We start from the raw sequence: 57,494 nt of genomic DNA, 5'->3' as shown, positions 1-57,494 counted from the left end.
CCCGTCGTCACCGCGATCGCGGCGCGGGGAGTGCTGCGGGAGCGGCTGCGGGCGGTGCAGACCGCCGGGGCCGGTCTGGCGCTCGCCGGCACGGTGCTGCTGGCGTCCTCCTGACGCCGGGCCCGGCACCGCCCGCACACGTGACGTCACGGCCGTCCCGCCGCCGTGCACCGGGACAGGCGCACCTCGGGTGGCCGGTTCTCTCTACGCGGAGCCGCCCCCCGGCGCGGCAGGGCTGCCCCGGCTCTGCTCGCCCTCGCCCGCGGCCAGTTCGGAGGCGGCCGGCTCGGCGGCCGCCAGCTCTGAGGCGGCCAGGAGCTGCTGGGGCGTCACACCCTCCGGCACCGGCACCGGCGCCGGGGTCCGCAGCGGAGGCTGCCATCCCCGCTCGCCCTCCCAGCGGCGCACGATCCTCGCCGGAGCACCGGCCACCACCGCATGACCGGGCACGTCGCCCCGTACGACCGAACCGGCTGCGACGACCACGTTCCGGCCCAGCCGGGCCCCCGGAAGGATCACCGCACCGGCGCCGAGCCAGCTGCCGCCGCCGATCTCGACGGCGGCACTGCGCGGCCACTGCTTGCCGACGGGTTCATGCGGGTCGTCGTAGGAGTGGTTGGTCGAGGTGATGTAGACGTACGGACCGCAGTAGACGTCGTCGCCGAAGGTCACGGACCCCTGCACGTCCGCGATGACGTGACTGCCGCGCCCCAGGACGACGCCGTTGCCGAGGGTGAGAACCGGTCCGGGCCCGAGGTCCAGGTCCGGCAGCATCCCCGCGGCGAGGGTGACCTCCTGACCGATGACGCAGTGGTCCCCGAGTTCGATCCACGGCGTGCCGAAGACCGTGCCCTGCGGGAAGGCGAGCCGGGTGCCGGGCCCGATCCGCCGGAAGGCATACGGCCCCGGGCGCTCGGCGGTGATGGCACCGGCGTACTGCGCCCGGCGCCATATGCCGTGCACCGCGCGGGACGCGAGCGAGGCGAAGGTGTTCCGGATGGATGGCACGCCCGTCACGGTAGTCCGGAGGGGTGAGTGCGGGCCCGTACAGGCCCCTGTGATCTTCCGCCCACCCATCGCATACGGTTCAAGAAGGGGCCGGTGACGATGGCGATCCGGCCGGGGAGCGAGCGGAGACAGGACGATGACGGAGAAGCGAGCGGTGATCGCGGGTGTGAGCGGCAGGGAGCCCAAGCTCGACGAGGACGCCTACACCGCGCCGACGTCCGTGGTCGTGGGAGCGGTGACCATGGGCGCGGGATCCAGCCTCTGGTACGGGGCGGTGATGCGTGCGGACTGCGACCTGATCACGCTCGGCGACGGCTCCAACGTCCAGGACAACTGCACCGTCCACGCCGACCCGGGCTTCCCCACGCACATCGGCGCGGGCGTCTCGGTCGGCCACAACGCGGTGCTGCACGGCTGCACGGTGGAGGACGACGTCCTCGTCGGGATGAGCGCCACCGTGCTCAACGGCGCCCTGATCGGCTCCGGGTCGCTGATCGCCGCGCATGCGCTCGTGCCGCAGGGCATGCAGGTGCCACCGGGGTCGCTGGTGGCGGGCGTGCCGGCGAAGATCAAGCGGGAGCTGACGCCCGAGGAGCGCGAGGGCATCAAGGCCAACGCCGCCATGTATCAGCACCTGGCCCGTACTCACCGCGACGAGGTCTCGCCCGTCGAAGGCTGAGCGGCCTGCCGAGAGCCGAGCCGCGGCCGGGCGCCGCTCAGTCGCCGGTACGGACCGAGTCGCCGGTACGGACCGCGCCCGGCCCGGCGGGGTCCTGTCCGGCATGGTCCTGTCCGGCGTGGTCCCGCCCGGCGGGGTCCCGCCCGGCGCCGGCTCCCGCCACCTCGGCCTCCGCCTCTCCGTCCGCACCCTCGGCGGCCACCCGTTCGGCCTCGGTCTTACGGGCGCGGCGGCGCACGATGATCATCGAGGCGAGTCCGCAGAGCACGGCCACCACGAGGCCCAGCCAGGAGAAGCGCTTGAGCCACTGCTCGGCCACGATGCCCACGTAGTAGACGACCGCCGTCGTGCCGCCGGCCCAGACGATGCCGCCCAGCACGTTGGCGATGAGGAACTTCCAGTAGGGCATCCTCAGCACACCCGCGAGCGGCCCGGCGAAGATCCGCAGAAGCGCGATGAAACGGCCGAAGAAGACCGCCCACATCCCCCAGCGCTCGAAGGCCCTCTCCGCGGTGGCGACATGATGCGGTCCGAAGTGCTTGGGGAATTTGCCGCCGAGCCAGGCCAGCAGCGGTTTGCCGCCCCTGCGGCCGATCGCGTAGCCGATGGAGTCACCGACGATCGCGCCGGTGGTGGCGCATGCGCCGAGGATCAGCGGGTCGATCTCTCCGTGCTGGGAGGCCAGCAGCGCCGAGCTGACGAGGACGATCTCACCCGGGAGGGGAATGCCCAGGCTCTCCAGCCCGATGACCACCCCGACCAGGAGATAGACACTCACGGCCGGCACGCTCTGGAGCAACTCCTGGACGTCGTGCAACTGAGCTTCCTCCCGCAGGTGATGGGCGCGGGAAGCGTCGGTCGGCCGCAAACCCCGCGCACGCGCCCGGAAGACCACGGGCGCGCGTGCGGGCAGCCTAACCGATGCCGGGAAACGAAGAACGGCGCCGCGAAAGGCGGCAGCAGGTCAGAGGGGCCGCGCAGCGCACGGCCGGCCGCGGACGTCCGTCGCACCGGCCCGGGCCGGACATCGCAGTCGGCATCCGCACCGGCTCAACCGTGCGGCCGCAGCGTCCAGATGATGCTCATCTCACCCGTGACCGCGCCGTCCTCGCGGGCGATCCTCACGTCCACCGGAAACTCCGGCCGCTCCCCCGCGTCCAGTTCGGCCAGCACATCCGCCACGGGCCTGCCGAGCTCTGCCGTCGCCGTCACGGCACCCATGGCGAGCTTCTTGTATCCGATCTCGGCACGGACGGCCAGCGGCACCGCCCGCCCGAGCTGGTCGCCGAAGGCGGCGAGCACGACGGCTCCGCTGGCCGACTCGGCGAGCGTGAACATCGCTCCGGCGTGCGGCCCGCCGACGTGGTTGTGGTAGTCGCTCTGGTCGGGCATCGAGACGACGGCACGCTCGGTGCTGGTCTCGCCGAACTCGAGGCCGAGGGTGCGCACCATCGGGACCGTGTCAGCCATCATCCGGCCGATGGACGGGAGGGAGTCTGTGGACATGGCAGGGAGGTTACCACTCAGTAACTCCGGTCGGTCAACGCCCTCCGTCCTGTCTCCCCAGTTCTCCCCGCTCGTACGGCCGCGCCGGTCAGCCGATGGTGAAGGCACCCTCGGGCGGCTCCGGTGAGGGTGCGGCCTCGCCGTCCCCGACCGGTACGGCCCCCTCGGTGAGGCGGTCCAGCGCCGCGCCGTGCACGACGCGCGCCGGGAAGGCGTCCGAGGCCGTCCTGCGCGCCAGGGCGTCCGCGGGGAACGGCTCGTGCGAGGCGGCCACGACGATGTTGCCGAAGCGCCGCCCACGGAGCACGGACGGCTCCGCGACCACGCATATGTGCTCGAAGACGGTCCGGAACGTGGCGACCTGGGATGCGGCGAAGCGGAACGGTGCGGCGTCGGCGACGTTCAGGACACAGACGCCGCTCTCCCGCAGGACGTGGCCGGCGGCCTGAGCGCAGGAGACCGTCGTCAGATGCGGGGGCACGTGCACGCCGTCGTAGACGTCGGCGATCACGACGTCGGCCGACGCGGCCGGTGACGCGTCCAGGAAGTCACGGGCGTCCTCGGCCGCCAGGGCGATGTCGGCGCCGGGCGGCAGCGGCAGATGCTCCTGGACGAAGCCGAGCAGTGCGGCGTCGGTGTCCGCGACGCGCTGCCGTGACCCGGGGCGGGTGGCCGCCACGTACCGGGGAAGGGTGAGCGCACCGCCGCCCAGGTGCAGCACGTCCAGGGCCTTCCCGGGCTCCGCCGCCAGGTCCAGCACGTGGGCGACGCGACGGGCGTACTCGAATTCCAGGTGCGTGGCGTCGCCCAGGTCGACGTACGACTGGGGCGCGCCGTCGACCGTGAGCAGCCAGCCGCCCTCCTGGTCGATGTCGGGCAGCAGCTTGGCGGTGCCGCCTTCGACGGCACGCGTCACGGGTATCGGCTCCTCGTTCACCGTCCCATTGTGCTGGCGTGCGGCCCGCCGCAGGGACGCCGGCCCGGGCGTGCGCCGGTACGGGTCCGCCGCACGCCCGGGCTCAGGCCCGGGCGGCCCCCGGGGCCGGGGGCCGCCCTCGCGCTACTCTCCGCCGACTCTCGTGACGGTCCCGGCGCCGACGGTGCGTCCGCCCTCACGGACCGCGAAGCCGAGGCCGGTCTCCAGCGGCACGGCGTGGTCCAGGCCGACGTCGAGCGTCACGGTGTCGCCGGGGAGGGCGATGCCGTCCTCCCCGAGGGCGACCTCACCGGCCACGTCAGCGGTACGCAGGTAGAACTGCGGACGGTAGCCGCTGGTCACCGGTGTACGGCGGCCGCCCTCACGCGTGGAGAGCAGCCGGACGGTGGCGGTGAACCGGCGCCTGGGAGTGAGGCTGCCCGGCACGGCGACGATGTGCCCGCGCCGCACGGCATCCCGTGGCACGCCGCGCAGCAGCAGCGCCACGTTGTCTCCCGCCTGCGCCTCCTCCATCGGCTTGCCGAAGGTCTCCACACCGGTCACGACCGTCTCCGTCCCCGCTCCGAGGACCTCGACCTTGTCGCCGACGCGCACCGTGCCGCGTTCCACGGCGCCGGTGACGACGGTGCCGCGCCCGGTGATCGTCAGCACGTTCTCGACCGGCAGCAGGAACGGCGCGTCGAGATAGCGCTCCGGGACGGGGACCCAGGTGTCCACGGCGTCCAGCAGCGCCTCGATCGCGCCCGTCCAGCGGGGGTCGCCCTCCAGGGCGCGCAGACCGGAGACCCGGACGACGGGGAGGGTGTCGCCGGGGTAGCCGTGGGCGGTCAGCAGTTCGCGGACCTCCAGCTCCACCAGTTCGGTCAGCTCCTCCTCGCCGGCGTCCGCCTTGTTCAGGGCGACGACGACGTGCTCGACCCCGACCTGCCGCGCCAGCAGCACGTGCTCGGCGGTCTGCGGCATCACTCCGTCCACGGCGGAGACCACGAGGATCGCGCCGTCCACCTGGGCCGCGCCGGTCACCATGTTCTTGATGAAGTCCGCGTGGCCCGGCATGTCGATGTGCGCGTAGTGCCTCGTTCCGGTCTCGTACTCGACGTGCGCGATCGTGATGGTGATCCCGCGGGCCGCCTCCTCGGGCGCCCTGTCGATGCGGTCGAACGGGACGAACGCTCCGGTGCCCCGGTCGCTGAGGACCTTGGTGATGGCGGCCGTGAGGGTCGTCTTGCCGTGGTCGACGTGCCCCATGGTGCCGATGTTGAGGTGCGGCTTGGTGCGCACGTAGGCCTGCTTGGCCATGTCTCTTCCTCGTCTGCTTCGCGCCAGGAACCAGCGCTGCGGGAACGGGACCCCCCGGACCGGCCGACCCTTCCCCTGCGGGGTCCTCGGTGCGATCCGGGAAGGGTCAGCCTCGGGCGCCGTCGGCGGCGGCAGCCGGGGCAGCGCATGCGGCTGCGGCGGCTGCGGCTGTGACGAGGCCGGCCGGCGCTGTGACCGGGGCGAAGGAGGAGAACGGCGGAACGGCAGCCCCCGGCACGCCCGCTGCCGCGGGCCGTGCGATGAGGAGGGGCTGCCTGAACATGACCTTGATGCTGACGTCCCAACGGCCGTACGTCGACTGATTTTTCTCACACGACGGGCGGCATGCGGGCGCGGTCCGCCCGGACGGCGAAGCCGCCGCTGAGAAGGGGTCCGGGGAGTCGGCTGACCCGAGTCACCACCGCCCGTATGTGACCGTTCCGCGGAGGACCGATGGCCTTCTCGCCCGGCGGGGCCTCACATCCGTCGGTTACGCTCGCCGCGTGTCCGTCCCCTCAACGCAGCAGTCAGAAGGCCTCCCCAGCCGGCTGGCGCAGACGCTGCTCTCCCCGAGGTGCCGGCTCGCGGTGCTTCTGGTGCTGCTGTCCGCCGCGGGGATATCGATGCTGGTGTACGAGCCTCAGCGGTTCGTCACCAACGGGCTGCCCGCACAACTCTCGGGCGGCCTCGCCGGCGTCCTGTTCACCGTTGCCTACGGACTGTGCACGGCGGCCTTCGTGCCGCGTCCGGTCCTCAACGTCGCCGCCGGCGCGCTTTTCGGCAGCCAGGCCGGCACGGTCTCGGCCGTCGTCGGTACGGTCATCGGTTCCGGGCTCGCGTTCGGGCTCGGCAGAATCCTGGGCCAGGACGCGCTCCGTCCGCTGCTGCGGGCACGCTGGCTGAGCGCCGCCGACCGCCAGCTGAGCCGTCACGGCTTCCGGTCGATGCTGGTCATCCGGCTGCTTCCCGGCGTCCCCTTCGCGGCCTCCAACTACGGTGCCGCCGTCTCCCGTATGGGCTGGACGGCCTTTCTCACGGCGACGGCCCTGGGCGTGGTGCCCAACACGGCCGCGTACGTGATCGCCGGCAGTCACGCCGCAGCACCCACGTCTCCCGTCTTCCTCGCCGCCTTCGGCTTCATCGCGCTCTCCGGCCTCGGCGGTGCCGTGCTGGCCTGGCGCAAGCGCGCCCTGCTGCGCAGTGCCGCACCGGCCCGTACCGCGGACGACGGGCCCTGCGGCCAGGCCGGCTCCGCTCCTTGAGGGCCCGTCACGACCGTCATCCGAATGGCTGTAGTCTTCCCCGCGTGATCATTGCCGTGGCGAGGACGGGTCAGCGCAGATGTCTTGGTTCGAATCGTTCATTCTCGGGCTCGTCCAGGGACTGACCGAGTTCCTCCCGATCTCCTCGAGCGCCCATCTGCGGCTCACCGCGGCCTTCGCGGGATGGCAGGACCCGGGCGCCGCCTTCACCGCCGTCACACAGATCGGCACGGAGACGGCGGTCATCATCTACTTCCGCAAGGACATCGGGCGGATCATCTCCGCCTGGAGCCGGTCCCTCGTCCAGCGCGACATGCGCCGCGACCACGACGCGCAACTGGGCTGGCTGGTGATCATCGGCTCGATCCCCATCGGCGTGCTCGGACTCGCCTTCAAGGACCAGATCGAGGGCCCGTTCCGGGATCTGCGGCTCATCGCGACAACGCTCATCGTCCTGGGCATCATCCTCGGCATCGCCGACAGGCTGGCCGCCCGGGACGCCCGCGCCGGGAAGCACCGCACGGTGCGCCCGCGCAAGACTCTCGAGCAACTGACCGTCAAGGACGGCCTGCTGTACGGGTGCGCACAGGCGCTGGCGCTGGTTCCCGGCGTATCCCGGTCGGGCGCCACCATCAGCGGCGGTCTCTTCATGGGCTACACCCGCGAGGCCGCCGCCCGTTACTCCTTCCTGCTCGCCATCCCGGCCGTGATGGCCTCCGGCGCGCTGGAGCTCACGGAGATCGGCGAAGGGCACGTGTCCTGGGGGCCGACCATCTTCGCGACGGTTCTCGCCTTCTTCGTGGCCTACGCGGTGATCGCCTGGTTCATGCGCTGGATCTCCACCCGCAGCTTCATGCCGTTCGTCATCTACCGCGTACTGCTGGGGATCCTGCTGTTCGTGCTGGTGGCGACGGGCGTTCTCAGCCCGACCGAAGGCGCCTCGTCGGACGGCGGCGTCTCGTCCGGCTGATCGTGAGGCGACGCGGCGTCAGACCTGCGGCGCACAGCCGTCCGCGCGTGTAGTCCTGCCGCCGTACGGCAGGACTCACCCGCCGGACGAGGACACATCACGGTTCACGAGGCATCGTTGACGACATGAACCGGATGTGGCAATTCCGCCTGGTCCGCCTGGATCGTCCGTGAACGCCCTCATGGCAGCGGTGCTGCTGTCCCTGGTGTCGGCCGTGTGCTACGCGACCGCGGCCATCGTCCAGGAACGCCTCGCCGCGACGACGGCGCCCAGCCGGTACGGGCTGCTCCGGTCGCCCCGCTGGTGGGGAGCGGTCGCACTGAACAGCACGGGCGCGGTTCTCCACGTGGGCGCGCTGGGGCTGGGACCCCTGACCGTGGTGCAGCCGCTCGGCGTCCTCACCCTCGTACTGGCGGCGCCGCTGGCCGCCGTTCTGGTCAACCGGCCGGTGAGCGCGGCCGCTTGGCACGGCATCGTCATCGTCTCGGGCGGGCTTGCCGCACTCCTCGTGCTCACCGGGTCGACGCCCGCCCATGCTCTCGGCGGGACCGGACAGCTCGCGCTGGCGGGGACGGTGGCCTGTGCGCTGGCACTGCTGCTGCTGACCGCCACGACGGCGGGACGGCGCGTCCGGATGCTGCGGTCCGTGTCGACGGCGGCGGCGGCCGGTGTGGCCTACGGGGCGGCGTCCGTGTTCACGAAGACCGTCGCCGACATCTGGGACACCTCGCTCTCCCCCTCCGCGCTTCTGGCAACCGCCCCCGTGCTGCTGCTCATCGGCGTTCTCGCCGCGGCCGGACTGGCGGCCTCCCAGTCCTCGTACCGCGGTGGCGGGCTGGCCGCACCGCTGGCGACGACGACCGTGGTCAACCCGGCCTTCGCTGCCGCCGTCGGCATCGTGATGCTCGGCGAGAGCTTCCGCTACGGGACTCCCGGCGCCGTGGGCGCGCTCCTCGCCGGGGCCGTCACCGCGTGGGGGCTCTTCGTTCTCGCCGCCGACAGCACCGGTGACCGTGACCGTCCACAGCCGGCCGGGGCCCGGCGGATTCCGGCCAAGGGCCCGGGGCCCGTGGTGATCCGGGCTCCCGGGCGGCTGTCGGGGGCGCTGCATCAGGCGGTCCTGCGGATGCCTCCCGTACGGCAGCACACGCGGGAACCCGCCTCGCGGCGGTGACGCAGTGAGAGCGGTCTCTTCCGGCGGCGGGCAACGGCACGGACACAGGATCTTCACATCGCGTTCATTTCCGCAGCTCGCGGTGACTGAACACACAGAGGGCGTGCCGAATGTCGCGTTTCAGCGGATGATGCCCCTTCATTCATTCACAGGCAATTGGTCGCCGAATGAGGGAAATTAAAGCGCATTTCCGCAAAGGCGGTTACGCGCAGCATTCGCAAGTTCCTTGCGTATTCACGCCGGACACGCAGCTATACATAGTGAGGGTGACCGGCCGGTAAGGAGCGATCAGATCCAGCCAATGTCGAACCGCGGTACGGCCGAATCATGTCGCGGCCGACGGGCACCAAGTCGTCACGAAAGTGACAGAACGGCAACTCTTCGGTATGCGCATCCGAAGCTGACGGTGCGTCGGTAAGGCGCCCTGTGCAGGGCACCCCGATTCCCGTTCCCACCAGGCATTCTTCCCGCCCTCACCCCGCCCCCGGCAGGGCCCCGGACCCGCTGCGCACCCCCGCCCGGCACGGCACCCGGCGGAACCGGGGCGGATTTTCGCGCCAACTGTCCTCAGCTTGTCCCTGAGGCCAGGACAAGCCCCTACCTCGGCAATACGAGTACAGGGCCGCTCAAGAGCGGCATCATGCCGTGAGGGGACCGGGGGGAGACCGTCAGCACCGATCAAGAGTTGGTGGACCATGCGAATCCGAAGGCTTCTCAGCGAACCCCGGACGAGGGCGACACAGTTCACAGATGGATTACTGAATCTTTCCGGGTCGCTCGCGTTCTCGGCTGGCTACACTCACGCCCCATGCGATCCATGAACCACAGCCGTCGGAGGCGTGCAGACGAGAATCATCCGATATTCATTGCCAGTTCAGGTCGGCGTAGAAGACTCGTCCGATATGCGGCAGTGACCGTCGGGTGCGCCTGCACCGGGTACATGGCGCTCTTCGTAGCTGTGTTCGGTGGAGTTCAGGACCCGGTCGGGGACCAGCCCCCGCGAATGGACCAGCCGCTGCCCAGCACTTCTTCACAGGACGACTCCGATGTACCGGCGGGCGCACAGATTCCGGCCCGCACAGCCTCCCCCCACAACTCGTCCTCCCCCCACGACCCCTCGGCCTCGACCAGGCCTGACCGCAAGACCACACCCCCCACCCCCCGCAGCGACCGCGACCCCGCACAGACCACCCCCACACCCGCCAGTTCTTCGGCCCGTCCCGGCGGCGCGACCAGGTGAGCCGGCACGCGCTGCGACGGGACCCGCGAGGGCACTGGCTGCTGCTGGTGCTCTTCCTGCCCGTGGTCACGGCAGCTCTCCTCTTCGAGGGCTGGACCAACCACGAGGTCGACGCCGCACGCACCAAAGCCCCGTGCGCCACGCCGATCCCGCGTGCCGCCGACACCGGGGACCCTGTTCTGCGTCTCGACGGCAACTTCGTCGAGACGGCCTCCATGCCTGCCCGCACTGCGGCGCTGACCTTCAACGGCGGCCCGGACCCGGTGTGGACGCCGCGCATCCTCGACCTGTTGCGCAGCCACCACGCCAAGGCCACCTTCTTCGTCTACGGGTCGCAGGCCACCCGCCACCCCGAGCTGGTGCGCCGTATCAGTGCCGAGGGGCACGAGATCGGCTCGTACACCTACACGGGCGGTGACCTGGGCGTCGCCTCGCCCATCCGGGCCCAGCTGGAGCTCTCCCTCACCCAGACCGCGCTGGCGGGCACCGCCGGCGTCAACACCGGACTTCTCCGCCTCCCCCACACCAAGGCGGCCGACACGATGTGCGGCAAGGAGTGGACCGCGGCTCAGCGCAGCGCCGAGCAGGGCTACCTCCTCGTCGCCGCGGACCGCAGGTCCCGCAAGCCCTCGCAGGGAGTGATACGGCAGTACAGCCACACCGACCTCGGTTATCACGAAGCTGAGCAATTGCTCCGCAACCGGAACGTGAAGAAGTTCACCACCGTCACAGGGGGGCTGGGGCAGCAGTCCTCGATGACGACGGTTTCCGCAGACGAGAGGCTGCGAGGGGAGGGGCTCATATGGGCGCGGACCCTGGGCTCCTTCTTCACCGGTGCGATGGCCTGGGCGCTGGGCATCGCCGGCGGTCTCGGTGTGCTCCGGCTGCTGATGCTCGTGGTTTTCGCGCGGATGCACATGCGGCGCCTGCAGAGGTTCCGTCCCGGCTCGCCGTGGCTGCGGGAGGTCAACGAGCCGGTGACGGTCCTCGTCCCGGCGCACAACGAAGAGGCGGGCATCGAGTCCACGGTCCGTTCACTTCTGGCCTCCACGCACCCCTACCTGCAGGTCGTCGTCATCGACGACGGGTCGACGGACCGCACCGCGCAGATCGCCGAGGGCATCCGCGACCCGCGGGTGACCGTCGTACGGCAGCCCAACGCGGGCAAGCCGGGAGCCCTCAACACAGGTCTGGGCTACGCGCGTCACGACATCGTCGTGATGGTCGACGCGGACACCGTCTTCGAGCCCGATGCTCTCTTCAGGCTCATCCAGCCGCTGGCCCATCCGGCCATCGGTGCGGTGAGCGGCAACACCAAGGTCGGCAACAGGACCAGGCTGCTGGGCAGATGGCAGCACCTGGAGTACGTCTTCGGGTTCAACCTGGACCGGCGGATGTTCGAGGTGCTGGAATGCATGCCGACCGTCCCGGGTGCCATCGGCGCCTTCCGCAGGGACGCGCTGATGGGCATCGGCGGCGTCAGCGACGACACCCTGGCCGAGGACACCGACCTGACGATGGCCCTGTGGCGGGCGGGCTGGCGCGTCGTCTACGAGGAGTCCGCCATCGCGTGGACCGAAGTGCCGGGCAGCCTGGGCCAGTTGTGGCGTCAGCGCTACCGCTGGTGCTACGGCACGCTCCAGTCGATGTGGAAGCACCGCCGTGCGGTCCTGGAGGTGGGTCCCGCAGGGCGCTTCGGCCGCAGGGGGCTGAGCTATCTGGCTCTGTTCCAGATCGCTCTGCCCCTGTTCGCACCGGTCGTCGACGTGTTCTTCCTCTACGGCATCTTCTTCCGCGACCCTGCCGAGGCTGTGGGCGTCTGGCTCGGCTTCATGGCCGTCCAGATGGTCACGGCCGCGTACGCACTGCGGCTGGACAACGAGCGGATGCGCGAGCTGTGGTCGCTGCCGCTCCAGCTGTTCGTCTACAGGCAGCTGCTGTATCTGGTGATCATTCAGTCCGTGGTGACGGCCCTGCTCGGCAACCGGCTCAAGTGGCAGCGCATGCGCCGGTCGGGCACGGCCGACGAGTATCTGCTCAGCGAGCCGGTCCAGCGCCAGAGCCTGCTGCCGAAGTGAACGACACGCACGTGACCGTATCGACGTGACCGAGGGAGCCGGACCATGAGGGACCCACTTGACCAGTGGGCCGAGGGTGAGACGCCAGGTGCGTCTCAGGGGGATTCTCCGGGCCACACCGCCGAGTTGGCCGGTGAGTGGAGACACCACGGGCCAGGGGGTTCGAGCGTCCACGGCTGGGCGGGGACCGGCCAGGGGTGGGCCGTCTCGGACCCGGTGAACGTCGTCGGGCCGGCACGTCGCGGAGACCCCGGCCGGCCGCTGCAGCCCTCCTGGGAGACCCGGGAGACCATCAGGGGCGAAGTGGCACGGTCGAGGACGGAGGCGGCCGGACGTCGTCCGGGCGCCCCTCCGCCGCAAGCCCCGGTGCCCGGCCAGGGAGGGGGCCGGCGCCCGCACCCGGGCCCGCCCGGCGTTCCTGCCGGGCCGGGCGGACCGGTCGGGCCCGGCGGGCCCGGCGGACCGGGACGCCCGATGGGCCCCGGGGGCCCCGCCGGACGCGGCGGCAGGGGCGGCGGGCCTCCCGCGCGGGAGAACAACTCCCGCTTCGGGCCCACTCCCCCTCGCGCACCGCGCCGCCCCAAGCGCCGCAGGCCGCTGCGCCGCGCGGCGGTCGTGGTGCTCGCCATGATCCTGGTGGGCTCCGGCGGCACGTACGCGTGGGCTGAGACGAAGCTCCAACGGGACGTGAATCTCGACAAGTTCACGGACCGGCCGCCGCCCGGCAAGGGCACCAACTACCTCATCGTCGGTTCCGACAGCCGTGAGGGCCTGTCGGAGGCGGACCGCAAGGAGCTCAAGACCGGTGTGTTCGGGGGCCGCCGCACCGACTCGATGATCCTCATGCACAAGGGCGAGAACGGTACGACGATGGTGAGCCTCCCCCGTGACTCGTGGGTGACGATCCCCGGGTACAAGCGGCCGTCCACGGGCAAGCAGTCCCAGCCCGTGCAGAACAAGCTCAACTCCGCCTTCGCACTGGGCGGTCCGGAGCTGCTGATAGCCACCATCGAGCTGAACACCGGCCTGCGCATCGACCACTACGCCGAGATCGGGTTCGCCGGGTTCGTCAACATCGTCGACGCCGTCGGCGGAGTTCCGATGTGCATCAAGCGGGACATCAAGGACGAGGACTCCGGAGCCGACCTGAGGAAGGGCTGCCAGAACCTCAACGGGGCCGAGGCCCTCGCATTCGTACGCCAGCGCAAGCAGGAAGCCCAGGGCGACCTGGGCCGTACGCAGAACCAGCAGCGGTTCCTCTCCGCGCTGGCCGGCAAGGCCACGTCACCGGGGACGGTGCTCAACCCGTCCGACGTCTATCCCGCTCTCAGCGCCGGGCTGGACACGCTCGTCGTCGACGAGGGCATGAGCATGCGGGCTCTGACCACGATGTTCCGCTCCGTGCAGGGCGTCTCCAAGGGCGGCGGTCAGCAGGTCAACGTGCCCACCGCGGGCGGTATTTCGACGCCGAAGGGCAGTGCGCTGCGCTGGGACGAGGCGAAGTCGAAGAAGCTCTTCTCCCAGCTCAAGAGCGACAGTCCGGTGACCGTCACCAACAAGTGACCCCTGCCCGGGACCCGTTGAGGGCGGACCGCCAGGAGTGACCAGGGCGCTCAGCGGATACGGTGCTGACATGGGGAACGGGGCGCCGCACGGGCACGGACACGCTGCGCAGAACGAACAGCCGGATCAGGGTTACGGGTTGCTGGTGGCCGCGACACCTCCCGGCAGACATCCGGCACTCCAGGCGACGGAGGCGCTGCCCGCTCTCGCCGCGACTCCCCCGGCGGTGCTGCTGGGCACCGGCACCGGCAGCGTCGTCCAGCTCGCGGACCCTGCCGACCCCAACGCGGTGCTGTCACACCTGCGTACGGCCGCCGCGCACGAAGGACCGCTGCTCGTCTATCTCGCGGGGCAGCTGCTGCTCGACTCGCGCCAGCATCTTCCGCATCTCGCGCTGACGCGCTCCACGCCGCGGTCCGTGCGCTACACGGGTCTGCCGTGGCACTGGCTCGTTGCCGAGCTCGGCCGCAGACCCGTCGGGAGCACGGCGGTGATCGCCGACCTCGTGGCTGACTCGGCGCTGTGGCAGCGGCGTTCGCACCACCGGCTCGCGGAGGGGCTGGTCCTGTACGGGAGCCTTGCCGCGCCTGCGGCCGGGCGCCTGCCCCGCACGCCTGAGTACAGCCGCGCCCTCGCAGCGGTGCTGCGGGCGAGCCGCGCACGGCCACCGCTGGAGCAGCTCCACCAACTCAGCCTGCACGGGGCGGGATTCGGCCCGGGCGACGACGAGCGCATGCCGCTCGGCGGCGGGCCCGCGCCGGCAATGCCCGGGCCGGTGCCTGTGCCAGGACCAGAGCCCGTGCCTGCGTCGGTTCCTGTGCCCGGGCCGGTGCCTTCGCCTGCGCCCGTCCAGATGCCGGCGCCGTCGTCCGCGCCGGCGCCGACCGCTCCTGACCACGCGCCCGCGGCGGTCGCGCCGCTCCCGGCGTACGCGGTTCCGCCACCACCCGCCTCGCCCCCGCCGGCCTCAACACCCGTACCGGCCTCAACACCCGTACCGCCACGGCCGGGCGGGACGACGGAGGCCACGGGTGACGTGCCCGCCGGCGTGCACGAGGCCATCTACCGGGCAGCGGGCGAAGGCCGCCACGGCGAGGCAGCGACGATCGCCTCCCAGTGGGAGACCGCCGCCCTGCGCGCTTCGGGGCCCCACTCCATGGAGGCCGTCCACTGGGTCGAGGTGCGCGCCGATCTCGCCCATCGCGCGGACGACGCCGCGCGCGCGTGCACCCTGTGGCTGCAGGCGGCCGCCGTCCGCCTGCAGGCCGGCCAGGCTCCCGAGTCGGGCGAGGTCGCCGGCGCCGTGGACCGGGCACACCACTGCTGGCACCAGGTCGCCGACCGGGGGCAGGCCTACCAGCTCGGAGTGCAGCTCTCGCAGCTCAGGGAGCGGGCACCGGGCAGCACTCCGGGAGCGCTCCGCGACGTGCAGGACCGGCTCGCCGTACTCACCTCCCCGCCCGGCCCGGGAGACCGGGCGGCGGCCGGCTGACGGCCGCCTGTCCGCCCCGCCCGGCCGGCGTTCAGTGCGAGTGCCGTGGCACCTCGCTGCCGCTGCCACCCGTCAGGAAGTCCAGGTCCGCGCCTCGGTCGGCCTGCATCACGTGATCGGTGTACAGCTTCGACCAGCCGCGCCGCGCTCCGCCGCCGCTGTCCTTCGCGCCGTCACCGGCCGCGGCGGATGCCGCCTCCGCCTCGGCGCGTGCGGCCAGTTCGGCCTCGTCGACGCGCAGATCGAGCCGACGGCCCGGGACGTCGAGCTCGACGACGTCTCCTGTCCGTACGAGCGCGAGCGGCCCGCCGACGGCCGATTCCGGTGCGACGTGCAGCACGCAGGTGCCGTATCCGGTGCCGCTCATCCGCGCGTCACTGATGCGGACGATGTCCTCGACGCCCGCCTCCAGCAGCACCTTCGGAACGGGGACGTTGCCCACCTCGGGGAAGCCGGGATACCCCTTGGGCCCCGCGCCCCGGACCACGATGACGGTGTCCGGATCGACGGGCAGGTCCGGGTCGTCCGCCGCAGCCGTGTAGTCCTCGACCCGGTCGAAGACGAGCGCGCGCCCCCTGTGGGTGAGCAGTTCGGGATCGGCCGCGGAGACCTTGAGCACCGCGCCGTCGGGGCACAGGCTTCCGTAGAGCACGACGGTGCCCGCGCCCGCCGGCATGAACGGTTCGGAGACGGTGCGGATGACCTCGCGGTTGAAGCACTCGGCGCCGGCGATCTCCTCCCCGATGGCACGTCCGGTGACGGTGACCGGCTCCTGGTGGATGAGCGCCCCCAGTTCGCGCATGACGACCGGCAGGCCCCCCGCGTAGTAGAAGTCCTCCATCAGGAAGCGCCCCGAGGGCATCATGTCGGCCAGCACCGGGACTTCGGAGGTGAGCGCGTCGAACTCGCCGAGTTCGAGGGGCACTTCGACCCTGCCCGCCAGAGCCAGCAGGTGCACGACGGCGTTGGTCGAGCCGCCCAGCGCGGCGTTCACACGTATCGCGTTCTCGAACGCCTCGCGCGTGAGCACCTGGGAGGGCCGCAGATCCTGCTCCACGAGCTGTACGGCCTGACGACCGGACGCCTGGGCGAGAACGTAACGCCTGGCGTCGACCGCGGGGACGGCCGCCCCTCCGGACATCTGCATGCCCAGGCTCTCGGCCATGCACGCCATCGTCGAGGCCGTACCCATCGTCATGCAGTGTCCGCGGCTGCGTGACATGCAGCCCTCCGCCTCGCGCAGGTCGGCCTCCGTCAGCTTGCCGGCGCGCATCTCCTCGCTGAGCTTCCATACGGCCGTGCCCGAACCGATGTCCCTGCCACGGAACTTGCCGTTGAGCATCGGCCCGCCGGTGACCATGATCGAGGGAATGTCGACGCTCGCCGCGCCCATGAGCATGGCGGGTGTCGTCTTGTCGCAGCCGGACAGCAGCACGACACCGTCGAGCGGGTTGGCCCGCAGGGTCTCCTCGACCTCCATGGCCATCAGGTTGCGGTACAGCATCGTGGTGGGACGCATCAGCGGTTCGCCGAGCGACATGGTGTTGAACTCCAGCGGCAGTCCGCCCGCTTCCCACACGCCGCGTTTGACCGCGTCCGCCACGTCCCTCAAGTGCGCGTTGCAGGGCGTGAGTTCCGACCAGCTGTTGGCGATGCCGATGACGGGCCGCCCGTCGAAGACCTCGGGACCGAAGCCCTGGTTGCGCATCCATGAGCGGTGGATGAAGCCGTTGCGGCCCTCCGCCGCGAACCAGGCCGAACTGCGGCGGGCGGATCCGTCGTTGCTGCCCATGTCCACTCCCTGTGCTGGTCGGTGCTGTGACGGCCCCCGGGTCAACGACGATCTTGGTGTGCGGTTCGCGGCCGGGTCAACGGTCGCGCTCGCCCGCCTCCCCGAGCGGCGGCGGTGCGTCCTCCTTGCCCGTGCCCCACTTCGAGGGCTCCGGTCCGAGGCGGAAGTCCAGGGAGCTGCCGCGCCGTATGTCCTCCGTGCTGATCCAGGTACGGGAGACCTCCGAGCCGCCGGCCGACGCGGAGCGTATGTAGCGGTCCGCTCCGTCCCCGCGCGGTGCGCGGATCGTGAAGTGCCCCTGCGGATACCAGTCGCGGTCGAGGGTCAGCTCGATCCGCTCGAACGCGGGGGTGTTCAGGCCCCAGGTGTCGGTTCCCGGTGCGACCGGGAACATGCCCATCGCCGACAGCACCATCCAGGACGACATGGTGCCCAGATCGTCGTTGCCGGTGACGCCGTCGGGGGCGTCGGTGAAGCGGCACAGTGCGGCGTCGACGACGTCGGTGGTCTTCCACGGCGAGCCGGTGGAGAGGTAGGTGTACGGGGCGATGAGGTCGTGCTCGTTCTGCGGGTTGTACTTGTCCGAGTCGTAGTAGTCGTAGGGACCGTCGACCCACACGTCGCTCGCCGTCTTCCGCGGATCGTCCTTGAGCTGGTCGTAGGCGAAGAACGAGTCCAGGCGCTCCTCCGTGGCCGCGCGTCCGCCCGTACGGGACATCAGCCCCGGTACGTCCTGCGGCACCATCCACATGTACTGCCAGGGTGTCCCCTCGTGGAACCCTTCGCTCCTGGCCGGGTCGGCAGGCCCGACGAAGGTCCCGCCGGCCTCACGGGCACGGAAGAACCCGGTGCCGGGGTCGAGGATGTTGCGGTAGTTGCGGGAGCGTTCCGAGTAGCGCCGGGCGTCGGCGGTGTGTCCGAGATCACGTGCCATTCCGGCGAGGGCGGCGTCGGCGGCGGCGTACTCGAGGGTCGCCGAGCCGCTGTGCTTGAAGTCCGGACTGCCCGGTTTGACGCGTTTCCTGTCCGGGTCGTGCGGGATGTATCCGTCCTTGATGTACTCCTTGTTGGCCATACGTCCCAAATACGGGGAGTCGGCGGGCGGAACGCCGTCGGCGTTCTTCTTCAGCGCCCGGTAGGTCCTGTCCTCCTCACCCTTCAGCAGTCCCTGCTGGTAGGCGTTGGTGAGGAACGGCGTGACCGGGTCGCCGGCCATGATGTTCGTCTCCCGCGTGGCGTAGCCCCACCGCGGCAGCCAGCCGCCCTGCTCGTCGACGTCCAGCAGCGACAGCGCCATGTCCCGGGACTCGCGCGGGGCGATGAGCGTCAGCAGCTGCGCCTGGGTGCGATAGGTGTCCCACAATGACCAGTTCTGGTAGTAGGTGTGCCCCTTCGCGCGGTGGATCCGCTGGTCCCAGCCCCGGTAGCGCCGGTCCACGTCCTCCCCGGTGTTGGGGTGGAGCAGCGCACGGTAGAGCGAGGAGTAGAAGACCCGCAGACGCGCCTCGCTCCCGCCGCTCACGCGGACCCGGCCGAGCCGTTCCTGCCAGGCGCGGCGGGCGGCGTCGCGGGTCTCGTCGAAGGACTGGCCCTCCACTGCCGCGAGGTTGCGTCCGGCGCCCTCGGCGTCGACGTACGACAGCGCCGTCACCGCCTCGACGTCGCGGTCGCCGCCCCGGGTGTCGAAACGGGCGTACGCACCGCGGCGGCCGCCGCCCTCGGAGGAGTCGCCGCCTTCGGTGACCTTCTCCCCGTCCCACGTCCCGTGGGAGTCGAACGGCCGGTCGAAGCGGGTGACGGCCCACACCGTGTAGGGCTCGGTGCCCTGGCAGAAGCCGCTGCCGGTGACCTTTGTGGCGATGGTCCGCTCGTCGATGACGCGCGCCGAGCTTCCGGTCACCTTGTGCAGCGCCTGGCCGGAGTTGAGCAGCACGTTCGCCTTGCCGGTGCGGGGAAAGGTGTAGCGCTGGTGGCCGGTGTGCCGGCCCGCGGTGAGTTCGGCCTTCGTGCCGCCGTAGTCGTCGAGGGCGACCTCGTACGAGCCGGGTGAGGCGCTCTCGGTCTCGTGACGGAAGCCGGAGGCGTACTCGTTGTTGTCGGTGCTGGTGATGTCGCCCGTGGTCGGCATGGCGGGAAGGTCGCCGCCCAGACCGCACCCGACGCCGGACAGGTGCACGGACGAGAAGCCGCGTATGCGGTTCTCGTCCCAGTCGTAGCCGGTGCTGCTGCTGGTGGTGTCCGGCGAGAGCTGCACCTTCCCGAACGGGACGGCGGCCCCCGGGAAAGTGTTGCCTTCGTTGCGGGTGCCTATGAAAGGGTCGACGAACGCGGCGGGGTCCTTCACCGGACCGGCGTGCGTCTCCCCTCCCCCGCACGGGGCAGCGGGCGGTGAGGCCCCGACGAGCCCGGCGCAGAGCGTCGCGACGGCCAGACCCAGCAGGGTCCGGATGCGCTTCGCTCGTATCACCAGGGGCCTCCGGCCGGGACATCGTTGTCGAACGGCCCAGGGTTGCCACCGCACGGGCTGCTGTCTATGCCCCAGGTCACAACGGTCCGTACGGTCCCCTCCGGTGCATGCGCCCTTCCCCGCCGGGGAAGCCCTCCGCACAGTCGGTGCCCGGTGACAGGACGGTGGAGGCGACACATGGCCGCACGGCGTGAGGATGCTCCGCCCGCCCGTGGGCGCGGGTCCCGGTGGGCACGCCCGGTGGCCGCGGCCGCGGCGGGTGCGCTTCCCGCTCTCGCGTTTCCGGCGCCGTCACTGTGGTGGCTCGCATGGGTGGGTCTGGTGCCTTGGCTGCTGCTGGTACGGGGTGCCGCCTCCGGACGCCAGGCCGCCCTGACGGGCTGGATCGGCGGTACGGGTTTCATGCTGGCCGTGCACCACTGGCTGCTGCCGAGCCTGCACGTCTTCCTCTTCGTACTGGCGGCGCTGCTGGGCCTGTTGTGGGCTCCGTGGGGATGGCTCGTGCGGCGCCTGCTGGGCGGGCGGGCCGGGCCGGGGCGGCTCGCGGCGGCTCTCGTGCTGGTGCCTTCGGGGTGGCTGGTCATCGAACTGGTCCGTTCCTGGGAGTACTTGGGAGGACCGTGGGGTGTGCTCGGCGCGAGCCAGTGGCAGATCAGCCCGGCTCTGCGGCTGGCGTCCGCCGGCGGGGTGTGGCTGGTCACCTTTGTGCTGGTCGCTGTGAACTGCGCGCTGGCAGCGCTGGCGGCACCCTTGACGGCGCGCCGTACCGGCCGTTCAGCCGCGGAGGCCGTCGCCGCGGCCGTCGCACTGGCCGTCTGCTGCGGCGCGGTGGCCGCGGCATGGGCGTGGGCGCCGCGGCCCCGCGCGGACGGTGAGCTGCGGGTCGCCGTCGTACAGCCAGGCGTGGTGAAGGGTCAGCACGCGCGGCTGGAGCGCAGCGAGGCACTGACCCGCGGGCTGAAGGGGCGCGGGCTGGATCTCGTGGTGTGGGGTGAGAGCAGCGTCAGCTTCGACCTGGGGGCCCATCCGCGGCTGCGGAAGCGGATCGCGGATCTCTCGTCGCAGGTCGGCGCGCGGATCCTGGTCAATGTGGACGCCCGGCGCTCCGACCGGCCCGGGATCTACAAGAGTTCGATACTGATCGGCCCCGACGGCACGGTCGGCAAGCGCTACGACAAGACGCGGCTGGTGCCCTTCGGCGAGTACGTCCCCGCGCGCTCCCTGCTCGGCTGGGCCACCTCGGTCGGCCGTGCGGCGGGCGAGGACCGGCTGCGCGGCGACGGCCCGGTGATGATGGAGACGTCCGGTGAGAAGTTCGGGCCGCTGGTGTGCTTCGAAAGCGCGTTCCCCGACATGAGCCGCCAAATCGCCCTGGACGGGGCGCGGTTGATCGTCACCCAGTCCTCGACGTCGACTTTCCAGGACAGCTGGGCGCCCGCGCAGCACGCCTCGCTGGGTGCCTTGCGCGCCGCCGAGACCGGGCGGCCGATGGTGCACGCCACACTGACCGGGATCAGCGCGGTCTACGGACCTCGCGGCGAGCGCACCGGCCCGTGGCTGGGCACGGACCGCAGCACCGCGCAGGTCTACACGGTGCCGCTGGCCACCGGTTCGACGCTCTACCTCCGCACGGGCGACTGGATCGTGCACGCCGCAACCGCCGCACTGGTCCTGTACGGGGCGGCCTCGTGCGTCCGAGGAATCCTCAGGCGCCGCCGGGCCGGTTCTCCGCCCGGCCCTTCCGGCGGCTCACCGGCCGCGGGCCCCTGACGGCCCGTCCGCCGACCCCCCGTCCGCTGACGTCCTGTCTGCCGGCGTGCCGCTCCCCGGCTACCGGCCGCCCGTCCCGCCGTGCGGCGTCGCCGCCGCGTCGTGCTCCCCCGGCGGACTCCAGTCGGCGATCCCGTCGAGGGCGCGCAGCGCCAGGTGCGGCCCGGCCCGGCCCGCCGTGGCCATCAGGGCGTCACGCAGCGCACAGGCCGGCGCGGAGGTCAGGGTGATCAGGCGGGAGACCCGTACGGCACGCCGTACCACTTCACTCGTACGTGGAAGCCGGTCGCGGGTGTACGCGGCCAGGGCCTGCGGTACGTCCGCCTGCGGTGCGGCGTGGTGGGCGAGTACGACGCCGTCCTCTACCGCCTGGTTGCCGCCCTGCCCGAGGGTGGGCGGCATCGCGTGCGCGGCGTCGCCGAGGACGGCCACACGTCCACGGTGGAACGCCGGAAGCGGCTCGGCGGCCTGGTGGACGTCGTTGCGCAGGATGTCGTCCGGGCCCGCGGCGTCGAGGATCGCGGGCACCGGTTGGTGCCAGGTGCCGAACCTGCGCCGGAGTTCGGCGTGTTCGCCCTCGGGTGCACGCTCGCCGGCCGGGACGGCCGCGGCGGCATACGCGTAGACCCGTCCGTCGTGCAGCGGCTGCGTGCCCCACAGGGTGCCGCGGCCCCATGTCTCGTGCGGCGGGTAGGCCACGTCGGGGGCCGGCACGACCAGGCGCCAGGCGGTGAAGCCCGCGTACCTGGGAGCGGGGCTTCCGGGGAAGAGCACGGAACGCGCCGGTGAGTGGATGCCGTCGGCGGCCACGGCAAGTTCGGCCTCCCACTCCTCCGCGTCACTGCGCACCCGCGCCGGCCTGTCCGGGCCGCCGGGGTCGGCGACCGTGGCCGGCGTGCCCGTGCGCACCGCTTCGCCGGGCAGCCGGGAGAGCAGCAGGGAGATGAGCGTGGCCCGGTGCACGGGGACGAACGGACCGCCGAACCGGGCTGCCGCCGCGGCCTGGTTCGTACGGGAGAGCCAGCGCCCCGAGGGAGTACGCAGCCCGCCCTCGTCCGTCCACGTGCGCATCGGCCTGAGCGTGTCGCCGAGGCCGATGACGTCCAGCGCCCGCAGGGAGTTGGGGGTGAGGCCGAGGCCCGCGCCGACGGCCTCGACGGCCGGGGCCCGCTCGAGGACGGTGACGTGCCAGCCCTGCTGGTGCAGGGCGACGGCGGCCGTGAGCCCGCCGATGCCGGCGCCGATGACGACCGCTCGTGGCTCGGACCGGGATGCGGGCATGGGCGGTCTCCTTCTCCGGCGGGCGGCCTGCCATCAGGCCACTACATCTGTAGTCTACTACGTCCGTAGTTTCGGCGATCCGGGCCGGAGTTGCCGTCGTACATTTGGCTGCCATGAGCGCCCCTCGTTCCTCTCCGCCCGGCTCCGGGCCCCTCACCCGCTCCGAGATGATCGCCGACGCCGCGATCGCGCTGCTCGCCGAGCGCGGGCTCCGTGCCCTGACCCACCGGGCCGTGGACGAGGCGGCGGGCCTGCCGCAGGGTTCGACCTCCAACCACGCCCGTACCCGCGCGGCGCTGATCGAGGCGGCGGTGCGCCGGCTGGCCGTACGGGAGTCGCAGGTGATCGCGCTGGATGAGATGCCCACGGGGAAGGACACCGCCGAACTGGCGGACGGGCTGGCCCTGGCGGTGCACCGCTACCTCACCAGGGATCCGTCGCTGCTCCTCGCACGCTACGAACTGGCCCTGGAGATCGCACGGCGGCCCGGGCTGCGGGAGATGTACGTGCACACCGGGACCAGCGCATTCCGTGAGCCACTCGTGGCGATGCTCAGGCGCGCCGGGTCGTCCGAGCCGGAACGGCACACGCTGTCGCTGGTGGCGTGGTGCGACGGCATGCTCTTCTCGTGCACAGCCGGCTCGTACGCCGACGAGGTGCCCTCGTACGAGGAACTGCGGGCCGGGGTGCGGGAGTTGCTGCACGGCATGCTCGCTCCGTCAGCCGCGCAGCCGGGGAGCTGAACGGGCCCGGCGGCAGGCCTGAACGCCTCAGACCGGCCCGAGCCTGCTCTCCAGCCGCCCCACGGCCGCCCGGATCCCTTCCCCGTACGCGTCGTCAGCTAGCGAGCCCAACGCGCCCTGCGCCCGGCGCAGTTCGCGGCGTGCGGCAGCGCTGTCACCGAGCTTGGCGTGGTCGGCGGCGACGTTGAGATACAGCGACGGATACAGGGAGCGGACCGCCAGCGAGTGCTCTCCCCACTCCACCTGCTCCTCCGTGAGCGCGTCGGCCGCGGCCAGCGCCCGCAGGTCCCACTCCAGCTCGGCGCCGGGGTCGTCCTGGGTGTCGGCCATGTAGTGCGCGATGGTGCACCGGTGGAAGAGGTCGCCCTCGCCCGTGGTCTCGGACCACAGCAGTGAGAAGCGGTGCCGGGCCTCCTCACGGTCGCCGGCGCGATGGAGCATGATCGCCTGCCCGATCCGGACCATGACCCCGTCCGGGGACGTCTCCTGCTGCGGCTCCGTCACGGGACTCCTCCTCCACCGGGCGCGCCGAGTGCTGCCGTCACCTGCCACGACGACGCTAGCCGCAGGCACTGACAATCACGCTCAGGCGCGTGCGCCGGCGTCCGGGATACGCCAGTCGACTGGCGCGTGCCCGGCGGCGGCGACCGCTTCGTCGATCCGGCTGAAGGGCCGCGAGCCGAAGAACTTCCTCGCCGAGAGCGGGGAGGGATGCGCGCCCTGAACCACTGTGTGCCGGCCGGTGTCGATCAGCGGGAGCTTCTTCTTCGCATGGTTCCCCCACAGCACGAAGACGACCGGGCTCCGCCTGGACGACACGGCCCGGATCACGGAATCCGTGAACGTCTCCCAGCCCTTGCCCTTGTGGGAGTTGGCCTCGCCCGCCCGGACCGTGAGCACCGCGTTGAGCAGCAGCACGCCCTGCTCGGCCCACGTCATGAGATGTCCGCTGTCCGGCACGGGATGGCCGAGGTCCTCGCGCATCTCCTTGTAGATGTTGCGCAGGGACGGCGGCGTGCGCACACCCGGCCGCACGGAGAAGCACAGGCCGTGCCCCTGGCCCTCTCCGTGGTACGGGTCCTGTCCGAGGATCAGCACCTTCACCCGCTCGTACGGCGTGGCGTGCAGGGCGGCGAAGACCTCCTCGCGCGGCGGGTAGACCGGACCGCGCTCCCGCTCCTGCTCGACGAACTCGGCGAGCTCCTTGAAGTAGGGCTTGCCGGTCTCCTCGCCGAGGGCCTGCTGCCAGGAGTCCGGCAGGGTGCCCAGCATGTCGTTCAACTCTCGTACCTCCGCGGCGGCTTCGCATCTGTGGTTGCCGTCCCCGAACGTACCGGCTGCCCGCCGACAGCACGCCGCCTCCGCCCCATGTCAGCGGGGCGGAGGCGGCGGCGCGGGCTGCGGGTACGTGCCGCCCTCCCGGAAAGGAGGGCCGGGACCCGTCTACCAGCTGGACTTCTTGTGCAGCTCCCACATGCGCGGAAGCGTGGAGGGGTCCAGGACCCACTCGACGCCGGCCACGTCCTTGAGCGAGGCCACGTACACCCTGCCCTGCCAGAGCGGCAGCAGCCGCGCGTCCTTCGCGATGAGCTTCTGGGCGCGGGTGAAGGCGCGGCTGGCGGTCGCGCGGTTGCTCTCCTTGCGCGAATTGGGCAGCAGGTCCTCGGTGATCTCGGAGTTCTCGTAGGGCGTGCCGAGCGCGTTGTTCTTGCCCACGAAGGGCGCGACGTAGTTGTCGGCGTCCGGGAAGTCGGGGAACCAGCCGCGGCCGAACACCGGGTACTTGCCCTTGCTGTAACCCTCTACGAACTCGGACCACGGGCGGCCCTGCACGGAGACGTCGAAGAGCCCTGACTTGTTCAGCTGCCGCTTGAGCTCGGCGAAGGTCTCACCCGTCGTCGAGCCGTAGCGGTCGGTGGTGTACCACAGCTTCAGCGGCACCTTCTTGTTGATGCCCGCTTCCCTGAGCGTCTTCTCCGCCTGGTCCCTGTCGGGCTCGCCGTAGCGGTCGTAGTAGGCGCTGGTGTGGCCGGTGATTCCGCCGGGGACCATGGAGTAGAGCGGGTCGGTCGTGCGGTTGTACACGTTCCGCACGAGCGCCTTGCGGTCGATCAGCTCCGCAACGGCCTTGCGCACGGCCGGATTTCCGGCCGTGCTGTCCTTGGGGTTGAAGACGAGATAGCTGATCTCGGAACCGAGGAGTTCCGTCAGCTCCACTTCCTGGTTCCCGTTCGCCTGCGCCTTCTGGAATGCGCTGACCTGGTCCGGTGTCAGACCGCGGTATGCGACGTCGATCTTCTTGTCCTTGAGCGCCTTCACCATCTTCGCGGAGTCCTGGAAGTACTCGATGGTGACGACGTCGTTCTTGGGCTTCGCTGGACCGCGGTAGCCGTTGTACCGCGTGAGCTCCGCCTTCTTGCCCTTGCTGTAGGACTTCAGGGAGTACGGTCCGGAGCCGACGATCTTCGAGCCCTTGCGCAGCTTCTTCGCCGGGTAGGTCTCCGGGTCGACGATCGAGGTCGCCGGGGTGGCGAGGATGAAGGGGAATGTGGCGTCGGACTTCTTCAGATGGAAGACCACCGTCTTCTTGTCCGGCGCCTCCACGCGTTCCAGGCTGCCCAGCAGGCCGAGCGGTCCCGACTTCGCCTTGATCGAGGTGACGCGGTCCACGGAGTGCTTCACCGCGCGGGCGTCGAGCGGATTCCCGTTGGAGAACTCCAGACCGTCCCGCAGTGTGCAGCGGTAGACGCGGCTCGCGGAGTCGGTGAAGCCGCAGCGCTTGGCGGCGTCGGGCTCCGGGGAAGAGCTGCTGCTCGGGAAGGACAGCAGCGTCTGGTAGACGTTCTTGTAGAGTTCCCACGAACCGTCCCAGGCCGCCGCAGGGTCGAGGGTGCTGGGAGCGCTGGTGGTTCCTGTGACGATCTCGCGGAGCTGGTCGTCGTTGTCGCCACCCGACATCGAACTGCACCCCGCGACCATCGACATAGATATGACAACGGTCGCTGCGATCCTCAGAGGTCCGTTCCGGTCGAACACCTGCGCGCTCCTCAGTCGGCGGGGCCACTACTGCCGATGCAGTTGCAAAAGGGAATTGCCGTCGGCCGGTCAATGCGTTGATTGCGTTCCCACGCCGTCGTACGGAGTACGGCGACGCCCTACGCGGACCCGCTGGCCGAGAGGCGAAAGAGACCCTACCTCAGCACCGGACCCGGGGAACATGCGCTGGTCAACCATTCGTCAATTGCCAGCAGGACACGGAGCATTCCGATGACAGCGGGTGCCGGTCCGGCAACGGACCGGCACCCGGATTCCCTCGTGGGATGGTGCGCGCGGAGCGGGAAATCCCTACTCGACTCCGGCGTTGAGCGCGAGGCCGCCGTCGACGACCAGAGTCTGGCCGGTGATCCACGCGGATTCGGGAGAAGTGAGGAAGGCGGCGGCCCCGCCGATGTCCCGCGGCTCCCCGAGCCTGTTCATGGGATAGCGGGCGGCGGCGTCCGCTTCCCGGCCCTCGTAGAGAGCGGCGGCGAACTTCGTCTTCACCACAGCCGGCGCGAGGGCGTTGACCCGTACAGTCGGCGCGAATTCATGGGCGAGCTGCTGTGTGAGATTGATCATCGCCGCCTTGCTCATCCCGTACGCACCGATGAAGGGCGAAGCGGACATACCGGCGATGGAGGCGACGTTCACGATCGTGCCGCCGTTCTCCCGCTGCCAGGCCGCCCACGTGGACTGGGCGAAGCCGAGGGCGGAGACCACGTTGGTCTCGAAGACCTTGCGCGCGACACCCAGGTCGAGATCGGCGATCGGGCCGAAGACCGGGTTGGTGCCCGCGTTGTTCACGAGGTGGTCGACCCGCCCGTAGGCCTCCATCACCTGCTCGACGGCGGAGCGCCGGTGCTCGTCGTCGTGGGCCTTGCCCGCGACGTACATGGCCCGCTGCGGACCGAGTGCGGCGACGGCCTCCTTCAGCGCGTCCTCGTTGCGTCCGGTGATGCATACGCGGTGCCCGCGCGCGACCAGGGCCTCGGCGACTCCGTATCCGATGCCCCGGCTGCCGCCGGTCACGATCGCGACCTCGCCGGTGTCCTGCTGTGCTGCTTCGTGCTGTGCCATCTTCCGCGACCCTCCGGTCAGTTGAGCGGGCCGCCGGCCACGTACAGAACCTGGCCGGAGACGAAGCCGGCGTCCTCACCGCTGAAGAAGGCGATGGCGCCGGCGACGTCCTCGGGCCGGCCGACGCGCTGGACGGGGATCTGCGAGGCGGCGGCGGCCTGGAAGTCCTCGAAGCCCATGCCGACACGCTCGGCGGTGGCCGCCGTCATGTCGGTGACGATGAAGCCGGGTGCGACGGCGTTGGCGGTGATGCCGAACTTCCCCAGTTCCTTGGCGAGGGTCTTGGTGAAGCCCTGCATCCCGGCCTTGGCCGCGGCGTAGTTGACCTGGCCGCGGTTGCCGAGGGCCGAGGAGGAGGAGAGGTTCACGATGCGCCCGAACCCGGCGTCGACCATGTGCTTCTGGCAGGCCCGGGACATCACGAACGCACCGCGCAGGTGGACGTTCATCACCGTGTCCCAGTCGGCGTCGCTCATCTTGAACAGCAGGTTGTCCCTCAGCACGCCGGCGTTGTTCACGAGGACCGTGGGCGGCCCGAGTTCACCGACGACCCGCGCGACGGCGGTTTCCGCCTGGGCGGAGTCCGAGACGTCGCAGCCCACGGCGATCGCGCTGCCGCCCTCGGCTGTGATCTTCTCGACGGTCTCCTTGCAGGCCGCCTCGTCGAGGTCGAGCACCGCTACGGCGCAGCCCTCTGCCGCGAGCCGCACGGCGGTGGCCGCGCCGATGCCCCGCGCCGCACCGGTGACGATCGCGACGCGCTGGTCGGTGGTGGACATGCTGTTTCTCCTCGCCCTGAATTGTGGTGAGCAACCGCTTAGTACCTTGTGGCAGTCGTGACGCTATGAGCCGCGCCACCTGCTGTCAACGGGTGCCCCCGCACATGAGATTCACCGCACGAGCAGTTCCAGCAACCGCTCGGCCTCCGCCTCGGGGTCACAGGTCAGTCCCGTGTGAACCGGCCCCGGCTGCACCACGGTGCTGCGCGGGGCGACGAGCCAGCGGAAGCGGCTGCCGGGCGCGTCACCCGCCGCCTGTCCTGCGGCGTCCCCTCCGTCACAGACTCTCTCGGCGGCGTGCAGGGCCGCGCGCACACCGACCGGATCCGCGTGCGGGTCGAGCGCACGCAGCCGGTCCTCGTCCAGGTGCGTACGGGCGACGACGAGAGACCTGGCGCGGCAGTAGAGGACCACGCCCGCGTTCATCGTCTCGCCCCGCTCGACGCGCGGCACGACCCGCAGCAGCGCGTACTCGAACACGTCGCGCTCCGCGCACGTCCCCTCGTTCACCGCCGCGCTCCCCGCTTGTCCCGCTGACCGTGCGGCCATCCCTCCGTCAGCCACCCGGGAGCCCTCGACGGGCCGTCCTGGCTCGGCTCGCCGAGCGTGATGCGCTCGTCCAGGCCGGCGACGCGCGCGAAGAGCGCCCGTACGTAGGCGTCGCGCAGCTCGCCGGGGTCCGTGAACCCCGGCTCGTCGGTGAGCCACTCGTCGGGGACCTCCGCCGCGCACTCGGCGAGCAGCGACTCGGTCACCAGCGGCGCCAACTCCGCGGCGGCCGCGGCCACATCGGGCGCGAACGGGGTGAGCACATGGTCCGAGGCGTCGTACGGCCTGCCTGAAGAGGCCTGTGCGGAGGGCCAGTTGTGATGCCAGATCATCGTCGCACCGTGGTCGATGAGCCACATCGCGCCGTGCCAGACCAGCAGGTTCGGGTTGCGCCAGGACCTGTCGACGTTGCCCGTCAGCGCGTCGAACCATACGAGCCGGCCCGCCTCGGCCGCGCTCACGCGGAAGGCCAGCGGATCGAGCCCGAGCGACCCGGGCAGGAAGTCCATGCCGAGGTTGAGTCCGCCGCTGGCCTTCAGCAGGGCCTGGACCTCCTCGTCCGGTTCGCTCCGGCCGATGACGGGGTCCAGCTTGATGCGTACGAGTTCGGGCACGCGCAGCCCGAGGCGCTGAGCGAGCCGGCCCGCGAGGACCTCCGCAACCAGAGTCTTGCGGCCCTGCCCCGCGCCCGTGAACTTCATGACGTACGTGCCGAGATCGTCCGCCTCGACGATTCCGGGCAGCGAACCGCCCTCCCGCAGCGGGGTGACGTACCGGGTCGCGGTGACTTCGCGCAGCATCCGCTCAGGCTAGCCGCCGCCCCTCGCCGGCACCGCTCGATATTCACGGCGTCCGGGCGGCGTGCGGTGCCATCCTTCGCGCATGACTCCATCACGTTCTTCCGGTGCTTCGGATGCCCCCGATGCCCACGGGGGTCGGGGTGACTCCGGTGCTTCCGGCGGTTCCAGTGCGGCCGGCGGCCCGTTTCCGCCTGAGGCCGTTGACGCCTTCCCCGCGCAGTTCGCCCGGTCCCGGCGCTTCTCACTGGGGGCGGTGCGCCACGTGACCGTCACGCCGGACGGGGAGCGCGTGCTCTTCCTGCGTACACGCAGCGGAACCGACCCTTCCGGCGGGCTGTGGGTACGGGAGGCGGACGGCGGCGAACATCTGCTGGCCGATCCGGCCGTGCTGCAGGCCGTTGCCGGGTCCGGGCCCGCGGAACCCACGCCCGAGGAGGCAGCCCGCAGGGAGAGGGACCGCGACCTGTCGACCGGCGTGACCGGCTACGCCGTGGACGACGCGGCGGAGCTGGCCGTCCTCGCCCTCGACGGCGCCCTGTGGGCGGTGCCGGCGCGGCCCGGCCGGGGCGGGCCCTTCCCCGTACCGGCCGCGGGCCCCGCCGTCGATCCGCGGCTCTCCCCCGACGGACGGCTCGTCGCCTACGTCACCCGCGGCGCGCTGCACGTCGTGCGGACGGACGGCACCGGCGACCGCCGCCTCGCGGGCCCCGGCGAAGGCGAGGCGGGGAAGGTGACCTACGGACTGACCGACCACGTCTCGGAGGAATCGCTGGGACGCGCACGCGGCCACTGGTGGGCTCCCGACGGCCGCGCACTGCTGGTCGCCCGCGTGGACAACACGGACGTGTGCGTCCGCTTCCTCGGCGACCCGGCGGACCCGGCACGAGCACCGCGGCCCCAGCACTATCCGGAGGCGGGTACGGCGAACGCCGACATCTCTCTCCACCTGCTGCGCCTGGACGGGACGGGCACCGAAGTGGACTGGGACCGCCGCGCGTTCGAGTACGTGGCCGCGGCGGGCTGGGACGCGCACGGCCCTCTCCTCACCGTTCAGAGCCGCGACCAGCGCACCCTGCTGACCCTCGCCGTCGACGCGGCGACCGGAGCCACGCGGGAACTGGAGCGGCAGCACGACCAGCACTGGGTGGAGCTGCTGCCGGGCGCGTACTGCCGGACCGCGTCGGGAGCCCTCGTCACCGCGCGGGAGAGCGAGGACACCAGGAGGCTGTGTGTCGGCGGGCACGTGGTGACGCCGCCCGCGCTGCAGGTCTCGGGCGTCCTGGGAACCGACGGGGAGACGGTGCTCTTCAGCGCGAGCGAGGACCCACTCGAGAGGCACGTATGGTCCTGGTCCCCGGAGGCCGGCACCGTGCGGATCAGCGACGGTCCGGGGCTGCACTCGGCGGTGCTGCGCGGCGGCACGACGGTGCTCCACAGCCTCACACCGGACGGCCCGCGGGTGACCGTGCTGCGCGACGGCACGGCCGCGGGCACCGTCCGCTCCCTCGTCGAGGAGCCCTCTCTCCGGCCGCGGCCGGAACTGCTGACCCTGGGCGAACGGCGCCTGCGCAGTGCGCTGTTCCTGCCCAGCTGGTACGAGCCCGCTGCCCCCGACTCCTCCCCGCTCCCGGTGCTGCTCGCCCCGTACAGCGGACCGGGGATGCAACTGGTGGTACGGGCACGCATCTGGCATGCACTCGTGGCGCAGTGGTTCGCGGAGCACGGATACGCAGTGCTGGTGACCGACGGGCGGGGCACTCCGGGCCGGGGTCCCGCGTGGGAGAAGGCGGTCCGGGGCGACCAGTTCACACCGGTGCTGGAGGACCAGGCCGACGCCCTGCGAGCGGCCGCCGCGGCGCGTCCGTACCTGGACACGGCACGGGTCGGCATCCAGGGCTGGTCCTACGGGGGCGCGCTCGCCACGGCAGCCGTCCTGCGGCACCCGGAGACCTTTCACGCGGCGGTCGCCGGCGCTCCGTCCATCGACCCCAGGCTGTACGACACGCACTGGAAGGAACGCTTCCTGGGACACCCCGCCGAGCACCCGGAGAACTACGACCGCTGCACCCTGACCCGGGACGCGCATCTGCTGCGGCGTCCGCTGCTGCTGGTGCACGGAACGGCCGACGACAACGTGGCCTTCGCCCATACTCTGCGCATGTCGGCGGCGCTGCTGGCCGCCGGACGCGAGCACTCGGTACTGCCGCTGCCCGGGCAGTCGCACATCGTAGGCGACCCGGTCACGGCCGAGCGGTTGCTCCCGGCGCAATTGCTTTTTCTTGACAAAGCCCTTCGCACCTGACGAGCGCCTGTGCAGGATTCCCTGACCAGAGGCAACGCGTGCAGCTCCCGAGAGAACAGGATGTTCCCCATGTCAGCATCGACCACCCGCAGGTCCGTGCTCGCCGCGGCGGGCGCCGCCTCGGCCGCCGTCACTCTCGCCGCGTGCGGCTCCGGCGGCGGTGAGAGCTCCGGCAGCGACGAGAACGCAGGCGGCGACGGCGGCAGCGAGGAGGGCGGCGGGGCAGCCAAGGGCGAACTCGGTGAGGCCGCCGAGATCCCCGAGGGCGGCGGCAAGGTCTTCAAGGAGCAGAAAGTCGTCGTGACCCGTCCCAGCGGGTCGGAGTACAAGGCCTTCTCCGCGACGTGCACGCACAAGGGCTGCTCGGTCGCCGAGGTCAAGGGCGGCGTGATCATCTGCCCCTGTCACGACAGCAAGTTCGACATCTCGGACGGCAGCGTCAAGGGCGGTCCCGCGACCAAGCCGCTTCCGGCGGCGCAGGTCTCCGTCAAGGGCGGCAAGATCCACCTCGCCGACGGCTGAGCCGGTGCCGCACGCCAAGGCGCCCCGGCCGCGGGCACGTACGCGGCCGGGGCGCCTTGGCGTGCGGCACGGCGCGCGACCAGCCCGACGGGCGCGCCTCGGCCGCGGCGCGGTCGTTCCTGGCGCGGGCCAGTCGCAGCGCCGGTCAGTCGCAGCGCCGGGCAGTCGCAGCGCCGGTCAGTCGTAGCGCCGCGCCGCGGCCGGCCGGAGCGCGGCCGCCACCGCGGCGGCCAGCTCCTGCGCGCTCCCCACCGTCAGCGGGGAGACGGTCAGGCGCACTCCGGGGGGCGACGTGAGCCGGAACCGCGCCCCCGGGGCCACCGCCCATCCCGACTGCATCAGGCGCGCGGCGGCGCCCGTCTCGTCCGGCACCGGCACCCACACGTTCATGCCGCTTCGCCCGTGCGCCTCGACGCCGCGCTCCCGGAGCGCCCGTACCAGCGCGTCCCGGCGCTGTCCGTATGAGCGGGCCACCGAGGCGACGTCGACCGCCCCCGTCTCCCACAGGTACAGCACGGCGTCCTGCAGCAGGTGGCTGACCCAGCCCGGCCCCAGCAGCTGACGGCCGCGCAGGCGGCCGAGGGTGAGCTCGTCGCCGGTGACGACCGCCAGGCGCAGGTCCGGCCCGTACGCCTTCGCCGTGGACCGCACCAGAGCCCAGTGATCCGTGGGCCCCGCAAGGGTGTTGAGCGGCTCCTCGACGATGCCGTGCCCGTGGTCGTCCTCGATGAGCAGCGTCCCGGGGTGTGCGGCGAGCACTTCGCGCAGCCGCCCGGCACGTTCGGGGCTCACCGCGGCACCGGTGGGGTTCTGCGCGCGGGCGGTGACGATCAGGGCGCGGGCGCCCTCGCGCAGCGCGCGTGCCGCTTCGCCGGGCAGCGGCCCGAGGTCGTCGACGGTCACGGGCAGTGTCCTCAACCCGAGGGCGGGGACCAGGTCGAGCAGGCTGCCCCAGCCCGGGTCCTCGACGGCGACCGCGTCTCCCGGGCGCAGATGCGCCGCGAGCACCCGCTCGATGGCGTCGAGCGCGCCCGAGGTCACCGCGACCGGCCCGCCGGGCACGCCGTCCTCGTCGAGCATGCGGCGTGCCGCGCGGGCGAGAGGTTCGCTCACCGCGGGGTCGCCGTACAGCGCGCTGCGGCGGGCGGCGTTCTCCGCGGCCGACGCCAGCGCCGTGTGCAGTGCCGGCAGGAGGCCGGTGTCGGGGTTGCCGGTGGAGATGTCCACGCACCCGTCCGGCACTTCGGCGCGGATGGCCTCCCGTGGGGTGATCGAGACCGCCGGCCGCGGGCGTACGCGGCTGCCGCGGCGTCCCGCGGTCTCGATCAGTCCGCGTTCGCGCAAGGTCCGGTAGGCGGCCGCGACAGTGTTCGCGTTGACGCCCAGATCTTGCGCCAACTCCCGCATGGGAGGCAGGAGTTGCCCCGCGTCGAGGCCGCCCGTACGCACACCGTTCTCCACGCTCGCCGCGATCTCGGCTGCGCGACGGCCCTCGATCCGATATTCTCCTAGCACAAACATGATTATGCACTAGTACAAAGTTGAGCGCAAGGAGAGTTCCTTGACGTACACCGTCCCTTCCCCCGGCCCCTCCCCCGACTCGTATGCCCGAACCGAGCGCAGCGTCCCGACCCGGCACCGCGAACGCGCCTCGTACGACCGGGAGTTGGTGCATTCGATCCTCGACGAGGACTACATCTGCCACCTCGGCTTCGTACGCGACGGCGCGCCGGTGGTCCTGCCCACGCTGTACGCGCGCAAGGGCGAGTGTCTGTATCTGCACGGGTCCACCGGCTCGCGCCCGCTGCGGGAGGCCGACGGTGAACCGGGACTGCAGGTCTGTGTGACCGTCACCCGCCTCGACGGGCTCGTGCTCGCCCGCGCGGCCTTCCACCACTCGCTCAACTACCGTTCCGTCGTCGTCCACGGGACGGCCCGCCGCGTCACGGAGCGCGGCGAACTCACCGCCGCCCTCGACGCGCTGGTCGACGGCGTGGTGCCCGGCCGTGCGGCCGACTCCCGCCCCGCCGACGCCAAGGAGCTGGCCGCGACCGCCGTTCTCCGCCTCGACCTGGAAGAGGTCTCCGCGAAGGTCCGCGAGGGCGGGCCGGGTGACGACCCGGAGGATGCCGGACTGCCCTACTGGAGCGGCGTCGTCCCCGTCGGCCGCACATACGGCACTCCTCTGCCCGCCGAGGACCTGACCCCCGGCACGGCACTGCCCGGTTACCTCAAGAACCGCTGATCCGGGGGATTGTCCGGCTCACGAGGCGCATGGGCTCGTCAGGTGCGGGCGTCGTCCGGCAGGACGTCGCCCGCACCGGCAGGGCTCTCCGCTCCGCCGGAGGCCACCGGTTCGTGCTGCTGCTGTTTCGGGGCCGAGCTCTGCGCGATGAAGGCTCCCAGGAGCACGACCGCACCGCCCACGAGCTGTACGGCGGCGAGGCGTTCGCCGAGGAGCACCCAGGCGAGCACCGTCGCGATGACGGCTTCGAGGCACGCCACGACGCCTGCGACCTGCGGTGAGAGCCGCCGCACCGAGACGACTCCGGTCAGATACGCAGCGACGGTCGCCACCAGCACGATCCATCCCAGCAGGACGGCCGCCGGCACCGTACTGCCGTCCAGGGAGGCGGGCCCGCCCAGCACCTGCCACCGCATCTCCCAGGGCCTCGCGATCACGGTCAGCACAAGCGCGCCGGTCAGCAGCCCGTACGCGATCACGCCGAGCGGATCCGGGGGCAGGCGGCCGTCCTTCCCGTCACTGCCGTGGTCCGAGAGCACGAAGTAGCCCACCTGGCAGCAGGCGGCGCCCAGCGCCAGCAGCAGGCCCAGCAGATCGAGCGTGAGCCCGGACCACACCCGCACCACGCAGGCCAGGCCGCCGACCGCGAGGACGACACCCACCCCCGCGGCCCGGCTGACCGGCCGCCGCTGCACGAACCGCACCCACCCCAGCACCAGTGCGGGAGCGAGATACTCGATGAGGAGCGCGACGCCGACCGGGATGCGGGAGAGCGCCGCGAAGTAGCAGGCCTGCACGCCGGCCACGGCCAGCAGCCCGAACCCCAGGAGCAGTCCGGGACGTTCACGCATGAGCGCGCGGTGCCGCCAGGCGAGGGGCAGCAGGAGGCAGGCAGCGCCCGCCGCCCGGAGCCAGGTCACATGCAGCGGTTCGAGACCGGCCTCGATCAGGGGCTTGGCGGCAGGCCCGGACCCCCCGAACGCGAAGGCGGATACGAGCGCGAGCGTCAGCCCGAGGCTGCGACCGCGGGCATGCCGGCCGCCCGGCGGAGTGGTGTCGTGCATGCGGTCATCATGTCAACCGCCGACAGGAGTGTCACCCCGTATACACCTGACATCGAGTCCGGCGGCGAGCCCCGTCACGTCGACTCCCGCGGTACGCAGCACCTCGGCGGCGCGGCAGTCCGTATCGGCCGCCAGGCCGGCGAAGAGATCGACGGCGTCCGCGCGCGCCTCCCCCCGTGCGGAGGCACGATCCAGTGCCACCGCCATCGCCACGGCGGCGGCCGGCGACCAGCCGGCCACGAAGGGGGCATCCGTGGTGCGCGCATGCGGGCCGCCGGTCTCCACCGTGTGCCGCCAGCGCAGCCCGTAGCCGATGCTGCGCTGGGCGAGATAGCCGAGCAGTTTCGCGGTCTGCGCACCTCCGCCGCCGAGGAACGCCCGTACGACGGGGTCCGATTCGAGAAGGCTGTGCAGCAGGTGCGCCGTGTCCACCTCGCGGTCGCCGCCCCGCGCAGCGCGCCGGCGCGCGGTCGCGACGACCGCGCCCAGCTGTTCGCTGAGCCGGTCCTCGATCACCGCGCCGGCCGTGCTGCCGGGAGGCGCTGGGGGCGTACTGGTGTCCACAGCAGCACCACATCACATGCACATCCCGCCACACATCCCCGTCACGGGGCATATGCGCGTCCCCCGACGGGAGGTGGGCGGCGGGTGGAGCCTCCTCCCTGAGGATGAGCCCGGCCTCAGGGGGCCGCGCGAAGGGTATGCAGGAACCGAATGCCCGGAACATTGCGTCTTGTTCCCCAACAGCCCCCCATACGGCAGCACTTGGAGATTCCCATGGCAGATCACCATGCACGCTCCGTTCTCGCCGCTCTCGCCATCGGCGCCGCCGTGACCCTCAGCGGATGCGCCGGAGGTTCCGCATCCTCGTCGTCGTCCGACTCGCCCGCATCCGTGGACGGCCCAGGCTCGGGCTCCGCCGCTCCGCAGAAGCCCGGCTCACAGAACGCCGAGGACGACGGCGCCCGCCGTCCGGAAGGCTCCGGCGACTCGCAGAGCCGCCCGCCGTGGTGCACGACGAAGGCGCTGTCGGTCTCGCTGGTTCCGGGGCAACCCGCCGCCGGCAACCGCTATGCCGCCCTCGTCCTGACCAACTCCTCGCCGGCCGCCTGCCGTACGCAGGGCTGGCCCGGGCTCCAGCTGACCGGCGAGGACGGCGGGAAGATCCCGACCGAGGTCGTACGGGACGACTCCACCCCGTCGCGGCAGCTGACGCTCTCCCCCGGCGGCAAGGCCTCGGCCCGGCTGCACTGGACGGTCGTGCCGGGCGAGGGCGACCCCTCCGACGGGAAGTGCCCGGACCCTGAGGCGGTGCGGGTGATCCCGCCGGACCAGCGCACCGCGAAGTCCGCGCAGTGGAAGCTGGGCGAGGTGTGCGGCGCAGGCGAACTCGACGTCCGGCCGCTGCTGCCCGGCGGGGGCCCGCCACGCTGACCGGCGGCGCCGGAACCCCGGGATGCTCCCGTGGGCCGGGGCGCGCGCCACCGGTCACGTTCACGTGGCCCGGCACGGACCGCGGGCCGCGTCGAAGGCCCGCGGCGCCACCGGTCACTCGTCCTCGGCGAGGATCAGGTAGAGCTTCTTGCGGGCGTCGTTGACGACCACGAGCGCCTTGTCCCGCTGCTCCGGGCTGCCGTTCGCCCAGACCTGCTGGAACGCGCTGACCAGAGCACCACCGGCCTTGCGCACCTCGTTCATGGCCTCCCAGTCGATGCCGCGTCCGGCGTCCTCCCACGGGGCCTCCGGGCCGGCGTCGGCCTCCTCCCGGCCGGCGTCGGTGAGGGAGAAGAGGTTCTTGCCGCCCTCACTGGCGCAGCTGATGAGCCCCTCGTCCTCCAGCAGCTGGAGGGTCGGGTAGACCGAGCCCGGAGACGGTTTCCACGCTCCGCCGCTGCGCTCGGCGATCTCCTGGATCATCTCGTAGCCGTGCATCGGACGGTCCTTGAGGAGAGCCAGGATCGAGGCGCGCACATCGCCGCGGCGTGCCCGGCCTCGCGGGCCCCCGCGGCCGCGTCCCCGCGGGCCGAAGGGCGGACCGTCCCCGAAGGGCGGTCCGAACGCACCGAAGGCCCGCCGCTCGGAGGGACCGAACCCGCCCGGGCCGCAGTGTCCCGGGCCGTGACCGCGCCCGCGGCCGCCCGGTCGCTGTTCTTCCTTACGCATGACGACATCCTTTCGATGATCTGTCTTCGACAGACGTTGACTTGTCGCGATGCTTCAACGATATATCGGCGATGCTCGCATGGCAAGACCTCGACCCGCACCGGCGCGCGGCAGCCGCCCCGTCCCGCGGCCCTGCCCGGTCCACATGTGCGGCATTGGCCGTCGCCGGGTCCGCCCGCCGTCGTCTAACGTCCGGGCATGAGGATCCGTACAGTCGATGCCTTCACCGACCGCCCCTACAGCGGCAATCCGGCGGCGGTCGTGCTGCTGGAGGAGGAGTCGTTCCCGCCGGACGAGCGCATGCAGAAGGTCGCCGGCGAGATGAACCTCTCGGAGACCGCCTTCGCACACCCGCTCTCCGCCGACCCGGAGGCCGGCTGGGCGCTGCGCTGGTTCACCCCCACCACTGAGGTCGACCTGTGCGGTCATGCGACGCTGGCCACCGCACACGTCCTGCACTGTGACGGCCGAAGCGAAGGCACCGTCCGCTTCCGGACCCGCAGCGGCGTGCTGGGCGCGGCCGCCGCGCCCGGCGGAGCGATCACGCTGAACTTCCCCACGGCGCCGCTCACTCCGGCCACCGCACCCGACGGGCTCGCCCCCGCTCTCGGCGCAGAGCCGGTCTCCGTGTACGACACGGGCCCGCTCGGCGATCTCCTCGTGGAGGTGGCGGACGAACGGACGCTGCGCGCCCTCGCTCCCGACAGCGCGGCCCTCGCCCGCCTCCCGTACCGGGGCGTCATCGTCACCGCGCTCGCGGAGGACGGCGGCGGCACCCTCGACGGCGGCCACGACTACGTCTCGCGGATGTTCGCCCCGGCCTCCGGCATCCCAGAGGACCCGGTCACCGGCAGCGCCCACACCGCCCTGGCGCCGCTGTGGTCCGGGCGGCTGGGCCGGGACTCGCTCACGGGCCTGCAGTGCTCGGCTCGTACGGGCCTGGTCCGTACGACCCTGCGCGGCGAGCGCACCGAACTGACGGGCGAGGCGGTCACGGTGCTCGACGCGCAACTCTGCGCCGGATGGTGACGCGGGCGGGGCCGTGAGGCGGAGTCGCCCGGCAGCCCCGCCCGGTTCAGGGCGTGGGCAGCCAGTCCACCTTGCCCGCGAAGAGCGCGTAGCCGGTGAAGGCCACGATGTCGATCAGGGCGTGAGCCACCACCAGCGGACCCACCCGTCCCCAACGCCGGTAGAGCACAACGAAGATGACGCCCATCGCCATGTTGCCCAGCAGGCCGCCGATGCCCTGGTAGAGGTGGTACGAGCCGCGCAGCACGGCGCTCACCCCCATCGCGGCCCACGGTGAGTAGTCCAGCTGACCTAGTCTGCGCAGCAGATATCCGACGACGATGACCTCTTCCAGCACGGCGTTCTGCAGTGCGGAGGCGATCAGGACCGGAATCCGCCACCACACGTGCGGCAGTGACTCGGGGACCACGGTGAGGTTGAAGCCGGCCTGCAGCGCGGCCAGATACAGCGCGAGTCCGCTCCCGCCGATGGCCGCCGCCAGCAGCGCTCCGCGTCCCAGGTCGAAGCCCGGCCTGCTCCGGTCGAACCCCATCGAGCGCAGCCCACCGGCGCCCTCCCGCATGAGGAGGTGCGCCACCAGCGCCACCGGCACGAGCGCCGTGGCGATCCCGAAGAGCTGCCAGGCCAGGTCCAGCCAGGGGCGGTCCGGCGCCTGTGAGGTGTTGAGCCGTGCGGCCTGGTCGGCGAGGGCCCCCGAGGCGGTCAGCGAGCCCACGAAGCTGATCAGCGCCGATACCGCACTCGCCCCGAGCGACAGTGCCAGCACCAGCAGCGTCTCCCGCCGCAGAACGCGCCCGGGGAGTGTCTCCCCGGACGCCGGGAGCCGGGCGGGTCCGCTCGCTTGCGACTGCACACATGCCTCCACTTCACCCGGTACGCGACAGCCGGGGACGTGCATAGCTTGCCGGACGCCGACGGGGCGTGCGAAGCGGGGTCCGGCGGCGCGGACGGCTCCGCGGGCCGTGCCGCCGGGGGTGTCCGCTAGGCCACGGGGTCCCAGGTGTGCACCGGCTCGCCCGTGCGGGCGAGTTCGCAGTAGCGCCGTGTGACCGCTGCGAGCGCCTTCTCCCGGTCGAGTCCGGAGTCGGTGAACCGGTGGTAGGCGGTGGCCTGCCACGAGGCTCCGTTGACGCGGCGGCGGCAGCGTTCCTCGATGACACCCAGGCAGCGGTCGCGGTCGCCGCTCTCGACACCCCACGCCTCCAGCCCGGCCGCCGCCATGGGCAGCAGTTCCTCCTGTACGAGCCGCACCGCCGGGAGCGTGGCGAGCCCGCCGGGGCGGCCGGGCCGCGGCCAGGTCAGTTCGGCCTCGATGCCGTACCGGCAGGCCGTCTCGAAGTTGGCGGACGCGGCCCCGAAGGGCAGCCTCGTCCAGACGGGGCGCGGCTCGTCGGCGAGGCTGCGCACCAGTCCGTAGTAGAGGGCGGTGTTGGCGAGCACGTCCGCCACCGTGGGGCCCGCGGGCAGCACCCGGTTCTCCACGCGCAGATGGGGGACGCCGGCGGTGACCGCGTACACGGGCCTGTTCCAGCGGTAGACGGTCCCGTTGTGCAGCACCAGTTCCGACAGGCCCGGGGTGCCTCCCTGCCGCAGCACGCCGTGCGGGTCCTCGTCGTCGCAGATGGGCAGCAGCGACGGGAAGTAGCGCAGATTCTCCTCGAACAGGTCGTACGCGGAACCGATCCACCGCTCGCCGAACCAGGTGCGCGGCCGTACGCCCTGCGCGCTCAGCTCAGCCGGCCGGGTGTCGGTCGCCTGCAGGAAGAGCGGGATGCGCGACTCGCGCCACAGCTCACGGCCGAAGAGGAAGGGCGAGTTGGCGCCCATGGCGACCTGCACGGCCGAGACGGCCTGCGAGGCGTTCCACACGTCGGCGAAACGATCCGGCGTCACCTGCAGATGCAGCTGCACCGAGGTGCACGCTGCCTCCGGCGCGATCGAGGCGGAGTTGCGGGTCAGCCGCTCGACGCCCTCGATGTCGAGGACGACCTCCTCGCCCCTCGAAGCCATGATCTGGTCGTTGAGCATGGTGTAGCGGTCCACCTCGGTCAGGTTCGAGGAGACGAGGTCCTCGTCCGTGAGCGTGGGCAGGATGCCGATCATCACGATCCGGGCGCCCTCTTCGCGCGCCTGCCTGTCGGCGTAACCCAGACCTGTGCGCAGCTCCTCCGCGAGCTGGTCGAACACCCGCCCGGCCAGGCGGTGCGGCACGATGTTGACCTCGAGATTGAACTGCCCGAGCTCCGTCTGGAAATCCTGGCTGCCGATCCGCTGCAGCACCTCCGCATTCATCATGCGGGGCATTCCGTCGGCGTCCGCGAGATTCAGTTCGATCTCCAGGCCCATCAGGTTCCGCGGGCGCTCGAACCGTCCCTCGTCCAGGAGCACTCCGAAGGCCTCGAGACACTCCTTGAGCTTCTGCCTGTACCGATGCCGCGCGGACAGGTCGAACCCGTCGGAGACGACCTTCTCACCCATCGGGGTGTCCCTCCTCGATACGGCCGCGTGGTGTCAGCCATGATGCCCGTCCGACCGGCGGATAACGCCTAGGCCGCGCGTTTTCGGAACCCCTCCGTCGGTCCCCTGCGGGAGAGCCCCAGCCGGTATGGAGGCCCGGCACCCAGGGGCGGGCCCGGATCCGTCCGCCGCCGACGGCGCGTTCACGCGCGGAGCGTCACGTTCCTCTGGCATGCGGCAGGAGTCCCAGACCGGACGCACAGTCGTTGTGGGAAAGGCAGACTGGATCCGGCCGACCACCGGAGCACCGTCACTCCAGGCAGCATGTCCGGGCGGTGCGGAACGGGCGGTCACGTACCGCCCGATGGCGACCGGATACCGACTTGCGGTAACAACCACGGCCCGTTAGGCGAAATGGTGATGTAACACCCTTCGTATAAACTCCGGGCAGAGGCCGAGACGCGGTATCACCGGACCCTCCGGCGCCCGCAGTCGACGCGTCCGCCGCGGCTTCGCGGCCATCCCACGCCGACAGTGCTGTCCGCGCCATGCAGAGCACCACGTGACTCTCCAGTGAGAGGTGGCGACCCATCATGCCGCTGCACGTCCCTTCCGCCCCGGTTTCCGCCTCCCGCAGCGTCCTTGCGGCGCTTCGTTCCCAGCCTCCCGCGCACCGGGGACGCGCGCCTGGCACCGCGGACGGAGCCGGGTGCGCGCTGGAGATCGAACTTCCCTTGCCCGTCCATGAGTTGACCGGGGACGGCCCGGACGCCACGGGCTCGTCCACCCGGCTCACCGGCTGGCGCTTCCTGCTGCGGGACGCGGACGCCCCCGCCGGGTCGCCGGCGGTCGGCGCCGCGGAGACCCTGCTCACCTCCGGCGGCTGGGCGTTCGCGTACTTCTGCGGCGGCCCCTACGTCGCCTCCTCCCAACGGGCCCTGCGGCAGGCCGAGTCGCTGCCCGGGCTCCACCAGCCCCGGCTGTTGTCCGTGCCCCGGCTGTACATGCTCACGCTGTGGCTGCACGGAACCGCCGACGCGGACATCACCGAGGGCACACCGCAGCCCTCCGACCTGCTGATCCCGCTGGCGCCCGCTCCCCCGGGCATCGCCGCCCACGTACCGCACCGGGCGGAGACGCTGCTGCCGCTGCTGACCAGGCGTTCCGCCACGAGGACGCCGCTGCTGAACAGCAGGGCGTGAACGAAGCAGGGTGTGTGCCGCAGATGCGGTACGGTACGCGGCACCTCGCGCGGTTCCCGGCCGGCGTTCCCCGCAGCACCAAAACGGCAAACCACCCGTAAGTGCGGCGGAGTTGACGGCAACCACCCGCACGGGTGATGCGTCTGTCCTGGTTGAGGAGTGGTGACACGAAATCCCTGCGGAATCTCCTCCGCAGGGGAACACTGGGACACACACCGGAACGGGGGCGGCAATGGACACCGTTACCAGCCGCAGCACGGACACCACGACACTACGGAAGACGACAGCGACAATGTGCCAGCACCAGCCACCTTGCCCGACAGCCGAGTCCGCCGACCGGGAAGCCGCACATCCAGTGGCTCACTTCCCGGAACAGGGCTGGAGCCTGCTGTGCAATGGCGTCCTCCTCTTCGAGGACACGGGCGAGCTCCTGCCGGACGGCAAGATCATCGATCCGCACCGTCCGCTCGACAGCCGTAACATCGCAACCGCTGCCTGATTCCGCAGCAGCGAAAAGCCAGGGCCGGCCCGGTGTCCCACCGAACCGGCCCTGACGTACGCGGCGTTGCACCGCCGCGCCGGCTCAGCCGTCGTACTCCTCCAGCGGGGGGCAGGAGCACACCAGATTGCGGTCGCCGAAGGCACCGTCGATCCGCCGCACCGGCGGCCAGTACTTCTCCGAGGCGCTGACGCCCGCTGGGAACGCCGCCTCCTCGCGCCCGTACGGGTGCTTCCAGTCCCCGCTCAAGTGCCCCGCGGTGTGCGGCGCGTTGCACAGCGGGTTGTCCTCGGCGGGCCACTCCCCCGAGCCGACCTTGTCGATTTCACCGCGGATCTCGATCATCGCCTGGCAGAAGCGGTCGAGCTCCGCCAAGTCCTCGCTCTCCGTGGGCTCCGTCATGAGCGTGCCCGGCACCGGGAACGACATGGTCGGTGCGTGGAACCCGTAGTCGATCAGCCGCTTGGCCACGTCGTCGATGGTGACGCCGGTCTGCTTCGCCAGCGGCCGCACGTCGATGATGCACTCGTGCGCCACCAGACCGCGCGGTCCCGTGTAGAGCACCGGGTAGTGCGGCTCCAGACGCTTGGCGATGTAGTTCGCGCCGAGCACGGCCACCTGTGTGGCACGGCGCAGCCCTTCGGCTCCCATCAGCCGTACGTACGCCCAGGAGATCGGCAGGATGCCGGCCGAGCCCCACGGGGAACCGGAGACGGGGCCGATGCCGCTCGCCGGGCCCGCGGCCGGCTGCAGCGGGTGGTTGGGCAGGTGCGGGGCGAGGTGTTCGCGCACCCCGATCGGCCCGACCCCGGGACCGCCGCCGCCGTGCGGGATGCAGAAGGTCTTGTGCAGGTTCAGATGGGAGACGTCGGCACCGAACTTGCCGGGCCGGGCGAGACCCATCAGGGCGTTGAGGTTCGCGCCGTCCACGTAGACCTGACCGCCGGCGTCGTGGACGGCGGCGCAGATGTCGGTGATGTTCTCCTCGAAGACCCCGTGCGTGGAGGGGTAGGTGACCATCAGCACCGACAGTTCGTCGCCGTACTGCTTGATCTTGGCGCGCAGGTCGGCGGTGTCCACGTCACCGTCCTCGCTGGTCTTGACGACCACCACGCGCATGCCGGCCATCACGGCGCTGGCGGCGTTCGTGCCGTGCGCCGAGGAGGGGATCAGGCACACGGTGCGCTGGTCGTCGCCGCGTGAGCGGTGGTAGGCGCGTACGGCCAGCAGTCCGGCCAGTTCACCCTGCGAGCCGGCGTTGGGCTGCAGGGAGACCGCGTCGTAGCCGGTGATCTCGGCGAGCTGCTCCTCCAGCTGGCGGATGAGCGCGAGATAGCCCTCGGCCTGGTCGGCCGGCGCGAAGGGATGCAGCCCCGCGAACTCCGGCCAGGTGACGGCCTCCATCTCGGTCGTCGCGTTGAGCTTCATCGTGCACGACCCGAGCGGGATCATGCCGCGGTCCAGTGCGTAGTCGCGGTCGGCCAGCCTGCGCAGGTAGCGCAGCAGCGCGGTCTCCGAGCGGTACTCGTGGAAGACGGGGTGCGTCAGGTAGGCGTCGGTGCGCAGCAGTTCCTCGGGCAGTGCGTCGTCCGCCACGCGGGCGTCCAGTTCGGCGGGATCGGCCTCGACGCCGAAGGCGGACCAGGCGGCCTCCAGCTGCGCCCGGTTCGTGGTCTCGTCGCAGGCCATGCCGACGTGATCGGCGTCCGTCTCCCGCAGGTTCACGCCGGCTTCCCGCGCGCCGGCGACGATCTCCGCCGCGCGTCCAGGCACCCGTGCGGTGACGGTGTCGAAGTAGCTGCCGTGCACGATCTCGACGCCGCCGGCGCGCAGGCCTTCGGCGAGCAGGGTCGCGCATCGGTGCGTACGGCGTGCGATGTGCGCGAGGCCTTCCGGACCGTGGTGCACCGCGTACATGCCGGCCATCACCGCGAGCAGGACCTGTGCGGTGCAGATGTTGCTGGTGGCCTTCTCGCGTCGGATGTGCTGCTCACGGGTCTGCAGCGCGAGGCGGTAGGCCTGGGCGCCGTCGGCGTCCTTGGAGACTCCGACGAGGCGGCCTGGAAGGCTGCGCGCGTACTTCTCGCGGACCGACATGTAGCCGGCGTGCGGACCGCCGAAGCCCATGGGCACACCGAACCGCTGGCTCGATCCGACTGCGATGTCCGCGCCGAGCGAGCCCGGGGACGTCAGCAGCGTGAGAGCGAGCAGGTCGGCGGCGACGGTCACGACCGCACCGAGTTCGTGAGCCTGGTCGATGACGGCGCGGTGGTCCCGCACGGCGCCGGAGGCTCCCGGGTACTGCAGCAGCATCCCGAAGACGCCCCGCTCCGCCACGTCCGCGGGGATGCCGTCGGCCAGGTCCGCCACGACGACCTCGACTCCGGTCGGCTCGGCGCGGGTGCGGATGACCGCGATGGTCTGCGGGAGACAGTCCTCGTCGACGAGGAAGACGCCTTGCTTGACCTTGCCGACACGGCGCGAGAGGGCCATGGCCTCGGCCGCCGCCGTGGGCTCGTCCAGGAGGGAGGCGCCGGAGGTCGGAAGACCCGTCAGGTCGGCCACCATGGTCTGGAAGTTGAGCAGGGCCTCCAGGCGGCCCTGCGAGATCTCCGGCTGATACGGCGTGTACGCGGTGTACCAGGCGGGGTTCTCCATGACGTTGCGCAGGACGACCGCGGGCGTGAAGGTCCCGTAGTAGCCGAGGCCGATCATGGACGGGAGCACCTGGTTGCGGGCGGCGAACTCCCGCAGTTCCGCGACGACCTCGGCCTCGGTGCGGGCGGGAGGCAGGTGAAGGGCCTCGTTGCTCTTGATCACTTCAGGGACCGCGGCGGCCGTCAGCTCGTCGAGGGAGCCGTACCCGACCTGGGCGAGCATCTTCGCCTGGGCAGCGGCGTCGGGGCCGATGTGCCGTCGTTCGAAGGGAGTTCCGCGTTCCAGATCGGTGAGAGGGATGCGGTTGGCAGTCATCTGCGGGGGCCTCCTGGTCGCTGTGACCTACGGGGACACCACGGCGCTGGTGCCCGGACGCCCTCCCCCTCTGTCATCGCGACCTGAGAGTTTCACCGGCCCGCCCCGGCTGGACGGGGACCCGGCTTTCACCGTCGGTGAGGAGGAGCCCGGACACTGCCCGGCCCGTCCTGCTTTCCAGAGTGACCTCGCCCGCGCGGTACGTGAGCCTGAGAGATTCCGGGGAGGAGTTGCTCCTTCGGCGCCCCCGGCTGGCGCCGGAGGACTCTCCCGCTCGGGGTCCACAGCCGCTTCCGAGCCTACCAGCGGTTCGTCCGGCAGGAGCCGGAGGTGCACTCGGGTGGCCAACCGCTGAAATGTGCCTTTGGGTGGTAATACGGCTTGTACGACCGGCTCCCGGCGTCCCCGGCGCCCCCGCAGCACGCCGCTGCGCGGCAGTACGACAAGCCGAGGGAGGGGTTCGTCAGACCACCAGACCCAGGACCGGCCTCGTACCGTCACGCACCCGGTGCCCTGGTCACGACGACTTGGAGGGACCGTGCAGAACGACATCGATCCCCGGAGCCTGATCGGACGCAAAGCCCTCGACAGCAGCGGATGCAAGATCGGAACGGTGGGCGAGGTGTACCTCGACGACGCGACCGGCGAGCCCGAGTGGGCTGCCGTGCGGACCGGCCTCCTCCGGCGCGAGACCCTCGTCCCCCTGGAGCCGAGCGAACTCGTCGGCGGCGTCCTGCGCGTCCCCTTCGACCGGGCTCTCGTGCGCAGCACCCCCGTGCTGGGCGTGGGCAGGCACCTCTCCCCGCGCCAGGAACTCCAGCTCTATCTCCACTACGGACTTGACGTGCCGCCCTCCGCGGAAGCCTCGCGTCCCTCCGTCTCCCCGTCCCCCTCTCCGTCCCCGTCCCGGTCCTCCGACGGCCCTCCGGCGGCTTCCTCCTCGGCCTCGCCCGCGCCCGACCGGGACTTCGGGCGGATAGCGGGAACCGAGAGCTGAACCGATTCCTCCCGGGCCGCGTCCCCCGTCCGGCCCAATAGGTCAGCAGGTTCCGCGCGCGACATCGCGGCGAGGGGCGGCGGCTCGGCCGCCTCCAGACCGGGATCGTCCACTGAGAAGGTACGGACCCGCCCGGGCGCCGACCCCGGATCTTCGAACCGCACGGTGACCCGTCCGAGGCCGCTGCCCTGCACCCAGCCGTGACCGTGTTCCGCATGCCGTACGTCCCGCCCGGGGACCCAGCGCCGGTCGGCCGGTGCCCCGTCCGACTCGGGCCCGGCCGCCGGGCCCGGTGCCTCCCGTTGCCGGGTCTCCCCGGCGGCCGCCGTCGCCTCGGCGGCATCCGCCGTGGCCTGTGCCTGTGCGAACAGGTCCTCCTGCGTGAAGTCCGCCAGACCGCTCACGCCGACGCCGAGCAGACGCACCCCGGCGGTGGTGTCCACCGTGTCGATCAGCCTGGCCGCGGCCTCCCGCACCACGCCGGGGTCGTCGGTGGGACCCCGCAGCGTCTCCGAGCGTGTGAGCGTCGAGAAGTCGTAGCTGCGTACCTTGATCACCACGGTGCGTCCGGACCGCCCCGCCGCCCGCAGCCGCTCCACGCAGCGGTCGGCGAGCCGGGCGACCTGCGCCTGTACGAGCGCCCGGTCGGTGAGGTCCACGTCGAAGGTGTCCTCCACCGAAACGGATTTCGCGTCGCGCTCCGCGATCACCGGCCGGTCGTCCCAGCCGTTCGCCATCGCGTACAGCGAGGTCCCGTGGGCTCTGCCCAGGAGCCTCAGCAGCTCCGCCTCCCCCGCCTCCGCCGTGTCCCCGACGGTGGTGATCCCGGCCCGGCGAAGCACCTCGGCCGTGGCCGGACCCACCCCCGGCAGGGTGCGCACGGGCATGGGAGCCAGCAGCTCACGCTCCGTCCCCGGCTCTATGACGACGAGTCCGTCCGGCTTGGCATCTTCCGAGGCGATCTTGGCGAGCATCTTGGAGCCGGCCAGCCCCACCGATCCGCTGAGGCCCGTGCTCCGGCTGATGGTCTCCCGCAAGCGGTCACCGACGGCCCGTACGGCCGGGGAGGCAGCGCCTTCCTTCAGCGCGTCACCGGCCTCGAGGTCGACGAAGGCCTCGTCCAGGCTGAGTGGCTCCACCAGAGGAGAGAGGGCAGCGAGGATCTCCATCACCGCCTCGCTCACTTCCCGGTAGAGGCTGAAGCGAGGTGCGAGATAGGCGGCATTGGGGCACAGCCGACGGGCCTGCGCCATGGGCATGGCCGAATGGACGCCGAAGACCCGGGCCTCGTACGACGCGGTCGAGACGACGCCGCGGGGCCCGAGACCGCCGACGACGACCGGCTTCCCCCGGAGGCTGGGCTTGGATGCCTGCTCGACGGCAGCAAAGAAGGCGTCCATGTCCAGGTGCAGGATCGTCGGAACGCTTCTCACACTGGTCGATGCTGCCGCATGGGTCCGACAGTCTCAGCCGGCGCGGTTGCGGCGCCGTGCCAGTTCGTCCCCGGGATGGTCGCCGACGATGGTCTCGCCCGAGTCGACGTGCTCGCCGTGCAGCTGCTCCAGCGCCGCCTCGACGTCCTTCCACACCACTCCGACGGCGATTCCGAAGACGCCCTGTCCGCCCTGCAGCAGGTCGACGACCTCGTCGGGCGAGGAGCACTCGTAGACGGTGGCGCCGTCGCTCATGAGCGTCATCTTGGCGAGGTCGGTCCGGCCGCGGGAGCGCAGGTGCTGGACGGCGGTGCGGATGTTCTGCAGCGATACGCCGGTGTCCAGCAGCCGTTTGACGATCTTGAGGACCACGATGTCGCGGAAGCTGTAGAGCCGCTGGCTGCCGGATCCGTAGGCGGGGCGGATGCTGGGCTCCACGAGCCCTGTGCGCGCCCAGTAGTCGAGCTGGCGGTAGGTGATGCCCGCGGCGGAGCAGGCGGTCGGCCCGCGGTATCCGACCAGGTCCTGCGATTCGGCCGCTGCGCTCTCCCCCGGCGACGGCGATGTGGAGCCCCCCGGCGGAGGAGAGCCGTCCGCTGCCATACCGTCGCCGGTACTTCTCACGCCGACCTCCGTCCTCCACGTCCCGGGGCATACCCCGCGACCTGCCTCACCGAAGGTAGGCAGTCACCCGTGGTGCGTCAACGATCGCCACACTCGGCACGCCGGGTGATATTGCCCCAAGGAGTGGTTTGCCGTAACCGTGAGCAGGGAAGACGTCACGGTTCGTACGCGAACGGAGCGGACGCGCAACGGTGAGTGACGCAGCGGCGTCACTGGCTGCTGGTACCGAAGTCCTCGGGCGAGATCTGGTCGAGGAACTCGCGGAACTTCTCCACCTCGTCCTCCTGCTCGTCCGGGATGGCGATCCCCGCGTCGTCCAGCACACCTTCGCTGCCGTAGATGGGCGTGCCGGTGCGCAGTGCAAGCGCTATGGCGTCCGACGGGCGGGCGCTGACCTCGACGCCGCTGGCGAAGACCAGCTCGGCGTAGAACACGCCCTCGCGCAGGTCGGTGATGCGGACAGCCGTGAGCTCCTGTCCCACGGCCTCCAGGACATCCTTGAACAGATCATGGGTGAGCGGGCGAGCAGGCGTCATGCCCTGCTGCGCGAAGGCGATCGCGGTCGCCTCCCCTGGGCCGATCCAGATGGGGAGGTACCGGTCGCCACCCACTTCACGCAGCAGCACGATCGGTTGGTTGGAGGGCATTTCGACCCGGACACCCACAACGTCGAGCTCGTTCACACAGCAACCCTAGGCCGTGCCCCGCCTGTTTGGGTAGTCGGGACCCACCCTGAGCTGTCGTATGAACCTACTCACCCGGCCGCCGGTCCACATGTCCTGCTCAGCGGGGCGGAACCGCGGTGCCGCGGGGCGAAGGCCGTGCGGACCTGCACGGACGGTGCCCCCGGGGACGGAGCCGTGCTGCTCGGACTGCAGGCGGCCCTGCGGTGTCCATGCGCGCAGGATCCGGCTCGGGCCCCGGACGACGGCGTCCAGCTCCTCTTTGATCACTGGTGAGGGGACGTTGGTCACAGTGCGGCCGCGAGACCCCGCTGAGCCGTTCGGCGATCCAGGCGGCGAGCCCCGCGGCGGACCGGACGAGCCCGGCCTCCGTGAACGGCGAACCGGTCCCGACCTACCGCAGCAGTCGGCGCCCACCGCCTGTGGCGCGGGCTTCGTGGACCTGTGACGCGCGTCAGACCGCGCGCTTGCTGGCGAAGAAGACGAGGCGGAACTTGCCGATCTGCACCTCGTCGCCGTTGGCGAGCGGAACGCCGGCCTCGATGCGCTCCCGGTTGACGTACGTGCCGTTGAGGCTGCCGACGTCCGAGACGGTGAAGACACCGTCCGGGCCGCGACGGAACTCCACGTGACGCCGGGAGACGGTCACGTCGTCCAGGAAGATGTCGCTCTCGGGATGGCGGCCCGCGGTGGTCAGCTCCCCGTCCAGCAGGAAGCGGCTGCCCGAGTTGGGTCCGCGACGGACCACCATCAAGGCCGAACCCAGGGGAAGCGCGTCGACCGCGGCCTGTGCCTCCGGGGAGAGCGGCGGAGTCTGCTGACCGGTGGCCTCCGCCTCGTAAGCCTCCAGGCCCGAGATCGAGATGGTGGAGGTCGTCTCGGAGGAACCCTCGACCGCGGGGGCCCCGCCCCGGAGCGGTGCCCCGCAGTTGGAACAGAACCGGCTCGCCTCGGCGACCTGGGTCCCGCACCTGCTACACACCGGCACGGCAGATCCTCCACCCTTGTTCGAGGTTGATGGTGCACCGGAACCTATGCGGCCCGACGCGGCGGGGTCAACCGAAACCCCGCCCTGACCACCCGCATGGCCAGCGCCGGGAGCGGTGACCTCGTCGCGGAACAGCGGCCGTCCGGCACCCTCGCCCTCGGTGCCCGCCGCAGCATCGTGCTGCCGGGAGGTCCGGCGCCGCGCGGCGTTACCGCCGTGGTCCTGGCGGCCCTTGCCGAACAACCTTGCAAAAAAACTCACGGGCGATTCCCCTCGCACGAAACAGACCCGCCCGTGGGGCAGGACAGACCCTCGATGCTCTCACTCCGCCGGTACGACGCCCAGACAACGTCCCTGGCCTTCGGACAGTTTCCCTCACGCGATGGTCACCGGGTCCGCCGACCCCCCGCAAGACTCCGCCGACACCTCAACGCCCTGATGACCGAGCGTAATCAGGCCGTTTCGCAGAGCGCAAGGCGTTCACGACGATCTCCTCGGACGGCTTGACGGAGGCGTCGGCCTGTTCCTTCCGCAGCGTCTGCACGACGCCGCCGGGGATGTTGAGTGCCGGCTCCAGGTCCTTGGGCTTGCCGATCACCTGAAAGCGGTACGGCGGACTGATCTTGTGCCCGTCCACACTCACACCGCCCGGACTGTCCGAGAAGTACGTATTCGCAACCACCCGTACGTTGTTGACCTCGATCGCCTCGGCACCGGCCGCACGGAGCTCCTGAACGGCGTCGAGGAGCATGTCCGCCTCGACGGACTTGCCGGGATCGGACACGGTCAGCTCGATCCCTGGCCCCTGAGCGCCCACCGTACCTGCGAGCACGCCGAGTTGGCGCGCCTTCTGGCGCGTCTGCTTGCGGGCCTCCTCCGCCTGGTCCGAGCTGTTCTCCAACTCGGTGCGCTGGCCCTCGAGACTCTGCTTCTCGTCCTCGAGGCGCTTGGTACGGTCGTCGAGTTCGTCGAGGATGCGCACCAGGTCCTCCTGGCGCGCGCCGCGCAGCGCACTGTTCTCACTCGTGGAACGGACCTGGATCGCCAGTCCGAGGCCGAGCACGAACAGCAGCAGCGCGACGATGAGTTGGGCTCGTGTCACACGGGGCGGCCATACCGCCTGTGCCAGCCGCTGCCGGCCCGTACGCTCCGGCTCCTTCCCGCCCGCGGAACCGGCGCGCGTCGACTCCGGCTCGCGCGCAGCCTCGCCTGATCCCGCTTCGCTTGCCGTCGCACCCTCGGAATTCCCCGGCTCCGCCGCGTGCGGCGTGCCCTGCGAGGCACGGGCCGAGTCGCCCGCGCTTCCCTCCGGTTCAGAGGTCCTGGGCGCGGACTCCCGGGCATGCGGATACCGGGAATCGCTCTGCGAAGAGCCGCCGTCATCCGGGGTCCCGCCGGGCCGGACGCTTCCCGCACCTCCGTACGTGCGTCCTTCCCGCTCATCCTCACCGGGCCGGGAGGCGCCGCGGTCGCGGTCCGGACCGCCCTCCCCTGCAGGCTCCTCGGGGGGCAGTTCGCCGGGGTGCTTGTTGCCGTCGCCGTCGCTCATCGGCCTCACGCCCGGAACACGTGCCGCCGGATCGCGGCCGCGTTGGAGAAGATGCGGATACCCAGCACGACCACGACGCCGGTGGACAGCTGTGCGCCCACACCGAGCTTGTCGCCGAGGAACACGATCAGCGCAGCGACGACCACGTTCGACAGGAACGAGACGACGAACACCTTGTCGTCGAAGATCCCGTCGAGCATGGCCCGCAGCCCGCCGAAGACCGCGTCCAGCGCCGCGACAACGGCGATCGGGAGGTAGGGCTCGACGACCGTCGGGACGACGGGCCGGACCACGAGTCCGGCCACGACCCCGACGATGAGGCCCAGTACGGCGATCACTATCTGCTGCCCTCTCCTGTCTGCACCGGCTTTGCCGTTCGTACGATCAGGCTCGGCGCGGCCGGCAGCCGCACCTCGTCCTGGGTGCTGATGCTGGTGCGCACACCGTAGTTCTCCTGCAGCACCTGCAAGTACTGCCCGTCGGCACTGTCCTGGAACGCCGAGCTCAGCTTCTTCCCCGGCCCCAGAGCGAGCAGGGTGTACGGAGGCACGAGCGGCTTGTTGTCCACGAGTATCGCGTCACCCGCGGCCCGGATCGCCGAAAGCGACGTCAGGCGCTGACCGTTGACGGACACGGCCTCGGCCCCGGACTCCCAGAGACCGTTGACCACGCGTTGCAGATCCCGGTCGCGCACCCGCCCGTTGTCGGAGAACCCGCTGCTCTGCCGGGGGCCGCCGGAGTCGCTGTCCTGCGTGTCCTTGGCGTCGTCGACGACCAGCTTGATGCCCGGCCCGTGCACGGGCAGCGCGCCCGAGAGCAGCCCCGCGACCTCCGCCTCGTCGCCGCCGTGCTTCTCCAGGGCCCTGCGTTGCCGGGTCTCGACGTCCTTACGGAGCCTGTCGACGTTCTTCTGCAGGGAGTCGGCACGCCGGTCGCCGTCGTCGATACGGGTGATCAACTCCTGCCGCTCCTTGGCGAGTTCGGGTGCGGACACCCGTGCCTGGGCGGCTCCGACGGTGACGACCAGCGCGGCCAGCACCAGCCCGGTGGCGAGCCAGAGCTTCGCGCGGACTGTGCGCGGCATTCCGGACCGGCCCTCGGCTTCGCGGCGGGCAGCGGCCTGTGCGTACCCGTCGTCGAGGCTGTGGTGCATCGCATTGGTCAGCAGCGACATGGAGGCATCGGGCCGCGCACGCCCCGAAGCGTTACTCCCTTCAGGGTGCTGCTGCGACATGACGCACATCGTCGCACGGCAAGGTCACTGCCGCCGAACCCGCCCACCACTTCTGCGGTCAGCGGCCGGCGCTGTCGACCACCGCGGACCATTCGTCCAGCAATGCCTGCGCCGAGGCGTCGTCGGGTCCTTCAGCCCACAGATGAGTGACCGCTTCCGCGGGGTCGGGAAGCACCATGACCCACCGGCCGTCGGACTCGACGATCCGGATGCCGTCCGTGGTGTCCACGGAGCGGTCACCCGCGGCCTCGACGACGGTCCGCATCACGAGCCCCTTCACGGCCCAGGGCGTCGCGAGATCACGCTTGAGCACGTGTGCCCTCGGAATGCGTGCGTCGATCTGGCTGAGCGTGAGCTGCGCACGGGCGACGAGACCGATGAGGCGTACGAAGGCGGCCGAACCGTCGAAGACGGAACTGAACTCCGGGGTGATGTACCCGCCGCGGCCGTCGCCGCCGAAGACCGTCGTCTCGTCGCGGCCCACACGCGTCAGGTCGTCCGGGGACGTCGTCGTCCACTCCACCTGCGTGCCGTGGTAGGCAGCCACCTGTTCGGCGATACGGGTCGTGGTCACCGGAAGAGCCACCTTGCCGCTGCGCCGCTCGGCGGCGATCAGGTCGAGCATGACCAGCAAGGCCCTGTCGTCCTCGATGATCCGGCCGCGCTCGTCGACGAGCGACAAGCGGTCACCGACCGGGTCGAAGCGGATGCCGAAGGCGGCGCGCGCGGAGGCGACGATCTCGCCGAGCCTGACCAGGCCCGAGCGGCGCTCGTCGGCGGTCTCCGTCGGACGTGACTCGTCCAGACCGGGGTTGATGGTCAGCGAGTCCACGCCGAGCCGCCCGAGGAGGCTCGGCAGAACGAGCCCGGCACTGCCGTTGGACGCGTCCACGACGACCTTGAGGCCGGCCTCCTCGACGCCGGTGGTGTCCACGGAGCGCAGCAGCGAGCCGGTGTAGGAGTCGTACACGCTCGCGGGGAACCGCAGATCGCCGATCTCGCCCGGGAACGCCCGCCGGTACTCCTGCCTCGCGAAGACCCGGTCGAGCTTGCGCTGCGCTGCCTGGGACAGATCGGCGCCGCGTTCGTCGAAGAACATGATGTCGACGTTCTCCGGCACGCCGGGTGTCGTACGGATCATGATGCCGCCGGCGCTTCCGCGCGCGGTCTGCTGGCGGGCGACGGGCAGCGGCACGTTCTCGAGGTCGCGCACGTCGATGGCGCTGGTCTGCAACGCGGAGATCATGGCCCGCTTCAGGGCACGGGCACCGCGGGAGTGGTCACGGGCGGTGGTGACGGTCGACCCCTTCTTCAGGGTGGTCGCGTAGGCCCCGGCCAGCCGTACCGCGAGTTCCGGGGTGATCTCGACATTCACGATTCCCGATACGCCGCGCGCCCCGAAAAGATGGGCCTGGCCCCGCGACTCCCAGATGACCGAGGTGTTGACGAAGGCGCCTGCCTCCACCGTCTTGAACGGGTACACCCGCACGTTGCCCTGGACGATGGACTCCTCGCCGATGAGGCACTCGTCCCCGATGACGGCGCCGTCCTCGATGCGGGCCGCGCGCATGATGTCGGTGTTCTTGCCGATGACGCAGCCGCGCAGATTCGCCTGCGGCCCGATGTAGACGTTGTCGTCCACGACGGCGCGGTGGAGGAAGGCGCCGCTCTTGACGACGACGTTGGAGCCGATGACGGAGTGCTCACGGAGTTCGGCGCCCGCTTCGACCTTCGCGTAGTCCCCGATGTAGAGGGGGCCGCGCAGCACCGCGTCCGGGTGGACCTCGGCGCCTTCGGCGACCCAGACGCCGGGAGAGATCTCGAAGCCGTCGATATCGACCTCGACCTTGCCTTCGAGTACGTCGGCCTGTGCCTTCACATAGCTCTCGTGTGTGCCGACGTCCTCCCAGTACCCCTCGGCGACGAAGCCGTAGATCGGCTTGCCTTCCTTCATCAGCTGCGGGAAGACGTCACCGGACCAGTCGACGGACACATCCGGTTCGACGTAGTCGAAGACCTCGGGCTCCATGACGTAGATCCCGGTGTTGACGGTGTCCGAGAACACCTGCCCCCAGGTGGGCTTCTCCAGGAAGCGCTCCACCCTTCCGTCGTCGTCCACGATCGTGATGCCGAACTCGAGAGGATTGGGTACACGCGTGAGGCAGACGGTGACGAGCGCGCCCTGCCGCTTGTGGTACTCGATGAGTTCGGTCAGGTCGAAGTCGGTCAGCGCGTCTCCGGAGATGACGAGGAAGGAGTCGTCCTTGAGGGCCTCTTCCGCATTCTTCACGCTGCCCGCCGTGCCGAGGGGCTTCTCCTCGTTGGCGTAGCTCAGCTCCATGCCGAGCTCTTCACCGTCCCCGAAGTAATTCCTGACGAGGGACGCGAGGAATTGCACTGTCACCACGGTCTCGTTGAGCCCATGACGCTTCAGCAACCGCAGTACGTGCTCCATGATGGGCCGGTTGGCCACGGGAAGAAGCGGCTTGGGCATGCTCGAGGTCATGGGGCGAAGGCGGGTCCCTTCACCGCCGGCCATAACGACGGCCTTCATATCGGAAGCGTCCTCCTCGGTAAGACGACGGTCATACCGACTTCCCCGATCAGGGAAGGCCCACACATTGCCCCGTCGCGAACCAGCCGCTCCATCCTGCGACAACGCTCACGCGGCGGCCGAGCCGGCAGTGAGCAGACGGCGCACCTGGACCACGTACAGGATGCCGGCCCACCAGTAGAGCGCCGTCCCCCAGCCCGCGAAGGCCCATCCGAAAACCGCGGCCAGCGACGCGATCCAGCCGGTGCCGTCACTGAGAAGCAGCAGCGGGAACGCGTACATCAAGTTGAACGTCGCCGCTTTCCCGAGGAAGTTCACCTGCGGGGGCGCATAGCCCCGCCGGTCCAGAAGCCACACCATGACCAGGAGGAGAAGTTCACGGGCGAGCAGCGTCGCCGTGAGCCACAACGGGAGGATCTCGCGCCACGTGAGCCCGAGCAGCGTGGAGAGGATGTACAGCCTGTCGGCCGCGGGGTCGAGGATCCGGCCGAGATCGCTCACCTGGTTCCAGCGGCGTGCGAGCTTCCCGTCCAGATAGTCACTGATACCGCTGAACGCCAGCACCAGCAGTGCCCAGCCGTCGCAGTTCGGCCCGCCGAAGACCGGCCAGAGGATCAGCCACAGAAACACCGGCACGCCGACCAGGCGAGCCATGCTGAGGATGTTCGGGATGGTGAAGACCCGGCCCTCCGCGGACTTCTTGTCCTGGACCTCCACCGGAAGCCTCCTGTGAACACTCGCGTCGACGATGCACCCAGACACTACCGGCACCGCCCGACCCCGGGTACAGGGCCCCCGNTACTGGCTCTGGACGGCAGGGCCCCTCTCACATCGAGAGGTGTACCTGACGCCGCATGCTCCTTAGAAAGGAGGTGATCCAGCCGCACCTTCCGGTACGGCTACCTTGTTACGACTTCGTCCCAATCGCCAGTCCCACCTTCGACGGCTCCCTCCCACAAGGGGTTGGGCCACCGGCTTCGGGTGTTACCGACTTTCGTGACGTGACGGGCGGTGTGTACAAGGCCCGGGAACGTATTCACCGCAGCAATGCTGATCTGCGATTACTAGCGACTCCGACTTCATGGGGTCGAGTTGCAGACCCCAATCCGAACTGAGACCGGCTTTTTGAGATTCGCTCCACCTCACGGCATCGCCACTCATTGTACCGGCCATTGTAGCACGTGTGCAGCCCAAGACATAAGGGGCATGATGACTTGACGTCGTCCCCACCTTCCTCCGAGTTGACCCCGGCAGTCTCCCGTGAGTCCCCAGCACCACAAGGGCCTGCTGGCAACACGAGACAAGGGTTGCGCTCGTTGCGGGACTTAACCCAACATCTCACGACACGAGCTGACGACAGCCATGCACCACCTGTACACCGACCACAAGGGGGGCTCTGTCTCCAGAGCTTTCCGGTGTATGTCAAGCCTTGGTAAGGTTCTTCGCGTTGCGTCGAATTAAGCCACATGCT

Annotated in this window: 48 protein-coding genes, 1 rRNA gene, 1 pseudogene and 2 riboswitches (1 of these 52 running past the window's edge); of the genes and pseudogenes, 18 read left to right on the top strand and 32 right to left on the bottom strand. The window is 71.0% G+C overall.

Features of this window, described 5'->3' with window-relative positions; all coding sequences use genetic code 11:
- On the top strand, window positions 1-114 hold the final stretch of the coding sequence (locus AN215_RS00470; RefSeq protein WP_070008704.1) for a DMT family transporter. 756 nt of this gene lie to the left of the window's left edge; 114 of the gene's 870 nt are visible here — the last part of the coding sequence; the start codon falls outside the window, past its left edge; it ends in the stop codon at window positions 112-114.
- A 90-nt stretch (window positions 115-204) separates the two neighbouring features.
- Here the strand turns inward: AN215_RS00470 and AN215_RS00465 are convergent, their stop codons facing one another.
- The gene (locus tag AN215_RS00465) at window positions 205-1,008 is read right to left on the bottom strand and encodes an acyltransferase (RefSeq protein ID WP_245694121.1); all 804 of its coding nucleotides are present in this window, start codon (window positions 1,006-1,008) and stop codon (window positions 205-207) included.
- A 136-nt stretch (window positions 1,009-1,144) separates the two neighbouring features.
- Between AN215_RS00465 and AN215_RS00460 the strand changes: the two genes are divergently transcribed.
- Complete coding sequence (locus AN215_RS00460; RefSeq protein WP_070008703.1) at window positions 1,145-1,687, top strand: gamma carbonic anhydrase family protein; 543 nt, start codon at window positions 1,145-1,147, stop codon at window positions 1,685-1,687.
- Between the two features lie 37 nt (window positions 1,688-1,724).
- Here AN215_RS00460 and AN215_RS00455 read toward each other — a convergent pair whose 3' ends face one another.
- From AN215_RS00455 to tuf, 4 genes are all read right to left on the bottom strand, one after another.
- A complete protein-coding gene (locus AN215_RS00455; protein ID WP_079122559.1) occupies window positions 1,725-2,504 on the bottom strand; it encodes a DedA family protein in 780 nt (259 codons plus the stop codon).
- Between the two features lie 233 nt (window positions 2,505-2,737).
- The gene (locus AN215_RS00450; RefSeq protein ID WP_070008702.1) at window positions 2,738-3,193 is read right to left on the bottom strand and encodes a DUF4442 domain-containing protein; all 456 of its coding nucleotides are present in this window, start codon (window positions 3,191-3,193) and stop codon (window positions 2,738-2,740) included.
- A gap of 88 nt (window positions 3,194-3,281) precedes the next feature.
- Window positions 3,282-4,130 (bottom strand): spermidine synthase, encoded by an 849-nt coding sequence (locus AN215_RS00445; RefSeq protein ID WP_070008701.1) that lies wholly within the window; start codon window positions 4,128-4,130, stop codon window positions 3,282-3,284.
- 123 nt (window positions 4,131-4,253) lie between these two features.
- Window positions 4,254-5,429 carry an elongation factor Tu gene (gene tuf, locus AN215_RS00440; protein WP_070008700.1) on the bottom strand — a complete coding sequence of 392 codons (1,176 nt, stop codon included), beginning with the start codon at window positions 5,427-5,429 and terminating at the stop codon, window positions 4,254-4,256.
- A 503-nt stretch (window positions 5,430-5,932) separates the two neighbouring features.
- On the opposite strand from tuf, the gene AN215_RS00435 reads away from it, so the two are divergent.
- The 6 genes from AN215_RS00435 (at window position 5,933) to AN215_RS00405 (ending at window position 15,208) form a co-directional block, all read left to right on the top strand.
- On the top strand, window positions 5,933-6,691 hold the full coding sequence (locus tag AN215_RS00435; RefSeq protein ID WP_070008699.1) for a TVP38/TMEM64 family protein: 759 nt from the start codon (window positions 5,933-5,935) through the stop codon (window positions 6,689-6,691).
- Window positions 6,692-6,770: 79 nt separating this feature from the next.
- A complete protein-coding gene (locus tag AN215_RS00430) occupies window positions 6,771-7,661 on the top strand; it encodes an undecaprenyl-diphosphate phosphatase (protein WP_070008698.1) in 891 nt (296 codons plus the stop codon).
- 169 nt (window positions 7,662-7,830) lie between these two features.
- Complete coding sequence (locus tag AN215_RS00425) at window positions 7,831-8,835, top strand: DMT family transporter (protein WP_070008697.1); 1,005 nt, start codon at window positions 7,831-7,833, stop codon at window positions 8,833-8,835.
- A gap of 1,236 nt (window positions 8,836-10,071) precedes the next feature.
- Complete coding sequence (locus AN215_RS00415; RefSeq protein ID WP_070008695.1) at window positions 10,072-12,153, top strand: bifunctional polysaccharide deacetylase/glycosyltransferase family 2 protein; 2,082 nt, start codon at window positions 10,072-10,074, stop codon at window positions 12,151-12,153.
- Between the two features lie 474 nt (window positions 12,154-12,627).
- Entirely contained in the window at window positions 12,628-13,716 is a 1,089-nt protein-coding gene (locus AN215_RS00410) for an LCP family glycopolymer transferase (RefSeq protein ID WP_070031078.1), read from the top strand.
- A gap of 70 nt (window positions 13,717-13,786) precedes the next feature.
- Window positions 13,787-15,208 carry a hypothetical protein gene (locus tag AN215_RS00405; RefSeq protein ID WP_079122557.1) on the top strand — a complete coding sequence of 474 codons (1,422 nt, stop codon included), beginning with the start codon at window positions 13,787-13,789 and terminating at the stop codon, window positions 15,206-15,208.
- Window positions 15,209-15,239: 31 nt separating this feature from the next.
- Here AN215_RS00405 and AN215_RS00400 read toward each other — a convergent pair whose 3' ends face one another.
- Together AN215_RS00400 and AN215_RS00395 are read right to left on the bottom strand one after the other, a co-directional pair.
- Entirely contained in the window at window positions 15,240-17,000 is a 1,761-nt protein-coding gene (locus tag AN215_RS00400) for an IlvD/Edd family dehydratase (RefSeq protein WP_070008694.1), read from the bottom strand.
- Between the two features lie 76 nt (window positions 17,001-17,076).
- A complete protein-coding gene (locus AN215_RS00395; protein ID WP_245694119.1) occupies window positions 17,077-19,467 on the bottom strand; it encodes a GH92 family glycosyl hydrolase in 2,391 nt (796 codons plus the stop codon).
- Window positions 19,468-19,644: 177 nt separating this feature from the next.
- Here AN215_RS00395 and lnt point away from each other — a divergent pair, with 177 nt between their 5' ends.
- On the top strand, window positions 19,645-21,237 hold the full coding sequence (gene lnt / locus AN215_RS00390; RefSeq protein WP_070031077.1) for an apolipoprotein N-acyltransferase: 1,593 nt from the start codon (window positions 19,645-19,647) through the stop codon (window positions 21,235-21,237).
- A gap of 60 nt (window positions 21,238-21,297) precedes the next feature.
- Here the strand turns inward: lnt and AN215_RS00385 are convergent, their stop codons facing one another.
- Window positions 21,298-22,518: an FAD-dependent monooxygenase gene (locus AN215_RS00385; RefSeq protein ID WP_070008691.1), complete on the bottom strand. Its 1,221-nt coding sequence runs from the start codon at window positions 22,516-22,518 to the stop codon at window positions 21,298-21,300.
- Between the two features lie 113 nt (window positions 22,519-22,631).
- Here AN215_RS00385 and AN215_RS00380 point away from each other — a divergent pair, with 113 nt between their 5' ends.
- Window positions 22,632-23,261: a TetR/AcrR family transcriptional regulator gene (locus tag AN215_RS00380; protein ID WP_070008690.1), complete on the top strand. Its 630-nt coding sequence runs from the start codon at window positions 22,632-22,634 to the stop codon at window positions 23,259-23,261.
- A 27-nt stretch (window positions 23,262-23,288) separates the two neighbouring features.
- Here the strand turns inward: AN215_RS00380 and AN215_RS00375 are convergent, their stop codons facing one another.
- The 7 genes from AN215_RS00375 to AN215_RS00345 all read right to left on the bottom strand — a co-directional run bounded on the left by AN215_RS00375 (window position 23,289) and on the right by AN215_RS00345 (window position 29,505).
- Window positions 23,289-23,765, bottom strand: coding sequence for a hypothetical protein (locus tag AN215_RS00375; protein WP_070008689.1), 477 nt, complete (start codon window positions 23,763-23,765; stop codon window positions 23,289-23,291).
- A gap of 81 nt (window positions 23,766-23,846) precedes the next feature.
- A complete protein-coding gene (gene ung / locus AN215_RS00370) occupies window positions 23,847-24,533 on the bottom strand; it encodes a uracil-DNA glycosylase (protein WP_070008774.1) in 687 nt (228 codons plus the stop codon).
- A gap of 171 nt (window positions 24,534-24,704) precedes the next feature.
- Window positions 24,705-26,297, bottom strand: a complete 1,593-nt coding sequence (locus AN215_RS00365) for an ABC transporter substrate-binding protein (protein ID WP_070008688.1) — start codon at window positions 26,295-26,297, stop codon at window positions 24,705-24,707.
- A 309-nt stretch (window positions 26,298-26,606) separates the two neighbouring features.
- Window positions 26,607-27,377: an SDR family oxidoreductase gene (locus tag AN215_RS00360; RefSeq protein ID WP_070008687.1), complete on the bottom strand. Its 771-nt coding sequence runs from the start codon at window positions 27,375-27,377 to the stop codon at window positions 26,607-26,609.
- A 17-nt stretch (window positions 27,378-27,394) separates the two neighbouring features.
- Window positions 27,395-28,156, bottom strand: coding sequence for a 3-oxoacyl-ACP reductase FabG (gene fabG / locus AN215_RS00355; protein ID WP_070008686.1), 762 nt, complete (start codon window positions 28,154-28,156; stop codon window positions 27,395-27,397).
- Window positions 28,157-28,267: 111 nt separating this feature from the next.
- Window positions 28,268-28,705 carry a DUF3037 domain-containing protein gene (locus AN215_RS00350; RefSeq protein WP_070008685.1) on the bottom strand — a complete coding sequence of 146 codons (438 nt, stop codon included), beginning with the start codon at window positions 28,703-28,705 and terminating at the stop codon, window positions 28,268-28,270.
- Window positions 28,663-29,505, bottom strand: a complete 843-nt coding sequence (locus AN215_RS00345) for a HipA family kinase (RefSeq protein ID WP_070008684.1) — start codon at window positions 29,503-29,505, stop codon at window positions 28,663-28,665. Before AN215_RS00345 ends, AN215_RS00350 begins: the two co-directional genes overlap by 43 nt.
- Before the next feature lie 262 nt (window positions 29,506-29,767).
- Here AN215_RS00345 and AN215_RS00340 point away from each other — a divergent pair, with 262 nt between their 5' ends.
- Complete coding sequence (locus AN215_RS00340; RefSeq protein ID WP_338057901.1) at window positions 29,768-31,807, top strand: S9 family peptidase; 2,040 nt, start codon at window positions 29,768-29,770, stop codon at window positions 31,805-31,807.
- A gap of 69 nt (window positions 31,808-31,876) precedes the next feature.
- Entirely contained in the window at window positions 31,877-32,329 is a 453-nt protein-coding gene (locus tag AN215_RS00335) for a Rieske (2Fe-2S) protein (protein WP_079122555.1), read from the top strand.
- Between the two features lie 177 nt (window positions 32,330-32,506).
- Here the strand turns inward: AN215_RS00335 and AN215_RS00330 are convergent, their stop codons facing one another.
- Window positions 32,507-33,844 (bottom strand): aminotransferase class I/II-fold pyridoxal phosphate-dependent enzyme, encoded by a 1,338-nt coding sequence (locus AN215_RS00330; RefSeq protein WP_079122554.1) that lies wholly within the window; start codon window positions 33,842-33,844, stop codon window positions 32,507-32,509.
- Between the two features lie 46 nt (window positions 33,845-33,890).
- Here AN215_RS00330 and AN215_RS00325 point away from each other — a divergent pair, with 46 nt between their 5' ends.
- Entirely contained in the window at window positions 33,891-34,574 is a 684-nt protein-coding gene (locus tag AN215_RS00325) for a pyridoxamine 5'-phosphate oxidase family protein (protein ID WP_070008681.1), read from the top strand.
- Between the two features lie 38 nt (window positions 34,575-34,612).
- Here the strand turns inward: AN215_RS00325 and AN215_RS00320 are convergent, their stop codons facing one another.
- Both AN215_RS00320 and AN215_RS00315 read right to left on the bottom strand, forming a co-directional pair.
- Window positions 34,613-35,638, bottom strand: a complete 1,026-nt coding sequence (locus AN215_RS00320; RefSeq protein WP_070008680.1) for an EamA family transporter — start codon at window positions 35,636-35,638, stop codon at window positions 34,613-34,615.
- A 12-nt stretch (window positions 35,639-35,650) separates the two neighbouring features.
- The gene (locus AN215_RS00315) at window positions 35,651-36,202 is read right to left on the bottom strand and encodes a Clp protease N-terminal domain-containing protein (RefSeq protein WP_245694117.1); all 552 of its coding nucleotides are present in this window, start codon (window positions 36,200-36,202) and stop codon (window positions 35,651-35,653) included.
- A 213-nt stretch (window positions 36,203-36,415) separates the two neighbouring features.
- Between AN215_RS00315 and AN215_RS00310 the strand changes: the two genes are divergently transcribed.
- Window positions 36,416-37,072, top strand: coding sequence for a DUF4232 domain-containing protein (locus AN215_RS00310; RefSeq protein WP_070008678.1), 657 nt, complete (start codon window positions 36,416-36,418; stop codon window positions 37,070-37,072).
- Between the two features lie 114 nt (window positions 37,073-37,186).
- On the opposite strand, the gene AN215_RS00305 is transcribed toward AN215_RS00310, so the two are convergent.
- Window positions 37,187-37,801: a PadR family transcriptional regulator gene (locus AN215_RS00305; protein WP_070008677.1), complete on the bottom strand. Its 615-nt coding sequence runs from the start codon at window positions 37,799-37,801 to the stop codon at window positions 37,187-37,189.
- 198 nt (window positions 37,802-37,999) lie between these two features.
- On the opposite strand from AN215_RS00305, the gene AN215_RS00300 reads away from it, so the two are divergent.
- Window positions 38,000-38,830 carry a PhzF family phenazine biosynthesis protein gene (locus tag AN215_RS00300; RefSeq protein WP_070008676.1) on the top strand — a complete coding sequence of 277 codons (831 nt, stop codon included), beginning with the start codon at window positions 38,000-38,002 and terminating at the stop codon, window positions 38,828-38,830.
- Between the two features lie 46 nt (window positions 38,831-38,876).
- Here AN215_RS00300 and AN215_RS00295 read toward each other — a convergent pair whose 3' ends face one another.
- Entirely contained in the window at window positions 38,877-39,728 is an 852-nt protein-coding gene (locus AN215_RS00295; RefSeq protein WP_079122552.1) for a CPBP family intramembrane glutamic endopeptidase, read from the bottom strand.
- A gap of 83 nt (window positions 39,729-39,811) precedes the next feature.
- The gene (locus AN215_RS00290) at window positions 39,812-41,308 is read right to left on the bottom strand and encodes a glutamate-cysteine ligase family protein (RefSeq protein WP_070008674.1); all 1,497 of its coding nucleotides are present in this window, start codon (window positions 41,306-41,308) and stop codon (window positions 39,812-39,814) included.
- Between the two features lie 572 nt (window positions 41,309-41,880).
- On the opposite strand from AN215_RS00290, the gene AN215_RS00285 reads away from it, so the two are divergent.
- Both AN215_RS00285 and AN215_RS00280 read left to right on the top strand, forming a co-directional pair.
- Window positions 41,881-42,489 (top strand): hypothetical protein, encoded by a 609-nt coding sequence (locus AN215_RS00285; protein WP_070008673.1) that lies wholly within the window; start codon window positions 41,881-41,883, stop codon window positions 42,487-42,489.
- Between the two features lie 292 nt (window positions 42,490-42,781).
- Window positions 42,782-42,988, top strand: a complete 207-nt coding sequence (locus AN215_RS00280) for a DUF5999 family protein (RefSeq protein WP_028437360.1) — start codon at window positions 42,782-42,784, stop codon at window positions 42,986-42,988.
- An 84-nt stretch (window positions 42,989-43,072) separates the two neighbouring features.
- Here the strand turns inward: AN215_RS00280 and gcvP are convergent, their stop codons facing one another.
- Window positions 43,073-45,961, bottom strand: coding sequence for an aminomethyl-transferring glycine dehydrogenase (gene gcvP, locus AN215_RS00275; RefSeq protein WP_070008672.1), 2,889 nt, complete (start codon window positions 45,959-45,961; stop codon window positions 43,073-43,075).
- A 60-nt stretch (window positions 45,962-46,021) separates the two neighbouring features.
- Window positions 46,022-46,148, bottom strand: a riboswitch (glycine riboswitch).
- Window positions 46,149-46,244: riboswitch (glycine riboswitch) on the bottom strand. It abuts the riboswitch before it with no gap.
- A gap of 255 nt (window positions 46,245-46,499) precedes the next feature.
- Here gcvP and AN215_RS28285 point away from each other — a divergent pair.
- Window positions 46,500-46,958 (top strand): PRC-barrel domain-containing protein, encoded by a 459-nt coding sequence (locus tag AN215_RS28285; RefSeq protein ID WP_338057900.1) that lies wholly within the window; start codon window positions 46,500-46,502, stop codon window positions 46,956-46,958.
- Here AN215_RS28285 and AN215_RS00265 read toward each other — a convergent pair.
- The 10 genes and pseudogenes from AN215_RS00265 to AN215_RS00220 all read right to left on the bottom strand — a co-directional run.
- Window positions 46,901-48,391, bottom strand: a pseudogene (locus AN215_RS00265) (DNA polymerase IV); the annotation flags it as partial. The gene AN215_RS28285 and the pseudogene AN215_RS00265 sit on opposite strands and share 58 nt — an antisense overlap.
- Before the next feature lie 33 nt (window positions 48,392-48,424).
- Window positions 48,425-48,994, bottom strand: coding sequence for a MerR family transcriptional regulator (locus AN215_RS00260; RefSeq protein WP_070008670.1), 570 nt, complete (start codon window positions 48,992-48,994; stop codon window positions 48,425-48,427).
- A gap of 230 nt (window positions 48,995-49,224) precedes the next feature.
- Entirely contained in the window at window positions 49,225-49,698 is a 474-nt protein-coding gene (locus AN215_RS00255) for a bifunctional nuclease family protein (RefSeq protein ID WP_028437364.1), read from the bottom strand.
- 454 nt (window positions 49,699-50,152) lie between these two features.
- Window positions 50,153-50,686 carry an FHA domain-containing protein gene (locus AN215_RS30805; protein WP_070008669.1) on the bottom strand — a complete coding sequence of 178 codons (534 nt, stop codon included), beginning with the start codon at window positions 50,684-50,686 and terminating at the stop codon, window positions 50,153-50,155.
- Between the two features lie 427 nt (window positions 50,687-51,113).
- Window positions 51,114-52,235, bottom strand: a complete 1,122-nt coding sequence (locus AN215_RS28275) for a DUF881 domain-containing protein (protein ID WP_079122549.1) — start codon at window positions 52,233-52,235, stop codon at window positions 51,114-51,116.
- 5 nt (window positions 52,236-52,240) lie between these two features.
- Entirely contained in the window at window positions 52,241-52,573 is a 333-nt protein-coding gene (locus tag AN215_RS00240) for a small basic family protein (RefSeq protein ID WP_027750352.1), read from the bottom strand.
- On the bottom strand, window positions 52,573-53,469 hold the full coding sequence (locus tag AN215_RS00235) for a DUF881 domain-containing protein (RefSeq protein ID WP_070008668.1): 897 nt from the start codon (window positions 53,467-53,469) through the stop codon (window positions 52,573-52,575). The genes AN215_RS00240 and AN215_RS00235 overlap by 1 nt, the downstream gene beginning before the upstream one ends.
- A 58-nt stretch (window positions 53,470-53,527) precedes the next feature.
- Window positions 53,528-56,023 (bottom strand): mannose-1-phosphate guanyltransferase, encoded by a 2,496-nt coding sequence (locus AN215_RS00230; protein ID WP_070008667.1) that lies wholly within the window; start codon window positions 56,021-56,023, stop codon window positions 53,528-53,530.
- 108 nt (window positions 56,024-56,131) lie between these two features.
- Window positions 56,132-56,740 carry a cardiolipin synthase ClsA gene (clsA, locus tag AN215_RS00225; protein ID WP_070008666.1) on the bottom strand — a complete coding sequence of 203 codons (609 nt, stop codon included), beginning with the start codon at window positions 56,738-56,740 and terminating at the stop codon, window positions 56,132-56,134.
- Between the two features lie 148 nt (window positions 56,741-56,888).
- A 16S ribosomal RNA gene (locus AN215_RS00220) occupies window positions 56,889-57,494 on the bottom strand; the annotation flags it as partial.

Source organism: Streptomyces abyssalis (assembly GCF_001751365.1).
Classification (GTDB): Bacteria; Actinomycetota; Actinomycetes; order Streptomycetales; family Streptomycetaceae; genus Streptomyces; species Streptomyces abyssalis.
The sequence above is the reverse complement of the archived record's forward strand: the minus strand, read 5'-3'. Positions and strand labels throughout refer to the sequence as shown.

Bases quoted from the DNA above. Each gene is read 5' to 3' on its own strand.
- AN215_RS00405 (WP_079122557.1), top strand. From the start codon at position 13,787: ATGGGGAACGGGGCGCCGCACGGGCACGGACACGCTGCGCAGAACGAA.
- tuf (WP_070008700.1), bottom strand. From the start codon at position 5,429: ATGGCCAAGCAGGCCTACGTGCGCACCAAGCCGCACCTCAACATCGGC.
- gcvP (WP_070008672.1), bottom strand. From the start codon at position 45,961: ATGACTGCCAACCGCATCCCTCTCACCGATCTGGAACGCGGAACTCCC.
- AN215_RS00300 (WP_070008676.1), top strand. From the start codon at position 38,000: ATGAGGATCCGTACAGTCGATGCCTTCACCGACCGCCCCTACAGCGGC.
- AN215_RS00360 (WP_070008687.1), bottom strand. From the start codon at position 27,377: ATGGCACAGCACGAAGCAGCACAGCAGGACACCGGCGAGGTCGCGATC.
- AN215_RS00310 (WP_070008678.1), top strand. From the start codon at position 36,416: ATGGCAGATCACCATGCACGCTCCGTTCTCGCCGCTCTCGCCATCGGC.
- AN215_RS00450 (WP_070008702.1), bottom strand. From the start codon at position 3,193: ATGTCCACAGACTCCCTCCCGTCCATCGGCCGGATGATGGCTGACACG.
- AN215_RS00385 (WP_070008691.1), bottom strand. From the start codon at position 22,518: ATGCCCGCATCCCGGTCCGAGCCACGAGCGGTCGTCATCGGCGCCGGC.
- AN215_RS00260 (WP_070008670.1), bottom strand. From the start codon at position 48,994: ATGGCAGCGGACGGCTCTCCTCCGCCGGGGGGCTCCACATCGCCGTCG.
- AN215_RS00295 (WP_079122552.1), bottom strand. From the start codon at position 39,728: ATGCACGTCCCCGGCTGTCGCGTACCGGGTGAAGTGGAGGCATGTGTG.
- AN215_RS00230 (WP_070008667.1), bottom strand. From the start codon at position 56,023: ATGAAGGCCGTCGTTATGGCCGGCGGTGAAGGGACCCGCCTTCGCCCC.
- AN215_RS00305 (WP_070008677.1), bottom strand. From the start codon at position 37,801: ATGCGTAAGGAAGAACAGCGACCGGGCGGCCGCGGGCGCGGTCACGGC.
- AN215_RS00410 (WP_070031078.1), top strand. From the start codon at position 12,628: ATGGGCCCCGGGGGCCCCGCCGGACGCGGCGGCAGGGGCGGCGGGCCT.
- AN215_RS00235 (WP_070008668.1), bottom strand. From the start codon at position 53,469: ATGTCGCAGCAGCACCCTGAAGGGAGTAACGCTTCGGGGCGTGCGCGG.
- AN215_RS00430 (WP_070008698.1), top strand. From the start codon at position 6,771: ATGTCTTGGTTCGAATCGTTCATTCTCGGGCTCGTCCAGGGACTGACC.
- ung (WP_070008774.1), bottom strand. From the start codon at position 24,533: ATGCTGGGCACCCTGCCGGACTCCTGGCAGCAGGCCCTCGGCGAGGAG.
- AN215_RS00400 (WP_070008694.1), bottom strand. From the start codon at position 17,000: ATGGGCAGCAACGACGGATCCGCCCGCCGCAGTTCGGCCTGGTTCGCG.
- AN215_RS00345 (WP_070008684.1), bottom strand. From the start codon at position 29,505: ATGCTGCGCGAAGTCACCGCGACCCGGTACGTCACCCCGCTGCGGGAG.
- AN215_RS00290 (WP_070008674.1), bottom strand. From the start codon at position 41,308: ATGGGTGAGAAGGTCGTCTCCGACGGGTTCGACCTGTCCGCGCGGCAT.
- AN215_RS00380 (WP_070008690.1), top strand. From the start codon at position 22,632: ATGAGCGCCCCTCGTTCCTCTCCGCCCGGCTCCGGGCCCCTCACCCGC.
- AN215_RS00285 (WP_070008673.1), top strand. From the start codon at position 41,881: ATGCCGCTGCACGTCCCTTCCGCCCCGGTTTCCGCCTCCCGCAGCGTC.
- lnt (WP_070031077.1), top strand. From the start codon at position 19,645: ATGGCCGCACGGCGTGAGGATGCTCCGCCCGCCCGTGGGCGCGGGTCC.
- AN215_RS00335 (WP_079122555.1), top strand. From the start codon at position 31,877: ATGTCAGCATCGACCACCCGCAGGTCCGTGCTCGCCGCGGCGGGCGCC.
- AN215_RS00280 (WP_028437360.1), top strand. From the start codon at position 42,782: ATGTGCCAGCACCAGCCACCTTGCCCGACAGCCGAGTCCGCCGACCGG.
- AN215_RS00460 (WP_070008703.1), top strand. From the start codon at position 1,145: ATGACGGAGAAGCGAGCGGTGATCGCGGGTGTGAGCGGCAGGGAGCCC.
- AN215_RS28275 (WP_079122549.1), bottom strand. From the start codon at position 52,235: ATGAGCGACGGCGACGGCAACAAGCACCCCGGCGAACTGCCCCCCGAG.
- AN215_RS00350 (WP_070008685.1), bottom strand. From the start codon at position 28,705: ATGGCCGCACGGTCAGCGGGACAAGCGGGGAGCGCGGCGGTGAACGAG.
- AN215_RS00320 (WP_070008680.1), bottom strand. From the start codon at position 35,638: ATGCACGACACCACTCCGCCGGGCGGCCGGCATGCCCGCGGTCGCAGC.
- fabG (WP_070008686.1), bottom strand. From the start codon at position 28,156: ATGTCCACCACCGACCAGCGCGTCGCGATCGTCACCGGTGCGGCGCGG.